Origin of the sequence: Fischerella sp. (assembly GCF_013388695.1) — a bacterium.
In the GTDB taxonomy this organism is placed as follows: domain Bacteria; phylum Cyanobacteriota; class Cyanobacteriia; order Cyanobacteriales; family Nostocaceae; genus PCC9605.
This window is the reverse complement of record NZ_JACAEU010000135.1, coordinates 1-57,671: the sequence shown is the minus strand read 5'-3', so window position 1 is coordinate 57,671 and position 57,671 is coordinate 1. Positions and strand designations below refer to the sequence as shown.

General features: G+C 41.6%; 44 protein-coding genes (1 of these 44 running past the window's edge). 31 read left to right on the top strand and 13 right to left on the bottom strand.

Features of this window, described 5'->3' with window-relative positions; genetic code table 11:
* From HXY43_RS18175 to HXY43_RS18075, 21 genes are all read left to right on the top strand, one after another.
* Nucleotides 1-964, top strand: the 3' portion of a protein-coding gene (locus HXY43_RS18175) for an SDR family NAD(P)-dependent oxidoreductase (RefSeq protein ID WP_290885622.1). It extends 11 nt beyond the left edge of the window; 964 of the gene's 975 nt are visible here — the last part of the coding sequence; its start codon lies off the left edge, out of view; its stop codon occupies nucleotides 962-964.
* Nucleotides 957-2,153, top strand: coding sequence for a DegT/DnrJ/EryC1/StrS aminotransferase family protein (locus HXY43_RS18170; RefSeq protein ID WP_290885619.1), 1,197 nt, complete (start codon nucleotides 957-959; stop codon nucleotides 2,151-2,153). Before HXY43_RS18175 ends, HXY43_RS18170 begins: the two co-directional genes overlap by 8 nt.
* Before the next feature lie 86 nt (nucleotides 2,154-2,239).
* The gene (locus tag HXY43_RS18165; RefSeq protein WP_290885684.1) at nucleotides 2,240-3,037 is read left to right on the top strand and encodes a Uma2 family endonuclease; all 798 of its coding nucleotides are present in this window, start codon (nucleotides 2,240-2,242) and stop codon (nucleotides 3,035-3,037) included.
* A gap of 45 nt (nucleotides 3,038-3,082) precedes the next feature.
* Nucleotides 3,083-3,802, top strand: coding sequence for a Uma2 family endonuclease (locus tag HXY43_RS18160; protein ID WP_290885617.1), 720 nt, complete (start codon nucleotides 3,083-3,085; stop codon nucleotides 3,800-3,802).
* 537 nt (nucleotides 3,803-4,339) lie between these two features.
* Nucleotides 4,340-4,714: a hypothetical protein gene (locus HXY43_RS18155; RefSeq protein ID WP_290885615.1), complete on the top strand. Its 375-nt coding sequence runs from the start codon at nucleotides 4,340-4,342 to the stop codon at nucleotides 4,712-4,714.
* Between the two features lie 293 nt (nucleotides 4,715-5,007).
* Nucleotides 5,008-6,000 carry a glycosyltransferase family 2 protein gene (locus HXY43_RS18150; protein WP_290885614.1) on the top strand — a complete coding sequence of 331 codons (993 nt, stop codon included), beginning with the start codon at nucleotides 5,008-5,010 and terminating at the stop codon, nucleotides 5,998-6,000.
* A gap of 47 nt (nucleotides 6,001-6,047) precedes the next feature.
* The gene (locus HXY43_RS18145) at nucleotides 6,048-7,571 is read left to right on the top strand and encodes a hypothetical protein (protein ID WP_290885611.1); all 1,524 of its coding nucleotides are present in this window, start codon (nucleotides 6,048-6,050) and stop codon (nucleotides 7,569-7,571) included.
* A gap of 100 nt (nucleotides 7,572-7,671) precedes the next feature.
* Entirely contained in the window at nucleotides 7,672-10,050 is a 2,379-nt protein-coding gene (locus HXY43_RS18140) for a glycosyltransferase (protein ID WP_290885608.1), read from the top strand.
* Between the two features lie 9 nt (nucleotides 10,051-10,059).
* Entirely contained in the window at nucleotides 10,060-11,247 is a 1,188-nt protein-coding gene (locus tag HXY43_RS18135; RefSeq protein ID WP_290885605.1) for a glycosyltransferase family 4 protein, read from the top strand.
* A gap of 46 nt (nucleotides 11,248-11,293) precedes the next feature.
* Nucleotides 11,294-12,958 (top strand): right-handed parallel beta-helix repeat-containing protein, encoded by a 1,665-nt coding sequence (locus HXY43_RS18130; RefSeq protein ID WP_290885602.1) that lies wholly within the window; start codon nucleotides 11,294-11,296, stop codon nucleotides 12,956-12,958.
* Nucleotides 12,959-13,062: 104 nt separating this feature from the next.
* The gene (locus HXY43_RS18125) at nucleotides 13,063-13,773 is read left to right on the top strand and encodes an FkbM family methyltransferase (protein WP_290885599.1); all 711 of its coding nucleotides are present in this window, start codon (nucleotides 13,063-13,065) and stop codon (nucleotides 13,771-13,773) included.
* A 24-nt stretch (nucleotides 13,774-13,797) separates the two neighbouring features.
* The gene (locus tag HXY43_RS18120; RefSeq protein WP_290885595.1) at nucleotides 13,798-14,757 is read left to right on the top strand and encodes a glycosyltransferase family 8 protein; all 960 of its coding nucleotides are present in this window, start codon (nucleotides 13,798-13,800) and stop codon (nucleotides 14,755-14,757) included.
* Nucleotides 14,758-14,786: 29 nt separating this feature from the next.
* Nucleotides 14,787-15,917: a glycosyltransferase gene (locus tag HXY43_RS18115; RefSeq protein ID WP_290885592.1), complete on the top strand. Its 1,131-nt coding sequence runs from the start codon at nucleotides 14,787-14,789 to the stop codon at nucleotides 15,915-15,917.
* A gap of 12 nt (nucleotides 15,918-15,929) precedes the next feature.
* The gene (locus HXY43_RS18110; protein ID WP_290885589.1) at nucleotides 15,930-17,174 is read left to right on the top strand and encodes a glycosyltransferase family 4 protein; all 1,245 of its coding nucleotides are present in this window, start codon (nucleotides 15,930-15,932) and stop codon (nucleotides 17,172-17,174) included.
* Between the two features lie 28 nt (nucleotides 17,175-17,202).
* The gene (locus tag HXY43_RS18105; RefSeq protein WP_290885586.1) at nucleotides 17,203-18,495 is read left to right on the top strand and encodes a hypothetical protein; all 1,293 of its coding nucleotides are present in this window, start codon (nucleotides 17,203-17,205) and stop codon (nucleotides 18,493-18,495) included.
* 97 nt (nucleotides 18,496-18,592) lie between these two features.
* Nucleotides 18,593-19,258 carry a class I SAM-dependent methyltransferase gene (locus HXY43_RS18100; RefSeq protein ID WP_290885583.1) on the top strand — a complete coding sequence of 222 codons (666 nt, stop codon included), beginning with the start codon at nucleotides 18,593-18,595 and terminating at the stop codon, nucleotides 19,256-19,258.
* Nucleotides 19,255-20,373, top strand: a complete 1,119-nt coding sequence (locus HXY43_RS18095; RefSeq protein ID WP_290885581.1) for a glycosyltransferase family 4 protein — start codon at nucleotides 19,255-19,257, stop codon at nucleotides 20,371-20,373. Before HXY43_RS18100 ends, HXY43_RS18095 begins: the two co-directional genes overlap by 4 nt.
* A 32-nt stretch (nucleotides 20,374-20,405) precedes the next feature.
* Complete coding sequence (locus tag HXY43_RS18090) at nucleotides 20,406-21,605, top strand: glycosyltransferase (protein WP_290885578.1); 1,200 nt, start codon at nucleotides 20,406-20,408, stop codon at nucleotides 21,603-21,605.
* A gap of 130 nt (nucleotides 21,606-21,735) precedes the next feature.
* Nucleotides 21,736-22,281 carry a YdcF family protein gene (locus tag HXY43_RS18085; RefSeq protein ID WP_290885681.1) on the top strand — a complete coding sequence of 182 codons (546 nt, stop codon included), beginning with the start codon at nucleotides 21,736-21,738 and terminating at the stop codon, nucleotides 22,279-22,281.
* Nucleotide 22,282: 1 nt separating this feature from the next.
* Nucleotides 22,283-22,897, top strand: coding sequence for a WcaF family extracellular polysaccharide biosynthesis acetyltransferase (locus HXY43_RS18080; protein WP_290885576.1), 615 nt, complete (start codon nucleotides 22,283-22,285; stop codon nucleotides 22,895-22,897).
* A gap of 27 nt (nucleotides 22,898-22,924) precedes the next feature.
* Entirely contained in the window at nucleotides 22,925-23,392 is a 468-nt protein-coding gene (locus HXY43_RS18075; protein WP_290885573.1) for a transposase, read from the top strand.
* Between the two features lie 176 nt (nucleotides 23,393-23,568).
* On the opposite strand, the gene HXY43_RS18070 is transcribed toward HXY43_RS18075, so the two are convergent.
* The 5 genes from HXY43_RS18070 to HXY43_RS18050 form a co-directional block, all read right to left on the bottom strand.
* Nucleotides 23,569-26,787, bottom strand: a complete 3,219-nt coding sequence (locus HXY43_RS18070; protein WP_290885570.1) for a hybrid sensor histidine kinase/response regulator — start codon at nucleotides 26,785-26,787, stop codon at nucleotides 23,569-23,571.
* A 281-nt stretch (nucleotides 26,788-27,068) separates the two neighbouring features.
* The gene (locus HXY43_RS18065) at nucleotides 27,069-32,192 is read right to left on the bottom strand and encodes a GAF domain-containing protein (protein WP_290885567.1); all 5,124 of its coding nucleotides are present in this window, start codon (nucleotides 32,190-32,192) and stop codon (nucleotides 27,069-27,071) included.
* Nucleotides 32,193-32,301: 109 nt separating this feature from the next.
* Nucleotides 32,302-32,868: a chemotaxis protein CheW gene (locus HXY43_RS18060; RefSeq protein ID WP_290885564.1), complete on the bottom strand. Its 567-nt coding sequence runs from the start codon at nucleotides 32,866-32,868 to the stop codon at nucleotides 32,302-32,304.
* A gap of 116 nt (nucleotides 32,869-32,984) precedes the next feature.
* Entirely contained in the window at nucleotides 32,985-33,350 is a 366-nt protein-coding gene (locus tag HXY43_RS18055; protein ID WP_026733419.1) for a response regulator, read from the bottom strand.
* A complete protein-coding gene (locus HXY43_RS18050) occupies nucleotides 33,347-34,606 on the bottom strand; it encodes a response regulator (protein ID WP_290885561.1) in 1,260 nt (419 codons plus the stop codon). The genes HXY43_RS18055 and HXY43_RS18050 overlap by 4 nt, the downstream gene beginning before the upstream one ends.
* 741 nt (nucleotides 34,607-35,347) lie before the next feature.
* Between HXY43_RS18050 and HXY43_RS18045 the strand changes: the two genes are divergently transcribed.
* A complete protein-coding gene (locus tag HXY43_RS18045) occupies nucleotides 35,348-35,473 on the top strand; it encodes a hypothetical protein (RefSeq protein ID WP_269321046.1) in 126 nt (41 codons plus the stop codon).
* A 198-nt stretch (nucleotides 35,474-35,671) separates the two neighbouring features.
* A complete protein-coding gene (gene pip, locus HXY43_RS18040; RefSeq protein ID WP_290885556.1) occupies nucleotides 35,672-36,619 on the top strand; it encodes a prolyl aminopeptidase in 948 nt (315 codons plus the stop codon).
* A gap of 117 nt (nucleotides 36,620-36,736) precedes the next feature.
* On the opposite strand, the gene rpsU is transcribed toward pip, so the two are convergent.
* The 3 genes from rpsU to bchD form a co-directional block, all read right to left on the bottom strand.
* Nucleotides 36,737-36,931 (bottom strand): 30S ribosomal protein S21, encoded by a 195-nt coding sequence (rpsU, locus tag HXY43_RS18035; RefSeq protein ID WP_026733421.1) that lies wholly within the window; start codon nucleotides 36,929-36,931, stop codon nucleotides 36,737-36,739.
* Nucleotides 36,932-37,059: 128 nt separating this feature from the next.
* Complete coding sequence (locus HXY43_RS18030) at nucleotides 37,060-37,368, bottom strand: RNA-binding protein RbpA (protein WP_026733422.1); 309 nt, start codon at nucleotides 37,366-37,368, stop codon at nucleotides 37,060-37,062.
* Between the two features lie 202 nt (nucleotides 37,369-37,570).
* Nucleotides 37,571-39,595 (bottom strand): magnesium chelatase ATPase subunit D, encoded by a 2,025-nt coding sequence (bchD, locus tag HXY43_RS18025; protein ID WP_290885550.1) that lies wholly within the window; start codon nucleotides 39,593-39,595, stop codon nucleotides 37,571-37,573.
* 115 nt (nucleotides 39,596-39,710) lie between these two features.
* On the opposite strand from bchD, the gene HXY43_RS18020 reads away from it, so the two are divergent.
* From HXY43_RS18020 to HXY43_RS18010, 3 genes are all read left to right on the top strand, one after another.
* Nucleotides 39,711-40,193, top strand: a complete 483-nt coding sequence (locus tag HXY43_RS18020) for a Uma2 family endonuclease (RefSeq protein ID WP_290885678.1) — start codon at nucleotides 39,711-39,713, stop codon at nucleotides 40,191-40,193.
* Between the two features lie 12 nt (nucleotides 40,194-40,205).
* Complete coding sequence (locus tag HXY43_RS18015; protein WP_290885547.1) at nucleotides 40,206-43,874, top strand: hypothetical protein; 3,669 nt, start codon at nucleotides 40,206-40,208, stop codon at nucleotides 43,872-43,874.
* 252 nt (nucleotides 43,875-44,126) lie between these two features.
* Complete coding sequence (locus HXY43_RS18010) at nucleotides 44,127-45,623, top strand: glycosyltransferase family 39 protein (RefSeq protein ID WP_290885675.1); 1,497 nt, start codon at nucleotides 44,127-44,129, stop codon at nucleotides 45,621-45,623.
* Nucleotides 45,624-45,716: 93 nt separating this feature from the next.
* Here HXY43_RS18010 and HXY43_RS18005 read toward each other — a convergent pair whose 3' ends face one another.
* The 3 genes from HXY43_RS18005 to HXY43_RS17995 form a co-directional block, all read right to left on the bottom strand.
* Complete coding sequence (locus tag HXY43_RS18005; RefSeq protein WP_290885544.1) at nucleotides 45,717-47,777, bottom strand: glycosyltransferase family 39 protein; 2,061 nt, start codon at nucleotides 47,775-47,777, stop codon at nucleotides 45,717-45,719.
* 391 nt (nucleotides 47,778-48,168) lie between these two features.
* A complete protein-coding gene (locus HXY43_RS18000; protein WP_290885672.1) occupies nucleotides 48,169-48,555 on the bottom strand; it encodes a VOC family protein in 387 nt (128 codons plus the stop codon).
* Nucleotides 48,556-48,669: 114 nt separating this feature from the next.
* Nucleotides 48,670-49,914, bottom strand: coding sequence for a VWA domain-containing protein (locus HXY43_RS17995; RefSeq protein WP_290885541.1), 1,245 nt, complete (start codon nucleotides 49,912-49,914; stop codon nucleotides 48,670-48,672).
* Between the two features lie 328 nt (nucleotides 49,915-50,242).
* Between HXY43_RS17995 and HXY43_RS17990 the strand changes: the two genes are divergently transcribed.
* From HXY43_RS17990 to HXY43_RS17980, 3 genes are all read left to right on the top strand, one after another.
* Nucleotides 50,243-50,908, top strand: coding sequence for an ATP-dependent Clp protease proteolytic subunit (locus HXY43_RS17990; protein ID WP_026733429.1), 666 nt, complete (start codon nucleotides 50,243-50,245; stop codon nucleotides 50,906-50,908).
* Between the two features lie 102 nt (nucleotides 50,909-51,010).
* Nucleotides 51,011-51,604 (top strand): ATP-dependent Clp protease proteolytic subunit, encoded by a 594-nt coding sequence (locus tag HXY43_RS17985; protein WP_026733430.1) that lies wholly within the window; start codon nucleotides 51,011-51,013, stop codon nucleotides 51,602-51,604.
* Nucleotides 51,605-51,836: 232 nt separating this feature from the next.
* The gene (locus tag HXY43_RS17980) at nucleotides 51,837-52,454 is read left to right on the top strand and encodes a J domain-containing protein (protein ID WP_290885536.1); all 618 of its coding nucleotides are present in this window, start codon (nucleotides 51,837-51,839) and stop codon (nucleotides 52,452-52,454) included.
* Here the strand turns inward: HXY43_RS17980 and rnc are convergent.
* A complete protein-coding gene (gene rnc / locus HXY43_RS17975; RefSeq protein ID WP_290885669.1) occupies nucleotides 52,437-53,126 on the bottom strand; it encodes a ribonuclease III in 690 nt (229 codons plus the stop codon). The genes HXY43_RS17980 and rnc overlap by 18 nt on opposite strands.
* A gap of 111 nt (nucleotides 53,127-53,237) precedes the next feature.
* On the opposite strand from rnc, the gene HXY43_RS17970 reads away from it, so the two are divergent.
* Nucleotides 53,238-53,807: a Uma2 family endonuclease gene (locus tag HXY43_RS17970; protein ID WP_290885533.1), complete on the top strand. Its 570-nt coding sequence runs from the start codon at nucleotides 53,238-53,240 to the stop codon at nucleotides 53,805-53,807.
* Nucleotides 53,808-54,092: 285 nt separating this feature from the next.
* Here the strand turns inward: HXY43_RS17970 and HXY43_RS17965 are convergent, their stop codons facing one another.
* Nucleotides 54,093-55,634 (bottom strand): hypothetical protein, encoded by a 1,542-nt coding sequence (locus HXY43_RS17965; RefSeq protein ID WP_290885530.1) that lies wholly within the window; start codon nucleotides 55,632-55,634, stop codon nucleotides 54,093-54,095.
* A 267-nt stretch (nucleotides 55,635-55,901) separates the two neighbouring features.
* Between HXY43_RS17965 and HXY43_RS17960 the strand changes: the two genes are divergently transcribed.
* Nucleotides 55,902-57,521, top strand: coding sequence for a glycosyltransferase family 39 protein (locus HXY43_RS17960; protein ID WP_290885527.1), 1,620 nt, complete (start codon nucleotides 55,902-55,904; stop codon nucleotides 57,519-57,521).
* Nucleotides 57,522-57,671: the final 150 nt, after the last annotated feature.

The following is a 57,671-nucleotide window of genomic DNA, read 5'->3' as shown; positions in this document are numbered from 1 at the left end:
TCGCGTATTAATTACTGGTGGTGCAGGTTTAGTTGGTTCCCATATTGCCGATTTGCTAATCCAAGAGGGAGTTGCTGAGATTATTGTCTTGGATAATTTCACGCGGGGACAACGTAGCAATCTGGCTATAGCACAAGCGCAAGGGCCTTTGGTGATTGTCGAGGGTGATATTCGCGATCGCCAACTCCTCGCTGATATCATGCAAGGTGTGGATATAGTTTTTCATCAAGCGGCGATCCGCATTACTCAATGTGCCGAAGAACCACGGTTGGCGCTGGAAGTTCTCGCAGATGGCACATTTAATGTTTTGGAAGCCGCAATCAACGCCAAAGTCAAAAAGGTAGTTGCGGCTTCTTCAGCTTCCATTTACGGTATGGCAGAAGCATTCCCCACCACCGAATCTCACCATCCCTACAACAACCGCACTCTTTACGGTGCAGCCAAGACCTTTAATGAGGGATTATTACGTAGTTTCTACGATATGTACGGGCTAGACTATGTAGCATTGCGTTACTTTAATGTCTACGGGCCGCGCATGGATATCTACGGCGTCTACACCGAAGTACTGATCCGCTGGATGGATCGCATCGCCGCTGGTCAGCCACCACTAATTTTCGGTGATGGCAAGCAAACCATGGACTTTGTATATATTGAAGATATCGCCAGAGCCAATATTTTGGCTGCGAAAGCTGATGTCACAGATGAGGTATTTAACATTGCCACTGGCGTGGAAAGCAGCTTAAATGACTTAGCTCATAGTTTGGCAAAAGTGATGGGATCTGACCTGAAGCCAGAATACGGGCCAGAACGCAAAGTTAACGCCGTGCAGCGTCGATTGGCAGATGTCAGCAAAGCTAAGAAATTGCTAGGTTTTGAAGCGCAGGTGTCCCTAGAAGAGGGATTGCGGCGGTTGGTTAGTTGGTGGCGTGAACAAAAGCTCGCAAAGGAAGCAAGTAATGTCTGAAAAGATACACAATCTTCCAATTGCCAAACCCTTGCTAGGAGAAGCAGAGGCAGAAGCGGCTAAGCGTGCAATTATGTCTGGCTGGGTGACTCAAGGGCCAGAAGTCGCAGGCTTTGAGCAGGAATTCGCCGCTTATGTAGGGGCAAAGTATGCTTGCGCCGTGTCTAATTGCACCACAGCATTACACTTAGCATTGTTGGCAGTAGGTGTACAGCCTGGGGATGAGGTAATTACTGTCAGCCACTCCTACATTGCCACTGCTAATAGTGTCCGCTACTGTGGAGCAATGCCTGTGTTTGTGGATATTGAACCGCAAACATATAATATCAACCCGATGTTAATCGAGGATGCGATTGGCGATCGCACTCGTGCTATTCTCGTTGTTCACCAGATGGGGATGCCCTGCGATCTCAAAGCCATTTTGGACATTGCCCGCCGCTACGAGTTGCCAGTCATTGAAGATGCGGCTTGTGCGATTGGCAGTGAAATTCTCTGGGACGGTGAGTGGGAGAAAATCGGTAAGCCACACGGAGATATAGCCTGTTTTTCCTTTCACCCTCGCAAAGTGATTACTACTGGTGATGGTGGCATGATTACTACCAACAACCCCGAATGGGACAAACAGTTTCGCCTCTGGCGGCAACACGGAATGAGCGTTCCCGATACCGTACGTCACGGTGCAAAACAGGTAATATTTGAGTCTTACCCCATGTTGGGTTACAACTATCGGATGACTGATATCCAAGCAGCAGTCGGACGCGAACAACTCAAACGCCTACCAGAAATTGTGGAACGCCGCCGTTACCTGGCACAGCGATATCAGGAAATGTTGGCAGATGTGCCAGGATTGAAATTACCAACAGAGCCAACCTGGGCAAAAAGTAACTGGCAGAGTTTCTGTGTTAGGTTGCCAGAACAATGTAATCAACTGCAAGTGATGCAGGCGATGTTAGATGCTGGGGTGTCTACGCGGCGGGGGATTATGTGCGCTCATCGCGAACCAGCTTACAGTATAGAAGCTTGGTCATGTGGAATTGATGGAGATGCTTGTGATTGCGAACAAGGAAGTTGTAAGTGCTTAACTGAGAGTGAGCAGGCACAGGATCATGCTATTATTTTGCCTCTGTTCCATCAGATGACGGAGCAGGAGCAGGATCGGGCGATCGCGGTTTTGAAAAGTCAGGTTTAATGCAAGCTATTGCATGGGTGCAACAGTCGAGCGATCGCTCTGTTGCTGTTGTTAAGCTAGAGCTAGTCCCTCGGATTTTCCTTGTCATGTATCAAACAGATCCTCCTCGCTCCCCAAAAGAAGTACTGCCCACAATGTACAATCTCAAAAGTGAAGACCCAGAGGAACCAGGTTTGCCTGACGAATTTCACGACCTACAGCCTGAACTCCTGCGTCTGACTTTCCACCCCGCTAATTATCCAGCCGACCAAATATTTATCGCCAGTGACTTAAATCTCTACTACGATCCCCGCCATCCCCAATGGTACAAGCGACCTGACTGGTTTGCTGTGCTGGGAGTTTCCCGATTGTACGAACAGCAGGACTTGCGCTTGAGCTACGTTACTTGGCAGGAAGGAGTCAATCCTTTTGTAGTAGTCGAACTACTCTCTCCTGGTACTGAAAAGGAAGACTTAGGACAAACTCTGCGGGAAGTCAATCAACCGCCAACAAAGTGGGAAGTATACGAACAAATCTTGCGAGTGCCTTATTACTTTGTGTTTAATCGCTATACAGATGAATTACAAGCATTTGGACTCATAACTAGCCGTTACCAAGCTTTGCCTATCGAGGGACAGGGAGTGTGGCTAGAAGAAGTGCAGTTAGGATTGGGACTTTGGCGAGGAATTTACCAAGATATAGAACGTCTATGGCTGCGTTGGTATGACGCGACAGGCGATTGGATACCTACCCCAGCAGAGCTAGCCGAACAAGAACGCCAACAGAAACAATTGGCTCAACAGCAAATAGAACAGGAACGTCAACGAGCCGAGCAGGAGCGTCAACGGGCTGAACAATTGGCAGCACGACTGCGAGCTTTGGGCATTGACCCCGATTTACCGTAAAGCCCTTGATAAAATGAGGAGCATCAGCTTGAGAGAGATTTGGTCATGAGTGTTGCAGGCAATCTGACAAAATCAATGCCATTACTAGAAAATGGCGATCGCCTAACGCGCGACGAATTTGAACGCCGTTACCATGCCATGCCTAATCTGAAAAAGGCTGAACTCATTGAAGGAGTTGTCTACGTGCCATCGCCACTTAGATATTACAGACATGGTAGACCCCACGCACACATTATGGCTTGGTTGGTTGCTTATGAAACTGCAACTCCAGGAGTCGAATCGGCTGATAATGCAACTGTGCGATTGGATTTGGACAACGAACCACAACCTGATGCTTTGTTACGGATTGAAGAAGCTTGTGGAGGGCGATCGCGCATTAGTGAAGATGACTATGTGGAAGATGCGCCAGAACTGATAGTGGAAATTGCTTCTAGTAGTGCATCCTACGATTTGCACGACAAACTCAAAGTCTATCGCCGTAATGGTGTACAAGAATACATTGTCTGGCAAATGGCCGAACAGAAATTAGACTGGTTCAGTTTACAGAGAGGCGAGTATATTCCTTTGCAGCCCGATGAATCTGGTTTGATTCGCAGCCGCATTTTTCCGGGACTTGATTTAGCGATCGCGGCTTTGTTAGCTGGAGACTTGGCAACGGTATTAGCACAAGTGCAAAGAAGTATAACTACAGAAGCGCATCAAGTGTTTGTTGAGCAACTTGCACAAAGGCGATCGCCAGGTGTTTCCAATCCAAAATCCCCTTAATCAAAATGGCAATGAATTCATCAATGTGCGATCGCCTTCATGATTGATAAGCTTCAAATGTTTGCTGCGATAGTCCAAAGTCCAAGCTAGTATTTGACCGTGCCAATTTTAGATTTTGGATGCAAGGACTTTGGATTGGGGTTTTTCGGTTCATGCCCCGCCCCTTGTGGACGGAACAAATCTAAAATCGCAAATCTAAAATCCCCAAGCTGTATCCCCTTGTGGGTACAGTCAATTCTTTAATCGCAAATCTAAAATCCAAAATTGATTGACCCTAGACTCTTGACTGTTGACCATCTGATCGCGAAATATACAATTTAAAGAGGATTAAAGGTTTGAATGGTGCGATCGCTTTTCTTTGTGGAGAGCGATCGTTATTTTTGTTAGATGAATAAAATGCTCAAAAGATATGTTTTTTTATTACTGGTATTAAGGAAAGTGCGATCGCTTAACTGAAACTGAACATTACAGAGAGAACAATTGTTTTGCCACATAATCGAGAAATCATGTCAGGCTTGAGTGTAGGTTTGAAAAAAAATGACAACTAGCGGCTTATATTTGGTCATCTTGAGTGCTGTCTTGACTGTAACAGCTAATATCTTGTTGCGGATTGGAGTAATTCGTGCTGGTGGATTGGGAGGAAATTCAGCTGAACTGCTAAATTCTTTGTTTCGCTTGGTAAGTCAACCATGTTTCGACATTGGTTTTTTATTGTACGGCTTGGCTAGTCTTGTCTGGTTCCGAGTTATTTCGACGGAGCCGCTCAATATTGCATACCCGCTCTTAGTTAGTATGACATTTGTTTTGGTTACCTTAGGTGCTACAGTTGTGTTTCAGGAATCGATGACATTTCGCCACTTTGTTGGCTTGGCTGTAGTTTTAACTGGAATAGTTCTTATTAGTGGGAAGTGAGAGGAAAGCTAATAAATATAGTTGTAATCGATTACTGGTATTAAGGTTTGAATATGGTTAGGAATTTGGCTGAAATTCTAGGATCGTATGTAAAAAATATCAGGAATTATAAACCAATAAAAACTATTTTTTACTCCAAAAATTACTTTATTTTTGCGTTTTTAATACCGCCATTAGTTCTTGTCTTTGTACAGTTCACACAGAAAAAGAAAGACAAGCTAACTAGTTGGTGAGCTTGGAATTTTTAGTCTTTCAAAAAAGTTATATTCTTAACCGTTTAGAGTATAAAAGCCATGAGAGAGCATGATTTACACCTATCGCCATTATTGGAAGGCGAAATAAAAAGGTCTCTGCTGTCGGTAGTTACTCCAGCCTACAATGAAGCAGAAAATCTGCCCTTACTTTACAAACGTCTTTCGGATGTATTAGATTCCCTGACAATCGATTGGGAATGGATTGTAGTGGATGACCATTCAGCTGATGCTACCTTTGCAGCGATCGCCAATATTGCCAAACGAGATTCACGAGTTCATGGAATTCGTTTTTCTCGAAATTTCGGTTCTCATACAGCTATGACCTGCGGTTTACACTATGCCAAAGGTGACTGTGCTGTGATTATGGCAGCAGACTTGCAAGACCCTCCAGAAACTTTACCAGAACTTTTAACAGAATGGAATGAAGGAGCGCAAGTAGTTTGGGCGGTTCGCAAACGTCGTCCTGGTGAAAAAACAAGTAAAGTAGGCTTTGCTCGCTTGTATTATTTCTTGATGCGTCAAATAGTTGGGATGAAACAAATGCCAGCCACTGGTGCTGATTTTTTCCTTGTTGATCGGCGGGTAATGGAAGCTCTAGAAAATTTCAGTGAGAGTAATGTTAGCCTCATGGCATTGATTACCTGGATGGGATTTCGTCAGGCTTACATTACCTATGATAAGCGAGTGCGATCGCATGGACGTTCAGGCTGGAGTCTAGAGAAAAAACTCAAATTGGTTCTCGACTCTCTGACATCTTTTAGTTATTTACCCATCCGGCTCATGTCCTACATAGGGTTTATTGTTGCCCTAGTGGGTTTTATGTTTGCTGGATTTGTTGTTGTCAATGCTATTTTCGGTCATCCAACACCAGGTTGGTCATCTTTAATGGTTGTAGTTCTGGTATTAGGTGGATTGCAAATGTTGATGATGGGTGGCTTAGGGGAATATCTATGGCGAGCTTTGGATGAATCGCGTCGGCGTCCACGTTATATCGTAGAAGCTACTACTAATGTTACATCCGAACGCAACTAGAAGATCCAAAAAATTGAAAAAATTGATTACGACATTAGGAAAATATTATGAGTGCAATTACTTATAAAACTAAAACCTATCAACTGACAGCTGTCACTCCTTATATCATGCTTGTAGTAGCCGTACTTGCAGCATGGTTTCCGGTACTGGGAAAAAATCTTCCCCTAATTGCTGATGAATATCCCTTTACACTAACTTTGAATAATGGTGTATATTCGTTTTTCACTTCCTGGCTAGCATCCCAGGGTGTATGGCGACTTTTGGGTCAACTGATCAATGGGTTGCTTGTCCATCACCCAGTTTTTACTACTTATCTTGCAGTTTTTACACATATTCTGACAGTTTGTTTATTCTTTAGAGTTACCGAACTTCTGCTTAGAAGTAGTGGTTTGTCATTAGTTCTCGCATTGGTGATGGGTATTTTTCCTTGGGGATATGAAACCATGATACATGTCATGGGATATACACCCCTCGTGTCAGCTCTGGTATTTTGGGGAAATTTATTACTAATCTTGAGTTTTTATAATTCTCATAAAAAGGTACAATTTTATATTTTTATATTGAGTTTTTTATTAACATTTATCACCCAGTTTATTTACGAAAACCTTGTCTTTTCATTTATGTTTAGTGGCCTCATTATTTTGATTAATGAGGACAAAGGTAAAATTAAATGGAAGTCCATACCACAAAATTTTAGAAATAATTTTATTGGCTTGGCTCCTACTTTAGGAAGTTTAGCATATCTTGTTTTATACAAAATTACTGTAGATACAACTAAAGATATTGCTGGTAGAGTTCCTTCTTTAAATCCAGAGTCTATATTGTCAGTATATTATTATCAATATACAAACTATTATATATTTGAACCCTGGTTTAATTCCGATACACGTAGTTTGATATTTTCTTCATGGGACTTTAGCAAAATCCTGCTTTTTATTCTATTACTTGGCACTTTTATCATCAGTTTATCTATTTTCCTAAAACGTGAGTTCAAATTAGAACAGCAAAAGTTTCCATTGAATAATGGATTACTGATTTACATCATGCTCTTGTTATTGGGAGGTTCACTAATTTATGTATTAGCTGGTGGGTTATCAATAGATACTCGTAAAAAATATGCTTTAATTCCAATAATCCTACTACTATTTGGTTGGATATTGCGTACTTTATTTGAAGATAGATTTAAGATTTCCCGTAAAATTATAGCCATATTAATGACTTTAGGACTCTTTGGTATCAGCACTACCTGGCTAGGAATAGAAGTCTATGATTATGAAGTCAAGCGACAAGATGCTTTCGCCGAATTTATAGTTGCTAACAATATTACTGGCGATATTCAAATAGAGATTGAGCGCGGTTGGCCTAACATAGACAATACTTTGGGTTTTGCTATGTATGATGATTGGGTTATTAACCTTGCGATCAAGGCTAAGCGTGATCGGTTGTGTTGCAAAATTTTAGTTGATAAAGAGTGGATAAAACAAGATCCATATTCTGTTCACATCACTCAAAATCCTAATGCGGTAAAAATATACTTTGATCCCAATCAATCACGTTGGAAAATTCTATAGCGTTAACGATAGATGCTAGTGCAAGCTTTAAGTAATTGATGTTTTTAAAATTATCCATAATCAAAAATTGGCTCTAAGTTATAGTTTATTAACTAATCACATGGAAAATATTAATAAACCCAGACTTGTATATTTTCAATGGAAAAATACTACAAACAGATCAAATTTTGTACAGTTGCATATGCAACATCATGTTAAATGCCTATCGGAGTTTTTTGAAGTTATTGTTGTTAATCAAGATTGTGACTACAAACAAATTTGTGAAAATTACAATCCAGAAATAACACTTTTTGAAAGTGGGATTAAGTATATTGGCTTTCAAAGACTAAAGATTACAAATACCTCAGCACATCCAGAAATACCTAAACTAGGCTTCCATAATGGAGATTCATGGTGTGATTGTCGCCCAGGTTTCTTATCCGATATGGAACATTGGGGTATAGAAACGTTTTTTTCACTTTGCACTACTACTGCTGAGCACACTCCTGAAATTGCCGAAAATTTATTTGTCTGGCCAAATTTTATTGATGCTGATATATATAAAGATTATGGTCAATCGAAAATTATACCAGTACTTTTTAGTGGCTATATAAGCACACTATATCCTTGGCGACAAAAAATTTACAAAATTATTTCTCAGCATTATCCTTCACTAAATTGTCCACATCTAGGATATAATGAGTGTTCAGCAACACGAATGCTCTACGGTGAAAAATATGCTCGTACAATCAATGCTTCTTGGTTTGTACCAACATGCGGTTCGGTAGAAAAAGAAGTAGTTCGTAAACATTTTGAGATACCAGGAGCAAAATCTTGTCTGATTACGGAAAAAACTCCAGCACTTGAAGCCGCAGGCTTCATTGATATGCAAAATTGTGTATTTGCTGATGAAAGTGATGTATTAGATAAGCTGGATTACTTATTTCAACACCAAGATCAACTAGAGAAAATTATTCATGCTGGCTACGAACTAGTTCACTCTCGGCACACATTGAAACAAAGAAATCAAATTTTCCAATGGTTTAATCTATACAAGCATCTCCAACCAGATCAAAGAATTGTTCAAACAAATCCATTTGAGCCATTGACTATTACAGAAACATCTTCTGGAATTAACAACTCACATATTAGATGTAATGGATTGGTTATAGAACTTATACGCCAAGGAGACAATCTACTTTGGGCTGGCAAATATGAAGAAGCAGAAAGTTTTTATTTGCGTGCTCTAAGTTATATATTCTGGATGCCAGAACCAAAACTCAAAATAGCACTTTGTAATCTTTATAGGGGTGATGCCGCAACTGCATTCGATTGGCTTCTTAAACTAAATAGATATACTCTTGAAACCTACAAAGCCGTTGATCCTGAACCAGTTGAGTGGGCATATTTTATTATTGCTCTTCTTTGCCAAGGAAAATTAGTTGAAGCGAGCAAATATGCTAATGAGTATCCAACTCTTAGACATCCTGAACTAGAACGTATTCGTTGGGCTATTAATCTTTTAACAAATCAAGAAAATAAATATAATATTTCATCCGGTGAGCAATCAAATTACCGCTACAGCATTCATCAGTTACCTCATCAAACTCTACCTGAATGGTTTGATAATTTATGCACAATGCTGCGAGCTTGTCAGCAGTTTGACTTAGTAAATAAAATAGATAAATCCCTTCACTCAGAACATCTATTTGTCAATATAAAACCACAGAATAATAGTATTTTTTACAGTAAAAATATCAAAAAATATGCAAAAGAAATAACTTCAATGTTATTGAGAGACAACATACCAAGCCGTCCCCAATATGTTCTAAAAATTAGAAGGTTTATCTCAATTAATTTAATAAAGAACTCTACGATAATATTGCATAATTTAGAAAATATATTTGGTTGTTTTTTGCCTTATCGTTTCTCTAAAATGCGAAATGATGATTTTTTTAGTGAGATTGAAAAAATTGTCCGAGAAGAAGATATTAGAACAGTGTTAGTAATTGGAGCTTCAGCAGGAAGAGGAAGCACAGAAGCAATTTTAAAAGGGATTCAAGAAAACTCGACTCATCCAAGAGGATTTTGCATTAATCTTTCCAATCCCGGATTTTTAAAACTGCAAAAGCGTTATGCTAATAGCCCTTTTGTCAGATGCTACGGAATTTTATCCAGTTTAAAGAAAGATTTACCTAAAGCTTTAGAAGATACGATCAGAGAAATTCATAAAGACCATAAGATCAAGGAATTTGATACAGTCTTAATTGAAAGATCCGATTTAACTATTAGCACTCTCTTAGATATTGTCAAGGAAGCAAAATTTGTACTGATTGATGATCTTACTCTCTGTGAAAACTATCATAATTACTATAGATTGATTACAGATTCCAATTATGCTCTAGTGGCTTATAATCCTTCCTTACGTAATGGATATGCCATTTTTAAAAAACTGAATCATGAAGCAATTTTTTCTACTCCTAGCTACACAAAAATCTGATATTAAAAAATGAAACTCTGTTGGCTACTTCCTACTGATCATAGTGGTGGAATATCTCCTGTAGCTTTTTCTTGCTGTCAACAAGCTACTGCTAATGGGCATGAGGCTACAATGCTCTTACTGGCTCCACCCACGATAATTATTGGTGATGATGTTAGAGTATCATCTCTAAAGCTATATGCTTCTGCACCAGAAACACCAAGAAAACTATTGCAATGGCTCTACGATAATCCACAGGATATTGTATTTTTTAATGCTTGTAGTGAATTTGATCCTGTAATTCCCTATCTATTACCAACAATCAAATGTGTTTATGTAGTACATGATACTGCTCCTCCCTACTGGCATTCAGCATTAGAAGACGAAGATAACATAGAGGCAATAGTTGCTGTATCTGAGACTGTAGCTAGTAAATTTCGACACCGCTTAAAACAGCCCCAAAAACTATATGTTATTCACAATGGTTGCCTATTTCCTGAAATATTAGACAAAGATAGTACAAGAAAAGACGAACTTATATTTCTTGGTGGTGATAACCCGACAAAAGGAGCATTTGATGTTCTCAAATTATGGAAACAACTATTTTTACAAGGATTTCGAGGCAAACTGCACTGGTTTGGAAATGTAACGTCAGAGTTTAGAAATAAAATCGAACAGCTACCTAATTCTGAGCATATTCAAGTTCATGGTTACGTTCAACGTGACAAACTTTTCTCCACAGCTGCATCAGCAAAAGTGTTGCTGATGTTGAGTCGTGTAGAACCGTTTGGCATGGCAACAATTGAAGCAATGAGTATGGGATGTGTGCCAGTTGCATGGGACGTGGACACAGGCACAAAAGAGATTATAACAGCTAATCAAACAGGGCTTTTTGCACCATTGGGAAACATGCAAGTTTTAGCTAGACAAGTCCTATATGCTTGTGAAAATTATCACACTTTTAGTAATGCTGTAATTGAGCGTGCACGTTCTGATTTTGATGAATCAGTAATGTGGAAAAGCTACGAATACTTAATAAATGAAATTTCCAGCCTCGAGCCTATTACAAGGAGTAAACAGGGTCAAAAACCACCAAAATTCCAACCTCCTGTGCGTCGTTTTCAGCTTTTACACCCACGGCTTCGTTCGGCAATTAGGGAATTCATTGGGCGATCGCCAAGCCTCGGCTATTGGCTGCGCGACATGCGTGGATTGTAGTTTTTGATATTAAAATCTATCCGTTTTTTTGGGAGAGATATTCCTTATGAAACGCCGTGCTTTTTTAATTTTTACTGGCTTAGGTTCTCTAAGCAGTAGCTTGCTTTTATTATTCAAATCCACTGCATCAACAATTTTGCAGAAAAGTCCTAATCATGTCAAGACTGCACAAGCTCAAGATTTACCAGTAGATGTTGTTAATGTCCAACAATTTGGATCACTTGTGAATGGTATTAGCAATAATCCTAATATTATCACCAGAAACACAGCAACTATTCAGGCTGCTATCGATGCAGTTGGTCAAAAAGGAGGAGGAAATATTTACATCCCTAACGGATTGTACCAAATTGCACCACCAGACTTAAATAATCAAGAACGGTCTTCACTTATTATCAACTATGATAATATTACGCTGTTCGGTGATGGTATTGGCAAGACCATTCTTCAAAGTAGAGGTAATTACTCCCTGATTGACGGTAATGTTGTCAGGGGACATGGAATCATGATTAAAGGAACGATAGATCCTTTAAATCCAAGGAAAAACGTTACTATTAAAAATATCGAACTAAGTGGTGGTACTAATGGATTTACAGGCAATCGTAATTGGCCTGCTGATCCCAATACTGGCGATGGTTGGGACTTGACTCATAAAGGAATAGTCTTAGATTTCAATACATACCTGGACAATATCAATATTGATTCTGTTTATGTACATGACTTTAGAGGAGAAGTCATTTATGGTGGTGGTTCTGGAATAGGGAAAGTTACCATATTGAATACAAAAATACACAATTCTAATGCTTCAATGTTGAGTATTGAAGCAGAATTAACTGTTAAAGATTGTGAATTTTCGCAAACCGCAACTGCCTGGGTAGAGAATGCATCACTTTCACCCAATAAAAATACTTATTTCTATAAATGTATATTTAAAGACTCTACTTATCAAGGTTTAGTAGAAACTGTAGGTAACTTCCAGACTGGTAATAAACATATTATTCGTAACTGCTCATTCCACAACTCTCCTGCTGGCATTTGTGTTTTTGGTTGTAGTGGTCTTGTTATACAAGAAAATAAATTTCTTGATTGTGATTCGGCATTGTTAACAAGTCAAGAAAATGTGGAAATTGAATTTATTAATAATCAAGTAATAGGAGAAACTAAAGCCGTAATTGCAGTTAATATTCTAGGTAAATTAAAAAATGTAATTATTCGTGATAACGTGTGTAAAAGTCCTGAAAATACCGAAAAAGTGACTTGTATTTTTTACTTAGGTGAATTGCAAAATATAATTATAGAAGATAACATTTTTGAGAATTGTCGTACTCCTGAGCAATCAGGTGAATTGACAAATGAACGTCCTTTTTTCCGCAATAATCAATATATCAATGTCGAGAGAAGAGATTTACAAGGAACAGCTAATTTTTGGCAAGAGCCACCTTATGTTGTTGAACCAAAATGCGAAGAAATTGTTATGGTAAATAATACATATATCCCAGTTATAGAAGTAGATATGAGTACAGAATATTATGTTGATGGACAAGAAGTTTTGATTACAGGTGGTGCAATTAAAGCACAAGTTAAATTTCCTCAAAAATCAAATAATGTTAAATGTCAACACGATAGATATCTCAGAGGTCAAGGCGAAAAATTAATACTGAAATTTAAACGATCTGAACGTAAATGGTATGAGAAATACTATCAATATGTCTAATGCAGACTTTTATATTATATATTAAAATATAAACTATTAAAATATAAACTAATATTATTTCACTTCAATATCAATCAACATCACTAATTTCCCCAAAAGATTATATGAATAATATCACTAATTTTTCCGGTTTGGTTTCACTTAGAGGTCATCATTTTTATGCTAGTTTAATCAATCACAATTCAATAGTTGTTGATTTAGGTTCACATTTAGGTCAGTTTTCGCACCAAGTAAGTAGCTTAGCTGGATGCCAATGTTATGCAATAGAAGCTCTGCCTTCCTTATATGCAAAAATTCCAGAAACTCCTTTGGTGAAAAAATTTAACTACGCCATTTCTCTGAGTAATCAACCTGTTAAATTTGGTGTGTCTGATAACCCAGAGTATAATCATATTGATAAATGGTCTGTGGGTAATGTCATAGAAACTATAACAGTAGAAGGTATTTCTCTAGAAACTTTTATGCAAAATCAGCATCTTCAATCTATAGACTTGCTCAAGGTGGATATTGAAGGTGCAGAAATTGAATTATTTCAATCACTGAGCGATGCAAGTATATGCAAAATCAAACAAATTACAGTTGAATTTCATGATTTCGTATTTCCAATTGCAAGGGAGGTTGAAATTATAAAAAATCGTTTAAAAAATCTGGGCTTTTATTGCATAGTTTTTTCCAGAAAAAATAATGGAGATGTATTATTTCTGAATAGAAAATACTGTGATATCCCTATCATTGATTCTATTTATATTCGATTTTTTGCTAAGTATCTGAGAGGAATATCTAGAATAGTAAGCCGTTTACTTGATCAGCAATAATCTATTAAGCAATGAGAGATAGTGATGAAAAGTTATCATGAAACCTTAGAAAATGGATCAATTAGTATTGCCAGTGGAGCCGATGACAAGTTTGCTATGGGACTTGCCATCACGCTTTACTCTGCTTTAGCGAATCTGGAGACAAATAGAACAATAGACATTTACATTATTGATGGCGGAATTAGTAAAGAAAATAAGCAGAAATTGATCCAGGTTTTGAGCAACAATAAATTAAATGTGAATATCAAGTGGCTCAAACCAGACTTGGGATTACTCAATGGTGTAAAGGTTTCTGGTGCGTTCAGCATAGCAACTTATTTTCGATTACTGCTTCCAGAATTATTGCCGAAACAAGTAGAAAAAGTGATTTATTTAGATAGTGATTTGCTAGTTCAAGGAAACTTAGAAAAGCTTTGGGAAAAAGAATTGGATGATTTTCCTGCATTGGCTGTCCAAGATTATCTTTTCCCCTGGGTATCTAATGGTCTGCAAGATACTTATCAAGAACTAGGATTAGCATCAGATACACCATACTGTAATGCGGGAGTCATGCTGATGAATCTCAAGCAGTGGCGTGCAGAAGCATTGGCAAACAAGGTGTTAGAATATAGCCATAAGTACCATGATACCGTATATGTAGCCGACCAAGACGGAATCAATGCTCTGATAGCAGATAGATGGAAACTCCTTGATCCGAAATGGAACGTACAAATTTTTGGTGTTGATAGCTCAGCCATCAAGCTGCCCTACAAGCCAACAGAACTTATCCGAGATGGGTTTATTTTACACTTTACAACTAAAATTAAACCCTGGCATCCAACTTACAGGCGAGCAGGTGGAGAACGCTTTGCTTATTACCTCAAAAAGAGCAATTGGTTGAGCAACCTAGAATATATCAAATGGTTCACTCGTGTAAGGTTGCCTCAAATGTGTATTTATTCATTAGCACAAATAAACCGTCGTCTTAAAGCAAAGACAAGTTGAGAATTGGAATAATAATTACATTAATTAATATGAAAATCCTTTTTTATTTTGGTGGTTTTGTACCTGTGGGAGGAATTGAAACATTCTGCAAAAATCTCCTTTGTTATCTTCAAGCTAGGAACTATGACTGTCGATTAGTATGTTGGGGACCCGAGTCTGCATTGCTTCAACGCATAGAAGATGCAAAAGTCAAGATTGTTCGTATATTTTGGCAATGGGGTTGTCGATGGAATATACCAGATTGGTTGCTTTTACCTATTAGTCTTCAACAAGTGAAACAGGCTGATGTAATTCTTTTTGGTAAACTTTTTCCGAACAAAATTTTAAAACAACTAAGGTTGCAAGCTGGTAATCATACTAAATTCGTTTATATTACTCCTTACCGACCTGTACCTCCAACTACAAATCAGGAAAAAAAATATCTCTTAGAAGCACTTAATCACTTTGATGTCATTCTAGTGCAAGCGTCTAGCTTTGAAGAAGATTTACGTCAAGTTGGCTATCAAGGAAAGATTGAAGCTATCTCATATATTCCTCATCAACCACGTAAGCTTAAACCCTTGCCAGCACAAGAGCAATTAAAAATTGGCTTTCTAGGCAGACTTGTGGAAGATAAAAATATTCCTTTGTTACTAGAGGCCTTCTGTAGGTTTCAAGATGAATATTTACAAGCATCAACTTCTGAAGGTAGACAAAAGCGGAAACCTAGCCTGCATCTCTTTGGTGATGGTCATTTGCGCAAGCAATTAGAACAACTTGTTGAAAAACTTGGCATCGCCTCTTCTGTAATTTTTCATGGCAGTATTCCTAATGCTGAAGTAGAAGAGGTGATAGCCTCATGTCATTTGTTTGCTTTTGCTTCTCGCAGCGAAGGACAATGTTTAGCAGCATTGGAAATTTTGGGTTGTGGTAGACCAATTGTTGCTACAGATGCTGGCGCACTACCAGATATTTTATCTGATTCTCGTCTAGGCAGAATAGTACAGTCTGCTAACCCGAATGAATTTGCTGATAGCCTGATGGATATAACAAAGTTAATAGAGCAACAATCAATATCTCCAGAAGTTATACGTTCAGCTTATCTTGAGCGATATGCTCCTGAAAAAGTTGGAGGTAACTACGAGGAAATCCTAAATTCTTTATGCCAAAGAAATTTCTAATCTCCTTAATACATGAATAAAACCAAAATTTTAGTAGCACAACTAGGTGCTAGAAAACACTACCAAGAACCTTTATTATTTCATCGCTGGGGTATTTTAGATAACCTATACACCGATTTCTACTCAGGTCATAGTGAGCTTGCTAATTTATTACGTTATCCCAGAATCTACAATTACCTACCCAATTACCTCAAGAAAGTTCTAGATAGATACGAGCCAGGTCTTAAAGGTGCAAAAATCATCCATTTTCCAAAATTTGGATATCAATATATCCAAGCTTGCAAGAATACTTCACCTGATCGGGCATCGCAAATATTTGTTTGGGGAGGACAGGAATTTTGCCAGCGAATCATTAAATATGGTTTAGGAGAAGCTAATACTATCTATGGCTTTAATAGTGCCTGTCTTGAGTTGTTTGAATATGCTAAGCAGCGAGGCATCCGCTGTATTTTAGATCAAACCCTAGCTGATTACTCATTCGTACATAATCTTTTACTAGAAGAGGAAAAGCGCTGGAAAGGATGGTCAGTAACACCCTTTAAGGTTACTAATGCTGCCTTAGGACTCATGCAACGAGAACACTATGAACAAGACTTAGCAGATCATATTGTTTGCGGCTCTAGTTTTGTCAAAGACTCTCTAGTAGCTAGAGGAGTTGATGCTAATAAGATAACAGTGGTGTCGTTAGGTCGCCTCAAAGATGAAAAACCAATCGATTATCAAAGTCTTAACAAAACCCCACAAGAGCGAGGAGACGGGTTAAGAATATTATTTATTGGTTCAGTTGGTTTGCGAAAGGGGATTCCCTACTTACTAGAAGCTCTAAGATATCTCAAAGGAGAAATCTCTTTTACTTGTAAAGTAGTAGGTTCTCTGGAAATTAAGCCTGAGCGTGTTGCTGAGTATAATGATGTATGCAACTTTCTAGGAACACTTCCTCGCTCTCAAATAAAAGAATTATATACTTGGGCAGATGTACTTGTACTTCCTTCAATTTGTGAAGGCTCGGCAATGGTGACTTACGAGGCATTAAGTTTAGGAGTGCCGATTATTAGCACTTATAACTCAGGTTCTGTTGTCAGAGATGGAATTGGTGGTTTCGTTGTAGCCATTAGAGATATAGAAGCAATTGTTGAAAAACTGTTGAAAATTTATATAAATGGTAATGATTCTGAGATAAGAGCTAACACTCAAGAATATTTAAAACATATAGTTAAAGAGTCAGAAAATAAATTGCGGCGTCTTATAATGGTTTAAACGCTAATTAATATGATATCTAATTTTTATGGCTGAAACATATCGGGATCTGCTGATTCTCATTTGCCTGGGTTTGTTAGGTTGGGGAGTAATTCGCATAGAGCGAATTTACCAATATCCATTCTTCATGGGCAGCATGTTTATTTCCTTTATTGTACCTCAAGCATTTGCCTTAATTAATAATCCGGCTTCAGTCAGCCAAGAGGCTCTGGAAAGGGTATTATTTGTATCGTGCCTAAGTGCTGCTGCCTGTTGGATAGGCTATGAAATGAAACCAAATCAAAAATGGTTAGCCAATCTAAATATTATTATTGACGAACGTAAGTTATTTAGAGCAGGAATTGTCCTGATTGCTCAAGCATGGTTCTTTAATTTTTTACTTGCTCATACAACCATTCAAAAAAGCGCAGTAAATGGTAACTGGACAGGGCCAGCTACCATATATTTCTTTTTTATTCAAGCTGGTAATATTGCTTTTGGAATTTTTATTTTACAGTTATTAAAGCGCCCCAATATAATTAATTTTATTTTTGCAGTCCTCTCTGGGATGCCCCTATTTTCTCAAGTTATGAGCGGGCGTCGTCAACCAACTATGACATTTGCAATTATCATAGGTATTTCATTTTGGCTGGTTCGCCGCTACATACCTTCTAAAGCACTAGTTATCACAGCAATAGTTGTAATGACTTTTCTCATTCCTGTGTTTGGTGAGTTACGTAGTGATTTTTGGAATTTGGTTTTTAGTGGCGACTGGCAGGGAGTATTATCTGCATCTCAAATTGCTTTTAGCAACCTGCAAAAAGGAGAAATATTGGAACTTAGAAATGCAGCATTATTAATAGATGCAACTGATTTTACAGGAGTATACGGATATGGCAGTTCATGGTGGGATAGTATAATATTTCAATTTGTACCAGGACAAATTGTAGGTTTTGATTTTAAACAGTCTCTACAACTTAATTTGGTAGGCGTAAACTACGAGTTACTAAAATCTAAATATGCATATACTCCCCCTACTGGTGCTACATTTACTGGACTTGCAGATTCTTTTACAGAATTTAGCTACTTTGGATGCCTTAGTTTTGCTCTGATAGGATATATATTTAAAAATCTATGGATATCTGCTGTATATTATAAAAGTATTTTTAGTCAACTTCTTTATATGGGATTAGTTAGCCCAGCAATGCTAGCTTTAACCCATGGCATAGGAAGATGGTGGCAAGAGGCATTATTTCAATTAGTTTTTTTAGGCTTAGCTTCCTACTATTCTAGAGATAGAAATAAATCATACTACAGAAATTTGGGAAATTATGGAGGATAGATTAAGCATCATCAAGGTAGCTAAAGGTACCTGTTATTGTTAGCAAAAAGTAAGCAAATTGATTCTGTTTCTTTATATTATATTAGCAAAAGTAATTATGATTCACACTTCTCTAGATGGGATAAAATTGGTTGACAGATCTATTTACATCTGTAAGCTCTGTAAAGACAAAAAAGTACTTCATCTGGGAGCTACTGATGCCCCAGAAACTCAAGATGCTATTATCAATGGAAAATTTCTGCATACCATACTAACTAATGTCTGCAAAGAAGTGGTAGGGATGGACATTAGCTTAGAAATGATAAATTTCTTAAAAGAAACTAAAGGAATTAGCAATATACACTATGGAAACATAGAGGTCTATGAGGATTATCCGAAACAAGAATTTGATTTTATCGTTGCTGGTGAAATTATCGAACATTTGAGTAATCCTGGTAGAGCATTAGATTGTCTTAGTAAGATTGCAAAACCAACTACAAAATTAATCATTACTGTACCCAATGCTTACTCTCTAAAGGGGTTTCTCAGAGCTGTTGCAAGGCATGAATTGATTCATCCAGATCATACATTGCATCATTCGCTTCACACTCTCAAAACACTAGTTGAGCGACATGGCTTCCTGATAGAAAGCTACTTTAGCTTTGTTAACGGCGGTACGGGTTTCATGGCATCAATAACTAACTTATTGCTTAAACTTTATCCTCAGCTTGCTGAAGGTATTGGAGTAATTTGTTTGCCCAAGCAGGAAAATTTTTACTCATGAAAATTGCTGCATTAACAACTGTATCTGGTCCATACGTTGTTGCTCGTTATTCAGCGTTTGCTAACAAGTTTACACAGACATCTCTTTTTCTCATAGAGTTAGGTCAAGTTTCATCTATCTACCCTTGGAAGCATCCCGATGCTATCCCTCCTTACCAAAGAATAATTCTATCCCAGCAACCAGCAGAGCTTCAATCTTCACTGACTTTATTTAAGGGTATCGCAAAAACTCTGGATGACATTAAACCAGATGTGGTGATTCTGTGTGGTTATGCTATACCTGGAATGCGTGAAGCTTTGCTGTGGAGTTTTTGGCATCAGAAGCCAGCAGTTTTACTTTCTGAGTCTAAAGAGGATGATGCTAGTCGTATTTGGTGGAGAGAAGCTCTGAAATCCATTCTGATGAGAAGATATAAAGCTGCCTTGGTAGGCGGACGGCCCCACAAGCGCTATATGATTAAGTTAGGAATCCCTGCTGAAGCAATATTTCTGGGTTACGATGTAGTAGACAACGATAGCTTTCACCCAGACAAACTTCAATATCTTCCTGTTCCTATAGAAAAGCGTTACTTTTTAGCCATCAATCGCTTTGTCTCTAAGAAAAATCTTCTATTTCTCATTTCATCCTATGCAGAATATAGCAAAGTAGTAGGTAATCGTGCCTGGGATTTAGTCATTTGCGGAGAAGGTGAACTACGCCCCCAAATTGAGCAACAAATCGCTCAACTTGGCTTAAAAGATGCTGTTCATCTCCCTGGTTTCCTTCAGCTAGACGAACTCCTTCCTTACTTTGCTCACGCAGATTGCTTCATCCACGCCAGCATTCAGGAGCAATGGGGTCTTGTTGTCAATGAAGCAATGGCAGCAGCTTTACCTGTACTGCTTTCCAATCGTTGTGGCTGTTTTGAAGATTTGTTGGTAGAGGGAATCAACGGATTTGGCTTCGATCCTGAAAATTTACAGGAATTGACAAACCTTATGCTCAAAATTAGCTCAGGTGAAGTGGACTTGCAAGCAATGGGTAAAGCCTCCTTGGAACATATTCAAAAGTTCTCTCCTGATTACTTTGCTCAAGGTTTAATGCAGGCAGTTGAATACGCTTTAGCACATAGCTAATAGTTTGTTAAATATGCTGTAGTCACTGACAAATGAAAATTTTGATTTTTACTCCTTATATTGGTTCTAATTATGGTGGCCTCTCCAAGGCAGTCAAAGAGACAGCAGAAGCTCTTGGTAGTTTAGGTTTAAACGTGGATTTGATTACAACTAATGCGAATAATTTAGACAAAATCCAAGAACCACTGAATAAGTGGATATATGAAAAAAATTACAGAATTAGATATTTTTCTTGTTGGCATCGTCAAGATTTTATTGTCAGCTTGCCTTTAATTAATTGGCTAATTCAAAATATTGCTGATTACGATATAGTTCATACTAATACCGTTTTTGCGCCAATTGTTTCATTTGTTCACTGGTTATGCCAATTGCGGCAAATTCCTTATATAATGACACCTCATGGAATGCTAGAACCTTGGGCATTATCATACAAAGGTTGGAAAAAACGACTGTACTATAATATATTTGAGAAGTTAGCCCTGCAAAAAGCTAGTGCTATCCAGGTAATTGCCAATGTTGAAGCGCATAATGTTAAATCTCTAGGATTTGAGCATATTGTTACTGTTCCTAATGGAATTCACCGCCAAGAATTTGAGAACTTGCCAGAGCCGGAAGTTTTTTATCAGCACTTTCCTGAGACATGCAATAAAAACCTGATTCTCTTTCTTGGTCGCATTGATCCTAAAAAAGGTCTAGACTTACTTGCTCCTGCTTTTGCCACAGTTCGTGCAAAGTTTCCTCAGACACATTTAGTGGTAGCAGGACCTGATAATATTGGTTTTCTAAGTACAGCCCAACACTATTTTCTACAGGCAGGATGCTTAGATGCTGTTACCTTTACAGGAATGCTGACAGGTGAATTAAAACATGCTGCTCTGGCTGCGGCTAATTTATATGTCGCCCCTTCTTACTCAGAAGGCTTTAGTATGTCTGTTTTAGAAGGTATGGCTTCAGGTTTGCCCTGTGTAATTACCACTGGTTGCAATTTTCCAGAAGCAGCCACAGCTAAAGCAGCATACGTAGTTGATATAAATATTAATGCCATAGCTGATGGCTTAATTCAGTACTTGAGTAATCCTCAGCAGGCAAAAGCAATGGGTGAACGTGCCCGTGGTTTTATTTTCCAAAACTATACTTGGAATAGCGCTGCCGAAAAGTTAATACCAGTTTATAAATCCATTTTCGATAGAAAACCTTTGCCAAAATATCTTAGCTATAGTCAAATGAACTAATTTACGTCTAATGTGAATTAAACAGGTCAAACATGGTATTGGAAAGCCTTATGAATTAGGAAAAGTAGACTGTAAATAAGAAATTAGTCTATCGGTGAAATGTTTTAATAGTCTACTAAAAAGATATTGGATTTTGGCTCTAGCAGGTTTGCTCCTCACCCTGCTACTCATGATTCCTGTGCGTTTGTCAATAGCCAGAATCCAAGCACCTCAACCCCAAGCCTTTTTGATCTTGGGTGGTGAGCCAGCGAGAGAAAAATATACAGCTGAACTAGCCCAATGGTATCCATCCCTAGAAATTTGGGTATCTTCTGGTATACATGCAGAGGAAACACGTAAAATATTTTCTGCTAATGGTGTCCGTTCTACACGAGTACATATTGATCATCGTGCTGTTGATACAGTCACCAACTTCACTACACTCATCCCAGATTTCCGACGATACAGAATTCAGCACCTCTTTCTGATTACCTCCGATTTTCACATGCCCAGAGCTAAAGCGATCGCCACTCTCGTTCTTGGTAGCCAAGGTATCGCTTTTACTCCAGTTTCTGTACCGTCAAACCAACCCAAAGAGTCTAATCTCCGTATTCTTCGTGATATTTGTCGCTCCCTGCTTTGGATTGTTACAGGTCGTACGGGAGCCAGTCTTCAATCTGCTGTTGATTTACCATAATATGCGTTTAGATTCTTATACCGTCGGTACTTATAGTCCTGGCGCACCTTACTGGAAGCAACTTTTGTGGTACTTTTTGGGTTGCCCCTTAGTGGAAAGTCATTTGCTTCCCTTCTCAGCGTTAAAAGTTTGGACACTGCGGCGGTTTGGAGCGCAAATTGGTCAAAATGTCCGTATTAAACCAGGAGTGCGGGTGAAGTTTCCTTGGCGGTTGAGTATAGGCGATCATGTATGGATTGGGGAAGATGCTTGGATAGATAACCTTGCTCAGGTGACTATCGAAAGTCATGTATGCCTATCTCAGGGTGTCTATCTCTGCACTGGCAATCACGACTGGACTCATCCCGATTTTAAACTGATGACTGCTCCTATTCACATTCAAGAGAGTAGTTGGATTGCAGCAAAGGCAGTAATTGGCCCCGGCGTTACAGTTGGTCGGGGAGCAGTGCTAACTTTAGGGGGAGTGACTGCACGCTCTCTAGAACCAATGACAATTTATGCGGGTAACCTAGCTCAACCGGTTAAGCAAAGAAAGGTGATTTACGGTTTAAGGAGGGCAAAACGCAAAACTGAAAAAATTATTGCTGAACTTGATCGTGATGGAGTAGAAGAATGAGATTAGTAGAGCGTCACATTATCAAAATTGGGCATCAATCACAATGCTAGTCGATGGATTATCAACTACTTGGCAAGCCAGGAAATTGGAACATTAGTGATTGGCAAAAATCAGCAGTGGAAACAACAAATCAATCTCGGTAAAACAACTAATCAGAACTTCGTTAGTATTCCTCATGCTCGGTTTATCGAGCAGTTGAAGTACAAAGCTGAATTTGTTGGAATAACCGTTTTGATTAATGAAGAGTCATACACCAGTGCATCTTCGTTTCTTGATTTAGACCCAATCCCAGTCTACAAGCAAGGCGAGAAACATAGTTTTAGTGGCAAGCGAATCACAAGGGCATGGTACAAATCCAAGCATGGTTTACGCATCCATGCTGATATCAACGCCAGTCTGAATTTGATTAGAAAGGTAGTCCCTGCGGCTTTTGGCTTCGGGATAGCGGGTATTGCAGTTTGCCCCTTCCGGGTCACTCCGGGTAAAGTGGCTTAGAGATATTTGTCCATAAAGCTACTAACTGTAAGTCTTGATCTGATTGGAATTATCGGGGTAGGGCAAGCAAGACTTAACTTGGGTATTGGTTTTGTTGATGCGGGTATGCAGTGACATTGTATTCCTAATATTAAGTAGTTAATAGTTAATAGCCAGGAACCATTAACCATGAACAATCAACCAGAAGTGCTATTCGCTGTTAGCTGCCGATCAAGTACATTTTTCACCATTGTCAACAGCTTGTGTTCCAGATAAGGCTTGGTGATATAAGCTGTTGCCCCCAGTTCCGAAGCCATCAAGCAGTGTTTTTCACCACTTCGAGAGGTGAGGATAATTACAGGAATAGTTGCCAAATCAGGGTCTTGCTGACGGTGTTTGAGAAACTCAAACCCATTCATTCGAGGCATCTCGATATCGCAGATCACCAACTCGATGCTTGTGTGATGCTGGAGTTGCTGAATTGCTTCGTAACCATCTTTTGCCTGAAGTACCTGATAGCCAGCTTTTTGTAGGGCCTGAGCCAAGCTTTGGCGCACAGTGATGGAATCATCCACTATGAGAACTATTTTGTTTGGTATTGTCTGGGGAACTAATTTGGCCTTGACTGGTGGTAGTGAGGCAGTACGGAGCTGGGGTAATTGGCGTTGCTGGGAACTGGATGAGAGGATACGAGCATTTGTGTATAATCGTGTGTTAATAGCATCGCTATCCCGTAGGTAATTAGTATGGCTACTAGCTTGCTCATCCAACACGTACTCCATCAATGCTGCCGCGTCGAGTACTAGTGTCAGCCGGCCATCAGCCAGTATACTTCCCCCATAAATATAGCTGGGTGGCACAATCATTTGCCCCAAAGGACGAATAACTAATTCTTGTTCCCCAAGCATCTGCTCTACTTCCAGACCAAGAAGCCGATCTTGGTAACGGATGAGAATAATGGGCATCATTTCTCCCTGAGGGATAAAGGTATGCTTGGGCTGGGAAACCAAGGAGTCCAAAGGCGAGAAATAATTCAGAACTTTCGAGAGTTGGTAAATAGGGATGAGTTGTTCATCATCACCCTTCCCCCACCGTAGGACTTTACCACCTTCCCAGGATCTGATCTGGTGTGCTTGAGGCATGAGAACTTGCTCGATCGCATCAGTAAAAAAGGTATAGATGCGATCGCCTGCCTGGGTGAGAAGCAATCTTGCGATGTTTAGACTCAGGGGAATTTGGAGTATGAACGTTGTGCCTCGGTGGAGTTCAGAAGAAACCGCGATCGAACCCTGGATTGCTTGCAACTGAGTACGCACCACATTCAGACCAATGCCTCGCCCGGAGAGGTCATTAACACCAGAAGCGGTAGAAAAGCCTGGTTCAAACAGTAAATTCGTCAACTCAGCTTCATTAAGATTGCTAGCATCGGCAACGATTTGACGTTCTACCGCCGTGGCGCGAATCTTGTCAAAATCCAATCCTTGACCATCATCCCGAATTTCAATCATCAAGTACCTGCCCTGATGGTAGGCACAGATTTCAATCTGACCTTGGTGTGGCTTACCCCGTTGTTGCCGGATGGGGGGGGACTCAATCCCGTGGTCAAAGGCATTGCGAATCAGGTGCAACAGGGGATCGTATAGCTTTTCAACCACCACTTTATCCACTAGAACTTCATTTCCACGGATTTCCAGTACTACCGACTTTTTATGTATAACTTGTAACTGTTGCAGCAGCAGAGGGAAGCGACGGAAAAGTTCGCCCAAGGGTGACATCCGAGCTGTCATTAGGGCATCACGGGTACTGGTCAACAGCCGACGTTGTTTTTCTACAGTCTGTTTGGACTGGCGAGCAAACAAATCGATAGCATCGATGGCTTCTGCTAATTGCACGGTGTTTTCCAGAATCGACTGGATGAGAATCTGGGATTTGCTATAGCTATTTAGTTCTAAGGAATCAAAATCTTCAATGGATAGACGGGGGAGAGACGGACGTGGTGACGCCTCCGAAGACTCAGTTTTATTAGATCCAGTGATGCCCAGAGTGGAAGATGCGGAGAATGTCCCCGTGTCCTCTTCCCCTTGTTCCGGTAAAGTGAACAGACGATCGTTGCGATCCTGCAATTGGTCGAGCAGTGAGGAATGTTGCTTGAGCCGGGAGAGGACTACTCGCACCGCAGCCAGTAGTTGGTCGTTTTGGAGCGACTGGCGGTTTTGGTTAGTTAGCAATTCCCCAATTGAGTAATCTAGGCGCTCTAGCTCTTCCACATTCACCCGCACAGTGCGAGACGGAAAAATTTGGTCTTTGTGGAGAACATGGTTTGACTCGTCGGTTTCTGGTATCGGGGTGGGGGGCACTTCATCGTTAACTTCTTCTGACTCCTCTAGGGATGGGTTGAGGCGGTGAATTTCTTCTGCTGCGCCCCAGATAGTCTCTAAGAGCAGGTTGGCTGATTCCTGGTTCTGTGATTCATTCTGTGTAGTTTCGTGGCTCTGCCTGTTTGTACCTGTTTGTATTTGTGTGTTTTTGCGGTTACGCCTTCTTTTGCGCGTACTTTTTTTTACTTCTTGCACTTTTCCATCGCATTTATCTTGGCTAGCTTCTGGCTCTAGCGCTGGATTTACACTGGTGCTTAGTCCACTCAGTTGGAGCAGCGCCAGGGAGGGTTGACCGCCTTGATTGCGATCGCCATTGAGTACGGCAACTCGTGCGTCCTGAAAGTCCAACAGAGCAGTCTGGGCAATGGTCAGCACCTGCTCCGGATGGGCTGCCAGGGCTGCGATCGCCGCCTGGGCAATGGCTCCGAAACCTGGTAATTTTAAAGATTCTGCCAGTCCTTGGAAAACTTCGGCTTCAGTCCGCAGCTTGGAGGCGATCGCCATTGGGTCGCCATCAGCTAGCACTGCGGCGAGTTCGTCTAACTGTTGAGCGACCCCTAATTTAAAAATAGACCGCATCAAGTCAAAGCCTAATTCTTGCGAGGAAGGTAGATAAGCTTCATCAGCAAAAAAGTCCCCTAGCTTTTCTTGCAGTTGGGCAAAAACAGTGGCAGTTTGGTCAAGAACCTCGGCATCATTTACTTGCCCTCCTGTAAATAAAGCTGTTAGAGGTAAGCGCAGACACTCATAACCCTCAAACAGTAAAGCTTCCACTTCTGCGTCTATTACCAAACCAGGTTTGCACAGGGCTTTAAAAATATCCTCCAAAGAGTGGGCTACGCTTTTGATCGTTTCCATTCCCACCATAGCTGCTGCCCCTTTGAGGGTGTGGGTGAGCCGCATCATCGTGTGGATCTTATTGAGACTATAGTCTTTTCGGAGACTGAGTAATTCCTGTTCTAAGGCTTGCAGCAGTTCCCCTGCTTCTTGGAGAAAGTAGTGCAAACTCTGCTCGTGAATGCTTGGGTCATTAGTCATTTGTTAGTGGTTAGGGGTTAGTGGTTGGTGGTTAGTGGTTAGTGGTTAGTGGTTGGTGGTTAGTGGTTAGTGGTTGGTGGTTGGGTGGAAATCAGTGAATAGTGAATAGTCGGCGAGGGAGCAACTGATAACCGGTTGGGAGTTTGTCTACTAACTACTGTACGGGCGAAGCATTTGTACGAAAATACTTCGTTTTGAATTTAGGATACCCATACAAATGCTTCGCCCCTACTAACTACTAACTACTAACCACTAACCACTAACCACTAACCACTAACCTTTCAATTGACTTTAAACTGGTCAGCACTGCTCTGGAGACTTTGAGCCATTGCCAGGAGTTCCTTAAAGGAAGTGGACATTTCCATAGAATCCTCGGAGGTTTTGTTGGCAATCTTTGCCACCTCGGTCATGGTTTGCGTCACTAATTGGAACTGCTGGGTTTGTGACTGCGTTGCCTGGATGATACCTTCCACTAGCTGGCTGATGTGGGACGTAGCTTGAACGATCGCATTCAAATTATGGCGAGTATCGTGTACCATCGCCGTTCCTTGGGCGACCTCCTGGATGCCCTTCTCCAGTGCTACAGCAACCTCAGCTGTGCCTACTTGGATTTCCTGCACTAGCTGCTCAATTTCGGTGGCGGCTTCAGCAGACTGACGCGCCAGAGTTCGCACCTCGTCGGCAACAACGCCAAATCCACGCCCGTACTCACCTGCTCTGGTGGCTTCAATCGCTGCATTCAGAGCCAGAATTTGAGTTTGAGTGGTAAAGTTGCTAATCAGGTTCACCACCTTGGAAACCTTCTGGGAAGATTCCGACAAGCGCGTCAGCCGCTTGTTAGTTTCCGCCACCGTCTCTCGGATATTGACAATGCCATTGACGGTGCGGTTCATGGTCGCATCTCCTTCCCGAACCGTCTGGTTTGCTTCTTGGATTGCCGCTTCTACCTGTTGGGCACTCGTCTCCACGGCTAAGGTAGAATTGACCATCGTCTGAATTTGCTCTAGCGCTTGACTGAGAGCCAGAAACTGCTGCTGGGCTTGGTCAGCTAAACCAACAATCGAGGCTTCACTGTTTTGGGATGTTTCGGCAACTTGCCTGGATGCTGTCTGCACTTGCATGACGATTCGCCGCAAGCTTCGCAAGATGTTGTTATAGACATCAGCAACGGTTCCCACTTCAGTTTCTGACACGGGAACGCGGACGGTGAGGTCTCCCTTTAAGCCAGGGCGCACCGCTGTCAGCAACTGGATCACTTCCTCCTGAAGTTTCTCTTTAGCAGTTTTTTCCCGTATCGCTGCTTCTGTTAATTGCTGGGATTGGGTTCGCATTTGCTCCAAGTATTCTGCTTGTTGCAGAGCCAGACCGAGTTGCACCCCGACCTGAGCCAACAAGTTGATGTCTATCTCCTCCCAATGGCGTGGTGCATCATTCTGATAAGCGCCTAATAGTCCCCAAAGTTGCTCACCTTTGAATATCGGCGCAATTATGTAGGCTTTCACCTGCCACTGCTCCAGCAACTGAATGTGGCATTCATCATGCCCAACAGTATAAATGTTGTCTACGCTAAAAGTTTGTTTGTGGCGATAGCGACCGCCCTTGCTTTCTTGCAGGTAAGTATCTTCGACCTTAGTCAGGTCGCTTCCCACCAGTTTTACCCAATTGCTGCCCACATCCTCAAGTACAAATTCCCCACTCCAGTCAGGATGAAAGCGGTAGATGGCTACTCGGTCGGTCTGCAACTGTCTGCGTAATTCCTGAAGAGCCATTTGCAAAACCCGATCGAGAGAAAAATTCTCCTGAATCAGAGCCAATCCCAGTCTGTAGACCAGTTTGCTGTAGATTGTCCCTCGTTCGACCGATTTGGTTAACCGTTCTGACTGGACGCGAAGTTCTTCAATATACTCTGCTTGCCGCAAAGCCACCCCTAGTTGACCACCGATTTGCATCATCAGCCTGAGTTCAGCCTCTTCCCAGTGCCGTGAACCACTGTGTTGAAATGCCGACAGCAACCCCCACAGCTTCTGCCCTTGCATAATGGCAACGACCATGCAAGCTTTGACTCCAAATAATTCGAGGGCTTCTACATGGCAATCGGTCAGACCAGCATTGTAGATATCATCCACAACTAAGGGTTCGTTGTTGCGGAATCTACCGCCCTGGTGTTCTTGCAAATAGGGATCTTCCCAAGCACTGCCAACCAGTTTTGGCCATCCCCCGGACTCCGACTCTACCAAAAAGTCACCGAAGTAATCTGGGCGGAACTTGTAGATGGTAATGCGCTCTACATCCAGTAGTTTGCGGACATCTTGGGTTGTCGCCTTGAAAATGGCATCAATGTTCGATGTATTGCGAATCTTGTCGATGACCTTAGCTGTGGCGCGTTCCAGTTCGGCAGCTTTAGTTAACTGGGTGGACTGCTCCTGCAATTGTTGCAGGTACTCTGCTTGCTGCAAAGCTACTCCCAGCTGACCGCCAATTTGAGTCATTAAGTTCACTTCAGCCTCTTCCCAGTTCCGAGAACTGGAGTTTTGATAGGCTGCCAACAGACCCCAAAGCTTTTCTCCTTGGAAAATGGGAACAATCACATAAGCCCTGACCTGATAACGCTCCAGCATTTCAATGTAGCAGGGTGAGAACCCTCCTTGGTAAATATCATTAACAACCCTGAAGTTTGTCCCTTTGGCATAGGAACCCCCCTGAGTTTCTTGGAGATAGGTATCCGTAACAGTGGCTCTTTCTTTACCGAGGATTTTCACGCTGCATTCGCTGATATTCTCTCGCAGAATGGGATTTTCAAATTGTTCCTGCATCAGCGCAGTCCAACCACTACTGACGGACTCTGCCACAAATTTACCACTCCAGTCAGGCTCGAAGCGATAGACAACGACACGTTCTGCTTGCAGCAGTTCTCGGACTTCTTGAGTTGTCGTCTTGAAAATGGTTTTAATGTCTAATGTCTTGCGGATCTTGTCTATGACTTTGGCTGCGGCTCGCTCCCGCTCTGCGGCTTTGGCTAATTGGGTGGATTGCTCTTGCAACTGTTGCAGGTACTCTGCTCGCTGCAAAGCTAGTCCGATTTGATCGCCAATTTGCATCATCAGTTTGACTTCATTTTCTTCCCAATGCCGTACTCCGCTATGTTGAAACGCCGACAGCAACCCCCACAGTTTCTCTCCTTGCACGATCGCAACGACAGCGCAGGATTTGACGCCAAAGTACTCAAGGGCTTCTACATGGCAAGGGTCTAGACCAGCATTGTAAATATCATCTGCCACAAAGGGTTCTTTGTTGCGGAACCTACCACCTTGGTGTTCGTTTAAATAGGCGTCTTCCCAACCACTGCCGACCAGTTTCGGCCACCCCCCAGACTCCGATTCTACTAAAAAGTCACCGAAATAGTCCGGACGGAACTTGTAGATGGTGATGCGCTCTACATCTAGTAGTCTGCGGACATCTTGCGTTATTGCCTTAAAAATGGCGTCAATATCTAAGGAGGTACGAATCTTGTCAATTACCCTGGCTACTGCTCGTTCTCGCTCTGCTGCTTTCGCCAGTTGTTCAGTGTATTCTTTCTGCCGCCGTGCCACTGTAAATTGAGCGGCAATCTGTTGGATAAATTGAATTTCTGTTTCTTGCCACTGACGAGGATCGCTGCACTGGTGAACACACAGCAAGCCCCAGAGTTGCTCTCCGTTCAACAGAGGTACAACTAGATTTGCCCTTACCTGGAATTGAGACAGCATGGCAAGGTGACACTCTGTCAAACCGATATTGTGAATATCACTCGCTGCCCAGTATCGACCTTGGCGATACTGGTCGTAGTACTTGCCAAAGCAAGGGTCATGGATCTTGGCTTGTAGCGCGGAAGTGAAACCAGCCCGGACATCTTCTGCAATAATTTGCCCATGATTACAGTCAGAATGGGGATCAAACTGGAAGACTGCAACTCGGTCTGCGTTTAAGAAGCGTCGCACTTCTCTAACGGTTGTATTAATGATGCTCTGGGAATCGGAGGACTGGCGAATCTGCTCAACTATTTTGGCGATCGCCCGTTCCCGTTCCAAAGACTTAGCCAGTTGTTCGGTAGACTCCGCCTGTTGCAAGGACACTCCCACCTGCATGCCAATCTGTTTCAGGGTGTTAACTTCAGCTTCTTGCCATTGGCGAGGTGCGTTGTTGTTGTAAGCAGCTAGTAAACCCCACAGCTTTCCTCTAAAGAAAATCGGCGCAATTACAAAAGCTTTGGCTTGAAATTGCTCCAATATTTCCAAATGACAAGGAGACAGATCAACCTTATAAATGTCATCAACCACAAATACTTGCTGGTTGCGATACCGGCCTCCCTGAGTTTCTTGCAAATAGGTATCATCCCAGATGGTTTTGATTTCGGGCCCGACCAACGGTACCCAAGCACCGGCTACCGATTCAGCGACAAACTTGCCTCCCCAGTTGGAATCGAATCGATACACCGCTACGCGATCGCAATTGAGTAAATTCCGAGCCTCTTGGGTAGCGATGCGGAAGATTGTAGTTTCGTCCTGAGCCTGGAGAATTCTGGCGACGATTTTGGTAATGGAGCGCTCCCAGTCTGTCTGCTTTTGTAATTGCGATCGCAGTTCTGTTGACTGCAATATCAGCATTAGTTCCGTCACAATCTGGTAAAGCAGACAAATTTCAGCTTCCTGCCATTGCCGGGAACCAGAGCATTGCTGGACGACAAGTAAGCCCCAAACCTCTTTGTCTAACAGAATTGGCAAGCTCAAGCTGGCTGTGACTTGGAACTGTGTCAAAAGTTGGAGTTGGTAAGGATTTAGGACTGAGATGTCATTCAAGGCGACCTGCTGTTTTTGTTGGTAGTCGAGCCGATTCTCAGCACCAAAGGCGATCGCTGGCAGAGATTTACTGAGACTAGGAGTATAACCGTTTACTATTGCTTCTGACAGCACCACGCCCTCATTATCAGACTCGAAGCGGTAGATCAAGGTTCTGTCTACCCGTAAATGCTGCTGAATCTCGTGAATAATTTCTCGGAATATGGTATCAATATTTGCTGCTTGGCGCATCTGGCTGGCAATGGTCAATAACCACTGCCGCTCACGCTGGAAGTATTGCTCGGTTGCGACAGCCAGGTTAGCCTGCAACCGTCTTTGCAACTCCAAAGCCCACTTTTCCAGCTGGTGAACTTTCTCCAGGCTTTCAGCTTTAACAGCATCTCCCGCCTGCTCCAAGTCTGTTTTGATGGCAGTCACTAATGCAAAAGCTTGGTTGGGATCAAAATTGCCTTTCACCCCAGCTGTTTGTTGCTCGTTATTACCGTTATTGTGCGATTGGTAGAGTTGGGACTTGATAATTGGCTGAGATTGTTCAAATTCCTGTAGGATACCTTGAGTGTCAGTGGTCATATTGCTTATTGATAATGATGGAGGATATATGAATAAATAAGGATGAAAGATATAGACGGCCTGCGGGTGGATTCCCCAAGAGTAGGCTGAAATTTTCAGCCTTAATTCTTCATCCTTCCGTCTTTTTGTGGCTCTGCCACAGAGAAAATCCAGCAATGGCTGCAACGTCCAAGACATTCCCCCTATCGCCAGGCAGATACCCCAGAACAAAAGGCAACAGCGAGCCAGGAAATAAGCCAAAGGACGGTGGATGCAGCTTTTCCAAATCATGTGATTCGATATCATTTACTTTCTCTACCACCAGACCTACAGACTGGCCATTGACCTGAACCACCATTGCAATAGGAGATACCCCTGCTGCCAAAGTCAAGGGTGGATAGCCAACAAGATGGTTTAGGTCTACTAACCAAAGCATTTCTCCCCGCCAATTGCCAATTCCTAAAACGCAACTGGGCATTTGCGGAACTGGCAAAATTTCCGCCACGTCAATCCTGAGAATTTCTGCTATCTGCTCTAGGGGTAGCAGCGCACTGTCTTGCGAACCAAGAGGAAAGCGGATCAACCGAGATAAGGGGCGTTCTGGAGGCAGTTGGTCTAATATCAGTGGGTCAAAACTAGTCGCTATTGAGTTGACAAACGTTTGAGCGAACATATCTAAATTTTTGTCATTTGTCATTTGTCATTTGTCTAAATATTTATAACTAATGACCACTAACCAATATACAGACGTGCCATGGCACGTCTCTACAACCACTAACTACTACCCACTAACCACTAACTAATGACTAATGACTAAACAGCAGTCAATTGTTGGATTGTTTGCAGCAGTTTTTGTTGATCTATCGGCTTGGGTATGTAGGCATCAGCTCCCAGCATCGTACCCAAGAGTTTGTCAGCCTCGGTTCCTTTGGTTGAGCTAATCACTACTGGGATTCCTCGAGTACGATCATTGCTCTTGATTTCATGGCAGAGTTCAAATCCGCTTTGACCAGGCAAAATCACATCGATAATCATCAAATCCGGTGTCTGTGACTGAAGTTTAACCAGCGCTTCCTCACTGCTGGTGGCACTTACTACCGCTAGACCCGCTTGCCTGAGATAATGGGTCAACACCTCGGTTTCCGTCAAGCTATCTTCAACCAAAAGGACTGTAATCATAAAATTTCCGTAAGACAAGACTGACTGTTTAAATTCACTAGTTTTGGGTTGAGAGTTTGCATTTGCAACCCCTGAGATTGAACAGGCTTTGTAGTTGGTAGATGCTTTTGGACAATTTTCAACACCTTCTCTGCTTTGACGGGCTTTGCTAAAAAGCCCGATGCACCTACAACCTTTGCCCGCACTCGGTCTACAATACCGTCATTGTTGGTGAGAATAATCACAGGGGTATCTTTGAAAACCGAAGTGCGGCGAATTTGTGAACAGATTTCATACCCATTGACAACAGGCATGATCAAATCTAAAAAGATCAGATCGGGTTTGTGTTTTAGCAATATCAGCAGTGCTTTCACCGGATCTTCAATATTGATAAAGCGATAGCCAGCCTGGGTGAGAATGCGACTTATCATCAAGCGATCGTTTTTGCTGTCATCAATACTGGCTACTAACGGACTGGTTGATGCTTGCAGATGCGGTTGCGAAACATTGCTAGCAGCTAAGATATCCTCAACCTCAATCAGTCCGATCAATCCTTGATGGATGTAGGGAATAATTGATTGGGTAAGGGGTAAAAGGTTCTGTTTCAACTTGACTGCTAAATCCCTTAAAGTCCAGTTACCATCTGCTAAAGAGATGAGGTTGCGGTATGCAACTGCTGGAATCAGCTGTTGCAATTGTTTAGCTTGTCGGATCGCGGGAGCCAAGTTTGGGGAATAGTCTCTCAAGCCTGCTTGATGCCAAGCTTCCCAAGCCTGCTTTGCTTGTAGCCAACAGTATTCTGTTGCAACTAACACCAAACTTGAATTTTTTGTGGTTGAATCTATAGTGCTTTCGGGAATCCGCCTGTAGGTTAGTGGGATGATTGAACGGCTTTGCAGGTTTGACTGTTGCAGGAGATCGAACAGTATCTCCGTAATCTGACCTTCAATAACTGCTGCCATCTGCTTCCACTGGATTTTCCCTTGTTTCACAAGTTTTGCTAAAAAGATGTAGTCCAAATCAACAGTATCCGACCCCCATTCGATCGCAGTATGGATGGATAGTTCCGGACAGTGTAAAGACATTTGCCGACAGAAACGGCGAATTGGATGCACCGAACTTGCCGCCCAAATCAAACAACCTTGGTAGAAATACAGAGTCCAAGATTGTAAAAAATGAGTATTTTCAAGGTTCAATCGACCTGTAAAATGCTCACTTACACAACCCTGTATCAACTTTGCTAGTTTCTCAGTGCTAACTACCCCGTGAATATTCATGTTTGACTGGATTGTTGTAATATTTTTTACTTATTTCGTGTAACTTTGCTAACTACTCCGTGAATATTCATGTTTGATTGGATTATTGTAATATTTTTTATTTGTTGATTCGTGTAACTTTTATTTAAAATATTTGATTGAAAACTCATACTAAATCAGGTTTAATTACCCCCAAAAACCGAGAGTCTATGCAACACTCATGAACTCCGGTTGACTTTCCGCAGCTGCCTTAGCTTAAGGCATTGCGCAGTAGTATTTTATTCGCCAGGGTAAAAATGGTTTATAAAATGTAAATATTGTAAATATAGAAAAATATTGTTTTAAGCAACTCCAAAAAATAAATTATCCAACTCCTGCATCCAAAACGACTTCTTCCCCCTTGCCCTCCTTGTTTGTCTAAGAACAACTGGATATTTTTTTATTTAGAACTCCCTTAACCTATCTTACCCTCGCTGCGGTGGCAGCGTGGGTCTTCATTTAGCTATTTCACAAATTTGGTATTTAGTTATAGCCACTGACTGGCGAACTATTTGGCAGGCAATGTTAAACTGCTTGCCTTCAAATGTATCTTAGTAAGGTGACAAACTCGGAACAAAAAAGTAGCAGATTTGAAATATTTCTCGTCCATTAGCTGTTCGTCCAATTGGTGCTGATTGAAATGAGCGATCGCACCGCTACATTTATGGAAAAATTCTATAAAATTTTAGATTTTGATTACGAGTATATACAGTAACTAGAGGAATGTTTCCTGATTTCAGGGTGATTGAAGAAATATTATGGTTATGGGAGTGGTATGGAATGCAACTGATCGGTAGCCCTGCCGAGAAATTAATAAGTCTAGAAAAACAAAGCGATCGCCATTTCTAACCTAAAGCACATTTAATTTGCATGTTGAAATTTTTTCAAATTCTTGTGGGGTGGGCCGGACAGCCCGCCCTCAAAATACAAGAAGGGACAGACGGGACGCCCATTCCACAAGAGTCATCCCTTAATTATGCAATGCCCAAAACTTAACATGCTCCTACTGTCATATCATTGCATAATGACTATCAGATAATTGTGAAAATGCGAGTACTTTATCCAGCAATTGAGCCTTATCGAGAAGGAAAATTACAGGTATCAGACATCCACACAATTCATTTTGAAGAGTCAGGCAATCCGCAGGGTAAGCCTATTGTTCTACTCCACGGTGGCCCGGGTGGAGGATGTCCGCCATATTACCGACAATATTTTAATCCAGAAAAATGGCGCTTGGTCATGTTTGACCAACGTGGTTGCGGAAAAAGTACACCTCATGCTGAATTGCGAGAAAACACCACATGGGATTTAGTCAATGATATTGAAAAACTGCGAGAGCATTTAGGTATTGAAAAGTGGGTTGTCTTTGGTGGTAGTTGGGGAAGTACTCTATCATTAGCCTACAGCGAAACTTATCCCGAACGTTGTACGGGAATAATCCTGCGTGGCATTTTCATGCTGCGACAAAAGGAGTTGCATTGGTTCTATCAAGAAGGTGCTAGCTATATTTTTCCCGATGCTTGGGAAGAGTACCTCAAACCAATTCCTGCTGCTGAACGTGACGATCTGCTAACAGCCTATTACAAACGCTTGACTAGTCCAGATATGCAAGTTAGGCTCGATGCAGCCCGTGCTTGGTCAATTTGGGAAGCTAGCACTAGTAGATTGTTTCCAGATACAGAATTAATGCAAAAGTTTGGTGAGAGTCAATTTGCTGATGCTTTTGCACGCATTGAATGTCATTACTTTATCAACAAAGGATTTTTTAATCCCGAAGACCAATTGCTTTTAAATGTTCACCGCATCCGCCACATTCCGGCTGTAATTGTTCAGGGGCGTTATGATGTTGTGTGCCCGATGATATCAGCTTGGGAATTGCATCGTGCATGGCCAGAAGCTGAATTTATTATTGTTCCTGACGCTGGACATTCAATGAGCGAACCAGGGATTCTTAGTGCTTTGGTTGAGACAACAGATAAGTTTGCTTTTTTGTAATTAGTTGTTTGTTGTGGGTTGGTTGTTGTATGGAATAACTACCAACAACCAACAATCAGTCATTCTGAGTCAAAGCCTGTAATCAGCAATACGGTTAATAATATATATGCGCTTCGGTTAACGGCGGAAACGTCTCTTATAGCGCTTAGAGTTAGCAATAGCTTTAGCTTTACGCTTGTTTTTTTCTAGAGGCGTTTCAAAGTGACGATGTTTCTTTAAGTCTGGCATGATTCCCGCCTTAGACACTTGGCGTTTAAACCGACGTAAAGCTGACTCAAGTCCTTCATTTTCGCCAACTACTATTTGGGTCATTCGCTTTTTCTCCTACTAAATAAACTTAATAGGTGGTTGGGTAAAAACCATCCAATTAACTGAGAACAAAAAAGGGCAGACTCTTCGTCTGCCCAAGAGACTTAAAAGTTAAATTTTTTTTGAAACTTTTAGTAGCGTCGAGAGTAACCGCCACCACCACTGTTTCCTCGTCTACCACTAAATGAACCTCTATCTGTTTTGGGTTTAGCTTTATTAACTTTCAAGCTACGACCCATCCACTCAGCAGTATCAAGGGCTTCAATGGCGGCAGCTTCTTCTGCGTCTGATTCCATTTCTACAAAAGCGAATCCTCGCACGCGACCTGTTTCTCGATCTACAGGTAATTGGACACTCTTAACAGTCCCATACTCAGAAAAGACCTGTTTGATGTCTTCTTGCTCTACCTCGTAGGATAGATTACCCACATATATTGACATAAAACATCTCCAGGATTGAAAGTGTAGAGATTTAGATCCGGAGAAGTCTGTAGTAATATGTGTAAATAAAAACAAACTGTCCAACCGAATTTAATCTTCTATAAAAAGCATACCACAAATTTGGAATGCTTAAACATCAACGGGTTGATTTTATGTGACGATGATGTTTAAAGCACGTAAGTAGACTCACAAATCGTTTTGACTATCGCGATTTTATATCGGCGATCGCTCCTTTGGCCATAGCAGCAATGGCTTGATCCGTAGCTTTAGGCAAATGATAATACTTGCCTCCAGCTGTTTTTGCTATTTCTTTTGCAAACCCAGTTGAAACAAATTTACTCTCGGTATCAATCACCAACAACTGTATTCCCAAAGCCCGAATTCTAGCAGCAATATCTAATAATTCTGCTTTGATATCTGGCTTTTCTCCTGGTTCTTGCGGTTCGCCCAAAGAACGCGCCAAGGGAATGTTACCGCGTCCATCAGTGATCGCCACAATCACAACTTGCCCGATATCTCCACTCATTTGAGCATTCAACCCAACGCGCACAGCTTGCGTCAATCCATGCGCTAGGGGCGAACCTCCACCACAAGGCAATCTTTCCAAGCGATTCCGCGCCAAGGCAATGGAACGTGTCGGCGGTAATAACACCTCTGCTTGCTCTCCCCGGAAGGGAATCAACGCCACTTGATCGCGGTTTTGATACGCTTCTGTTAATAGTTGCATCACCGCACCTTTCGCAGACTGCATCCGATTCAACGCCATCGAGCCAGAAGCATCCACTACAAATACCACCAACGCCCCGGCTTTGCGTGCCATGCGCTTAGAACGGATATCTCCCTGCTCTATAATTACTTTCTTACCTGGGTGTCGTTCACGTCGTGCTTTTTGATACGGAGCTGCGGCTCTCATTGTGGCATCCACGGCGACGCGCCGCACTTTTCCTTTGGGCAACATCGGCTTAATGTAGCGTCCTCGGTCTTCGGAAAAGATTAAACTGCGACTGCCAGATTTACCGTGTCGCTTTGCCATCTGAGCAAAATAAAGCACACTTTCGTCAAGTATTACCCCTTCAGGATCAAAGATAAATTCTTCAGGAATATTGGGGGGTTCTTGTTGTTCTTGGTTATCTTCCTCTTCCTCTTGTTCTTGATTTTCGTCCTCGGGTTGTTCTTGATCTTGGGGTGGAGGTGGCGGTGGTGGCGGTTGTTCGGGTGGCGGTGTCTGCACCTGAGTTGCCCGTGGGACGATCGCTAATTCCACGGCCCGGCGCAAATCATCGGCGTTGACTTGCGTGCGTCCATCCAGCGCCGCCGATGCTTTGGCAACGCGCACAGCAAATAACTCGGCGCGATGTCCCTCCACTCCCCCGCGAATTGCTTCTTCGACCAAATAGGTAATTTGGTCATGGGTGATGCGAACATCTTTTAGCCATTCCCGGGCAAAGATAATTTGGGTTTTGAGGGCGTCGATATCTTCGCTGTACTGCTGGAGAAATTCTTGGGGAGATTTGGAATAGGCGATCGCTTGTTCAACTGCTTGGACTCTTTGGTCTAAACCCAGGACACCATCCGCACTCAGAACAATGGCGATTCTATCAAGCAAATGTTCTCGTAAAGTCCCTTCTTCTGGGTTGTAGGTAGCGATAAACAGGGGTTTGCAAGGATGTTGAAAACTAATGCCCTCGCGCTCAATTTGATTGCGTCCCTCAGATAATACTGTTAAAAGTAAGTTGCTAATTTGATCGTCTAATAAATTTATTTCGTCGACGTAGAGGACGCCTCGGTGTGCAGCGGCGAGTAGCCCTGGTTGAAAAATAGTTTGCCCTTGTTTCACCGATTGTTCCACATCCACAGAACCGATGAGTCGGTCTTCGGTCACTCCTAGAGGAATTTGGACAAAGGGTGCGGGGATAACTTCTGTGGGAATTTCGTCATTTGTAGAGACGTAGCATGTTACGTCTCTACACAATTTATCATCCCATTCTTCTGGGTGATTGGGGTCGCAGTTGCTGACCGAACCTTTAACAACTTCAATCGGTGGTAGAAGGGCGTGGATCGCACGCGCCATCACAGATTTTGCCGTACCCCGACGACCTGCGATCGCCACTCCCCCTAAACCCGGATCGACTGCTGCTAATAGTAAAGCTAATTTAATTGCTTCTTGACCGACGACGGCAGTCAAGGGGAAGGTGGTAATACTGGGGGTGGTAGTAGGCGCAGGCATGGTTTGTATAATAGCTTCTCTAGGTTTTTAGCTTATCAAATCTGGGACATCTAGAATAAGTGTGAAGGCAATTAGGGCGATGAGGGCGATCGCTTTTCCCTTGGGAGAAAAATGTATGAGTATTGCTCAGGCTAAACGTTTTACACTCGCTGAATACCACAGACTCGCAGAATTGGGCTTTTTCCACGAGGATGACCACATTGAATTAATCAATGGAGAAATTATTCAAATGGTAGCGAAGGGCAAAGCCCATGCAACTTGTCTAAGAAACTTATTGCGAGAACTACCAAGACTAGTAGGAGACAGGGCAACCTTGCAATCTCAAGCCCCGATTACTTTACCACCCAACAGCGAACCTGAACCAGATTTCGCTATTGTCAAAAATCGTAATGATAATTATCTTTCTGGTCATCCCGAACCTACTGATGTGTTGTTAGTTATAGAAGTTGCAGATTCTTCCTTAGATTATGACCGAGATGTGAAAATGCCTCTTTATGCTCAAGCAGGTATTTCTGATTATTGGATATTTAATTACCAAGTTGAACCTGGTAACGAGAGTGTACAAGTACTAAATAAAATTCCAGCAATTTATAAATGACTGGGGAAACATATGCCTGAAGAAGGATATACAAATGAAATTCGTGAGTTAGTTGAAGGTGTTGCCGCCGGACAAATTAGCGGTGATCCCTTCTATCAATACTTTGTTTCTAATGAGCCTGATGAGAGTATTCTGAAGCGTCCACTGATTATGCAGTCTCCCTACAAAGGATTAGAAAAATTTGAGCCGGAAGACAAGGACAAATTTTTCGGGCGAGACGTTTTAGTTACAAGATTAAATTGGGATTTAGAGCAAAATCATTTAATTGTGCTTTTGGGAGTATCAGGCAGTGGTAAATCATCACTAGTTAGGGCTGGAATCATCCCAACATTTGTAGAGAAAAATTTTATCAATTTAACTTTTGTACCAGATGAAAACCCATTTGAGTCTCTATATCTTTGTCTGAGTTCTCAGTACGGACAAGAAAAGGCTGAGATAGCTCGACAAGTGGGAACTGATACCTTGATGAGGGTTGTAGAAGCTCTAAAAGAGGATTCTCACTGGTTAATTTTTATCGATCAATTTGAGGAGCTTTTTACCAGAACCCCTAAAGAAAAATGTCACAAATTTATTGATAGCCTTGTGCAACTGATTGCAGCCCGAAATGATTCGCTCAAGATTATTTTGACAATGCGGGCTGATTTTTGTGATAGATTTAGTCTCTACCCCAATTTAGCAGCTGCTACAGAGCAACATATTCGCTTTATTACTGATATGAGCCGGGGTAAACTCAGATTAGCGATCGCTGAAGGAGCAGCTCGAAATGGTGTAATTTTTGAAGAAGGGTTAATCGAACAGATTATCAACGATTTTAAGCGGCAGGTAAATAGTTTACCTCTGCTACAATACACCCTAAATTTACTTTGGCAAAAAGAAGAAATCGCAAACCGCAAGCTAACTACAAAAACATACAATGATTTGGGAGGAGTGGCTGGCGCACTTCCAAAGCAGGTAGAAAAAATATATACAGAACTTGCAGAAGCAGAAAAAGAAGCAGTTAAAAAAATATTTATTGAATTAGTAGATATTGTTGATAATAAGACTGTTAGTAAAAGAACTGAGCAGGATCAGTTTAAAGATGGTGGAGTTTTAGAGAAGACACTTAATCAGCTGATCGGCGAACACCTAGTGATTGCAGGAAAACAAAAATCTACTGTAGAAATTGCCCATGAAGCCCTAATAACTGCTTGGCCAAAATTGCCAACCTGGATCAAAGAAAAAGAAAAAAACGAACAGATCCGTAAGTTAGAACTTGAAATCATCGAATCTAGACTGCAAGAGAAAGCAGCAAGAGTACTATACCTGCTTCCTACCGAACCACTCAACAGTTTATTGCTGGCAATTCAAACAATCGGTGAAAATTTGGATAAATTGCCAAAACAGATTCTTGATTCGGTTCAAACTAGCTTGCATAAAGCGATGGTAAAAACCAGAGTGCCAACTCTGTTTCAAGGACATGAGAGTGAAGTCACATGCGTCGCTTTTAGTCCAGATGGACAGATGATTGTTAGTGGCAGTTCGGACTACACAGTGCGCTTGTGGGATATTCAGGGCAACGCCATTGGCGAACCTTTGTACGGGCATGAGAGTGAAGTCACATCCGTTGCCTTTAGCCCTTCGGGGCAGATGATTGCCAGTGGCAGTTGGGACAACACAGTTTGTTTGTGGGACATGCAAGGCAATCTCATTGGCGAACCGTTGCGCGGGCATGAGAGTGGAATATTGTCAGTTGCCTTTAGCCCTTTGGGGCAGATGCTTGCCAGTGGCAGTTGGGACAACACAGTTCGTTTGTGGGACATGCAAGGCAATCTGATTGGCGAACCGTTGCGCGGGCATGAAAGTGGCGTCTATTGTGTTGCCTTTAGTCCTTGGGGGCAAATGCTGGCCACCAGCAGCGACGATCGCACAATCCGCTTATGGGATATTCAAGGCAACCCCATCGGTAAACCATTGCGCGGACATGAAAGTGGCGTCTATTGTGTTGCCTTTAGTCCTTCGGGGCAGATGCTTGCCACCAGCAGCGACGATCGCACAATCCGCTTGTGGAACATCGAAGGCAACCCCATCGGTAAACCATTGCGCGGACATGAAAGTGGAGTATTTTCAGTAGCCTTTAGTCCGGATGGGCAGATACTTGCCAGTGGCAGTTGGGACAAAACAGTCCGTTTGTGGGACATCCAAGGCAACCCCATTGGTGAACCACTGCGCGGGCACGAGAGTAGAGTCTTTGCTGTCGCTTTTAGTCCTTCGGGGCAGACGCTTGTCAGTAGCAGTTGGGACAAAACAGTCCGGTTGTGGGATATTCAGAACAACTCCATTAGTGAATCGTTGCACGGACATGAGAGTGGAGTCTTTGCAGTTGCCTTTAGCCCTTCGGGACAGATGCTTGCCAGTAGCAGTTGGGACAACACAGTCCGGTTGTGGGACATTCAAGGCAACCCCATTGGTGAACCACTGCGCGGACATGAGAGTGGAGTTTTTGCAGTTACTTTTAGTCCTTCGGGACAGATGCTTGCCAGTGGCAGTTGGGACAACACAATCCGTTTGTGGGACATTCAAGGCAACCCCATCGGTGAACCACTGCGCGGACATGAGAGTGGAGTCAATAGTGTTGCCTTTAGCCCTTCGGGGCAGATGCTTGCCAGTGGCAGTGACGATCGCACAGTTCGTTTGTGGGATATCCAAGGCAACCCCATTGGTGAACCGCTACGCGGGCACAAGAGTATTGTTTATTCAGTTGCCTTTAGCCCAGATGGACAGATGCTTGCCAGTGGTAGTTCGGATAGCACAGTGCGCTTGTGGAACATTCGGGGTAATCCCATCGATGAGGAGTTATGTGGGCACGAGAGTGAAGTCTATTGCGTTGCCTTTAGTCCGGATGGGCAGATGCTTGCCAGTGGTAGTTGGGACAACACAATTCGTTTGTGGGACAATCAGGGCCACCCCATTGGTGAACCACTGCGCGGGCATGAGAATGGAATCTTTGCAGTTGCCTTTAGTCCAGATGGGCAGATAATTGTCAGTGGTAGTTCGGATAATACAGTGCGCCTGTGGGATATTCAAGGCAACCCCATTGGTGAACCACTGCGCGGCCATGAGAGTGAAGTCTATTGCGTTGCCTTTAGCACAGATGGACAGATGATTGCCAGTGGTAGTTCGGATAATACAGTGCGCTTGTGGAAGGGCAACTGGCAAGCGTGGCTGCAATTTTGCTGTGACAGGTTGCGCGATCGCCGTGTATTCCAAAATCCCAAACAGGGCAGTTTAACAGAAGCCGCCTGTAAAACGTGTCAAAAGTACGTGTGGAATCCAACACCAGCGGATGAGTTCAACAAACAAGGTGTAACCAAGCGGAAGGCGAAAGCTTTTCAAGCAGCGTTTGATGACTTTTGCCGGGCAATTCAATTAAAGCCCAAGCATACAGGTGCTTATTATAATCGGGGCAAGATCCGCATGGACTTGGAAGATTATCAGGGGGCGATAGAAGATTTTGATTGCTTAATTCGCCTTATACCAAACCATGCAGATGCCCACGAATATCGGGGATTTTGCTACGCCAAGTTAGGCAATAGGCAGTTAGCCGCTGAGAATTTTTACAAAGCTGTCAAGCTTTATCAGCAACAAGGGTACATGGAAAGGTACCAGAAGGCACTGGAAAACTTCAGAGAAATTCAGGAGTAAGTTGATGGGCGTAGAGATTGCAAGCTTTTTTGTTAACGGGACTTAGTACAGTTTTGCATAAAATCGTAGTTTTTTTAAACGCAGAGGCACGCGGAGTAAACGCAGAGGGGCGCAGAGTCTTTCTACGATTTAATTCGTTACGAATTTGTGCAACATTGTACTTAGACAAATATTATGTATGCAGCCAACCCCACAGCGATCTCCCTTTGGGGCATCCCATCGGGAAAAATGGATAAAGTCAAGCTAAGCAAGATGAAAAAAGTTAAAAACATTATTCCTTTAACTTATTTAGTCATTGTAACTTTTTGGTTGAGATTAATTAATTTAGGATATTCAAATTACCAAGGCGATGAAATTAGAGCCTTGTACAAACCAGAAACTGGTCAAGATTTGATTGATTTCCTACTCAGTCAAAGGAAGGGGCCAATTCAATTTTTGATAACTTATACTATGAGTTTTATTAATCCAGAGTATGATAATGAGTTTCTAATCAGACTACCTTTTACGATAGCAGGTATATTCGCTATTTATTTTTTTTATAAGTTTGTTCAACTAGAGTTTGGAAAGAAAATAGCCCTATACTCATCTTTATTGATAACTATTAATGGACTATTTGTTGCCTTTTCAAGGATAGTTCAATATCAATCTTTAGTGATTTTATTTTCTATTTTATGTTTGTATTTTCTCAGTTTATCTACAAAGTATGAAAAATGGAGAATATCTGGTTTATATCTAGGGATGTTGTGCTGGGGAATTTCTATTCTTGCACATTACGATGGCATATTTATCGCACCGTTTGTGTTTTACTTAATTTATCGATGGTATATCAACAGCAACTTTTCCCAGAATAACAATCAACTCCTGCATTTAATTTGTGCAAGTTCTGTCTTATTGATATCAATATCTATCTTTTATATACCTTTCTTCTTTTCGATATCAGAATCGACTAAGACATACTGGGCGGAGAGGATAAATAAGCAGTCTGTCAGTTCTACAAGAACATTCATGACTTATAACCCGTTATTTGTTATATATTTATATGCTTTTTTGGGTGTACTAGGATTATTTAGAATCAAAGAAAATTTCTCAGTTGTATTATGGCTGTTATTTCCTATCTTATCGTTAGAAACCTTAGTTGGTAATCCTGGTACGCACATCTACACATATGTATTACCTTTTTCAATTTTAATGGCTTTTGGATTGGAATTATTCCAATTCTTGATAGCCAATCAATTTCCAGTTAAAGCAAAATATATTAATGTTGCTTTTTTGAATTTCATATATGTTTTTTTATTTCTCATTTCTCATTTATTGTTTATAGATAATAATAAAGAGTATCCGTGGGAAGATAAAAGTTTTTTATTTTTAGAATTTAAAAGACAAAGCAGACAAAGTTTATTTGGGTTCCCTTACTATCGGCACTGGGAAAAAATAGACTTGTATTTAAAAAGTACAGGAAAGAATGGTTACTTTATTACCAATGAGAAGAAAAGTATTATGAGATATTATATTCCAGTAGAGTTTAAAAATCTGGAATTGCAACCGTACGATCGTAATTTGCCTGGAGACATCTACATTATATATATCAAAAACCCTCAAAACAGAAACAAAAAAATATTAGACAAAGAGCAAAGCTATTGGGAAGAACGATATGAGCCGATAAAAACTTTTTCCAACAATGGACGAGTTGTAGCTACAATTTATCGCTTATCGATTGCTGATTGGGAAAAAATAGCCAGTAGTTATTAGTCATTGGTCATTTGTCATTAGTCAATGGTTGTAGAGACGTGCCATGGCACGTCTCTACATTGGTTAGTGGTTGGTAGTTTCTTCTACTTCCCATCATTTCACTACTTCCAACTCACCTATAACTGCTGGCTTTCCTAATACTTCTCCTTTACTGGGAGAGAACCACCCTACCTCAAGCTGGTAGTGCTGGGGTGATGTACTAGGGGGAATTTTGAGCTTGTGGATATCCCGCACAACTGTACCTGTAGTTATTTGTTCTGGAAACACATATCCATCTACCAAGGGTGCATTTGCAAGATTAGTAAAGTTGTCATTAGGTACACTGGAGTTGTGGATGAAGCGATCGCGCAAACCTATTTTGACTGAAATATCACGCGGCAGTGGTGCAAGAAATTCCCAGTAGAATGTGATGAGCAAATCCTCATTTGCAGACACTTTAGTTTTATTCAAGTCATAACCTAGTAGGCGCACTTGTTCCTTGAAAGATAAAGACAAGGGAAACTGGATGCGCTTTAAATCTTCAGGTAAAGGTAGTGGCCCCGGATACACCCACACATAATCAATATCATGCAGCCGTACAGTATACAAAGGTTGCTGCATAGCAAAGTAATTCAGCATCTTTGGTTCCGGCAATTGACGCTGCAATTGGTTTTTGTAGAATACCACTCGATTAGCTTGCGTCCAAGGTTGAATTCCAGATGGGACACGTTTGTCTATAGGTAAGATTTGGCCGTGGAAATAACTGGAAAAATATCGACTGTACCAACTCGCTACTTTAGTTTCTTTCACATTAGGTAACTGATTCAACCATTGAGCAGCTTTTTCTAAACCTTCTCCTTGACCAATCATAAATATATTTTGGGCTACCCTCCCACCACCCAGCAAAGGGTTGTAGTAGGCGAGGTAATAGGGATGATAAGGGAGAAGGAAGACTAGTTGCAACAAAAATAGAACTATATAACCCCTCCCTGCAAGCGAGGAGGGAAGAATATTTTTCCTTTGTGTAATTCCAGCAATAATTTCTAACCAGCCAACCGCCGCAAGTATCGCCAACATCGGCAAGCAAAGATTAATATAACGGTCGATTTTATTGTCACTAGCTGACAGGATCAACAGCACCCAGAAAGTAATTAAGGCAATCGCTGCTATCTCAGGCATTTTTTCCTGCTGACGCCGTAACTTGGGTATGAACAGTACTGCACTTGTTGCTAATAACCCCACTTGCAATACAGGTGAGAGGCGATAGGCCAGTACTAGCGGATAAAATAGAATCCCTGGCGAATGGGTGAGTTGTCCCAAGAAAAAAAGAAATCCCCGATCGGATTCTTGCAAAACACCTTGATGTATGCGATCGAGAACATATCCGGGTGAAACCCACATCGCCGGGAAAATTAGAGCAAACACTACTAAAATGGTAGTACCCCAAAGTGCATAGCCCCGAAATTGCTGCTTCCAGCCTCTTTGGGGAAAGCTGCTTCGCCAAAATCCTAGTTCAATCAATACTATTAGAAGGGCGATCGCAGGTAATAAAAACAACGCGGTGATTTTAGCTGCCGTTGACAGTCCTAGAAATATTCCCGAAGCAAAAAGGAATTTGCGTTTCCCATCTTTTCGCAAATAAAGTAGAAACAATAGTACAGCCAAAATTGCAAAATCAGCTTGTAGCGCATCGGTAGTAATAAAGCGCTGATAAGCCACAAAGAATGGTTCTAATAACAGCAGACTTATGGTGCATAGGGCTACTGCTTGTCCTAATAACCGCTTTGTCAGTACATATACATACACCATACAAGCGGAAGTGACTACCGCTTGCACAATACGGGGGATTATATATAAGTTAATAGGAAATTCTTCTAAATTTAGACAAGCCCCGATATCTGAAGGTAAATCTACACCAAGAAAACCAGGGAAAAGCTTGTGCAACCAGCAATTCAACAACATACTGCTGCCAGTTAGCCACATATTGGGAACCCCTGGATGATGCTTGAGAATAGTATGCGTAAAATCTCCCTCAAACAGGCGTTTGACAAACTGACTACCACGATAAATCCACAATCCCTCATCTGTATTTAGGGAAGCAGTAATTGCCAGAGTACGCAGTATCAGTGAGATGATGAAGATGGCAAGCAACAACGGGGAAGCTTTCGCTTTCATTAGGGCAGGAAATCCACCTGTAACTTTTCTGGGATAGTTTACCAGATTGTATAGTTAGTAGTTAGTAGTTAGTAGATAGTAGATAGTAGTTTCCACTAACCACTAGATCTTAATCTCTTTTAGTCCCTAAAAATGGCGCGATCGCACCGAATCAAACTCTGCTTTCAATGCAGTCAATCTGCATCGGTACTTTATCGCGTTAAGTACAAGCAGGACGGCGATTGGGTTTTTGTTTGCCCTAAATGTTGGCAGCACTTAAGCGATAATAACCCGTTTTATGTTTATGGTGGGACGTGGAAAGCCCGAAAGAAGTAGTAGGGGCGAAGCATTTGTGTAGAAAGATGCAAATGCTTCGCCTTTACGCTCAGATAAGATTTAAAAATTGATATAACTACCATTCATAAATTTCTAATGGTAGAGAATCTGGGTCTTTAAAAAAAGTAAATTTTTTACCTGTAATTTCATCAATTCTAATATCTTCAACTTCAACACCCTGAGCTTTTAACTCGCTAACAGCTTGCTCAATATCTTCAACTTCAAAAGCCAAATGCCTTAATCCACAAGCCTCCGGATTACTAACTCTTTGTGGAGGATTCGGAAAAGAAAATAACTCAATTTGATGATTCTCCCCCACTCGTAAATCTAACTTATAAGAATTTCTCTCCTTCCTAAAAGTCTCATTAATAATAGAAAAACCTAAAATTTCCGTATAAAACTTCTTTGACCGTTCATAATCAGAACAAATAATAGCTATATGATGAATACCTGTAGTCTTCATTATCTTTTCTTTGCGTTCTACACTGCGGGAAGCCGTTTGCGCGTCTAATGCGTACTTTGTGGTTCGTTTATTCAAAAAAATTATAGGGTGGGTAATATCCCACCCCTAAAACTATTAATCTTGCAAAACCGTCTTCGATACAATTCTGGTTTTTTTGCGATCGCTCTCCGATAACTCTTCTCCTGATTGCAGGCGGGTAGCAGAAGTTTGCAAAACCGTAGCTGCACCCACATCTCCCATTTGCAAAGCAGTTTTAGCAGCAGTTTGCAGCATTGTTGCAGCACCAGCGCGATCGCCCTGTTGTAATTTCGCTTCTGCTAGCTGCGTTTGTCGATACTTTGCTAATGCCAGAATATGCTGCTGTACCTCCGGATTGGAAACACCTTGGTAATTTGGAATCACATTCACTTCCACAGGTATATTTTCTGATAGTAACCCTGTCTGTTTTTGCGCGGGGTTATCGTAGCGCACTTGTAAATTAGCAATAGTATGTTTGCCTGGAGAGAATTGCCCTAAATAAATATTTGCTAAAACTACCCGTTTCGTATCCTTCATCAAGTCTCCCAGACGCACCGCGTAACGTCCATCAGCTTCTTGTTGCACTGGTAACTCAATCGTATCTGGAGAAACTTGGGCAACAGGTTTTAATTCTGCAAAGCGAACTTTCGGCATCAGAGAAAACAGTAGATAGGCATTAGTTAATCCTACTGCTTGAATACGGTTGAAAAGACGACTAAACTCATCTACCGCCTGTTCTGGTTTTTGAATATAAGACAACGTCCCACCACCAGCATCGGCAATTTTTTCTAAAATATCTTGGTTCCAATTGTCACCAAATCCCAAAGTATTCAAAGTCAAATTGTAGCCAGCAGCCAACTGAGCAAATTTCAAACAACGCTTGTTGTCGCCGTGTTCATTTTCACCATCAGTTAATAGAAAGGCTTGAGAAATTGTTTCTTTTTTCCCTTTTGCTAGTTCCTCAATTCCTAAACGCAACCCTTCATCAATAGCAGTACCGCCATCAGCAGCAAGACGATTAATTTGCTGTTTAATGCGTTCTCGGTCTTCAATAGTTTGATTGGGTACTAATACTTTGGCGCGGTGATCAAAAACTACCACACTCAGGCGATCGCCTTCTTTGAGTCCATCAACAATCTCATTAGCTGCTTTTTTTACTGTTTCTAGCGGTCGCCCGCTCATCGAACCACTATGATCGAGAATTAGGCATAAATTCAGCGGTACATCGCGATCGCTAAATTCAGCGATCGCAGAAAGAGAAATAGCCAACTGACGTTGACTGCTCATTTGATTGGCATCTAGATTGCCATCATTCAGTCTAGGCAGCAAACTAACCTTCATAACTTCGGGTTTCCATCCAAGATATACATATTTATAAATAACTTCAAAGTGCAATATCCGTTCTACGGAAAAGCTAACCAGCAGAGATACTTTAGACTTCTTAAAGAAGTTGGAGGAAGAGGGGAAAGGAATTAAGAAGCCTTTACCCTTTAACCATTTCCCATGTCTTATAAAACATCTATTAATAATAGTGACAACATCTTAAGCGCAAAAGCTACTCAGACGTAGAGGAATTTTGCTAATTAGCGAGAAATCCACACCTCCAGGTGACTTAGCCTCGCGCTAGGATGTATTACAGTTAACGGCATTATTTCAGGCAACAGTTGCTATGGACATGTCCCCCATCAAGGCTGTGCAAGCCCCTTATTACGGTGATAACTTCTACCGCACGCCGCCACCAGATTTACCTTCCTTATTGTTGAAGGAGCGAATTGTCTATCTTGGCATGCCACTGGTGCCTGCTGTCACCGAATTAATCATAGCTGAACTGCTGTATTTGCAGTCCGACGATCCAGACAAACCAATTAAAATCTACATTAACTCGACTGGTACCTCCGGTTACAGTGGCGAACCCATCGGCTTTGAAACGGAAGCCTTCGCCATCTATGACACGATGAAATATATCAAGCCTCCCATCCACACCATCTGCATTGGTATGGCAATGGGTATGTCAGCAATGCTTCTCAGTGCTGGGACAAAAGGTTGCCGCGCTAGTTTGCCTCACGCTACCATCGTCCTGCATCAGCCCAAGAGCTACGCCCAAGGCCAAGCCACAGATATTCAGATCCGGGCTAAAGAAGTACTGGCAAATAAAGCGACGATGGTAGACATCCTCTCTCGTAACACTGGACAGCCCAAGGAAAGAATAGAGAAGGATATGGATCGCCTCTTCTATATCACTCCCAAGGAAGCTGTGGCATATGGCTTGATTGACCGAGTTTTTGAGAAAGAAGAACTCGCCCATCCTCCCGTACCAGCAGCTGGAATTCTTTAAATCAGTTGTTTGTTGTTTGTTGTTTGTTGTTCGTTCCAACCAACTATCAACAACCAACCACCAACAATTGGCTAATAACTAATTACAAACGGAGTAACGAAAATGCCTATAGGCGTTCCTAAAGTCCCCTACCGGATGCCGGGGGAACAATATACACAATGGATTGACATCTACAATCGTCTTTACCGGGAACGCATTATTTTCCTGGGGCGAGACGTTGATGATGAAATTGCCAATCAAATTATCGCCGTAATGCTATACCTGGATTCGGAAGATCCAGGCAAGGATATTTATCTATACATCAATTCCCCCGGTGGGATGGTTACATCTGGCATGGCGATTTTTGATACCATGCAACACATCAAATCAGATGTAGTTACCATTTGTGTGGGCTTAGCAGCTTCGATGGGTTCCTTCCTGCTAGCAGCTGGCACTAAAGGCAAACGATTGGCATTGCCTCACTCACGGATTATGATTCACCAGCCATCTGGTGGTACTCGTGGGCAAGCAACCGATATTGAAATTGAAGCCAGAGAAATTCTGCGGATTCGTCGTCAACTGAACGAAATTTACGCTAAAAATACTGGTCAGCCAATAGAAAAGATCGAAAAAGACATGGATCGTGACTTTTTCATGTCTGCCCAAGAGGCGAAGGAATACGGCTTGATTGACAAAGTAATTGAAGAACGTCCCTAGCTAGGAACTAGGGAATAGGGCATTGGGCAAGGGGCATAAAAATTATGAATTATGAATTATGAATTATGAAATTTTCAGCATTCATAATTTTCACCTATTCCCAATTCCCAATGCCCGATGCCCCTTGCCCAGACCCTATGCCTCTAAAAATGGCAAATTGGTCTTTATCATTGGTACTTCAAGCTTTAAGCTAGTAGCTGATAGCTGAATATAGTGCTTGTTATAGCTCAAGATGGATCTTGGAGATTGCTACCGTTTATTGGGTTTAAGGTCGGGAGCATCCTTTGGCGAAATTAAAGCCTCTTACCGCCGACTCGCGCAACAATATCATCCCGATATCAACCCAGATGACAAAAAAGCAAAAGAAAAGTTTATTGCCTTGACTGAGGCATACAAGTTGCTGTTGCAGGTGATAACGCCCCAAGAAACAGCCCAACAGTCAACTCAGTCACCAGCCTCAGCTTCTGGAGAAATACAAACACCCAACCCAGAACCAACTTCTCAACAGACGCCGAAAAAGCAGCCGACGCCCCAACCGCCGCACATTTCGGAAACAGAACAGCGACTGAAGTGGAAGACTTATGAGCAATTGCAGCAGTTTTTGAAAGAAAGACGGTTCCCTCAGGCGATCGCACTAGCAGAAGCTTTAGCGGCACGTTTACCCGAAGATGCAGAAGTGCGCCAGTGGCAGGCGATCGCCTATCAACTTTGGGGACGCGCACTAATTGCAGAAAACCAGCTATTTAAAGCCAAAATATATCTGAACAAAGCCTTGAAAACAGACCCCCACAACAAGACTTTGTGGAATGAGGTGCAGCGGGACTTTCAAAAATTAGAGCAGATCTTTTGAGTTTTCTTTTACCTTTGCCAGGGCATCTTCAGCAGCAGCTTTTTCAGCATCTTTTTTGTTGCGTCCTCTGCCTTCACCGTATACTTTTTCACCCACAAATACCTTAGCAATAAACTCAGGCGCATGAGAAGAACCCCCCGCTTGTTCTGTAACATACTTGGGGGGAGTTGGGGTAATATTTCTTTGCACCCATTCTTGAAAGCGGTTTTTAGAGTCTACATTGGCGCGAAACTCAACAATATTTTCCGGGACGGAATCAAACAGCGGTTCTACAACAGCACGAACAGCCTCCATATCAGAATTATTATCTAAATAGTAAGCGCCAACTATCGCTTCAAAAGTACTGCTGAGCAAATTGGGATTTTGAAAGCCGCCGTCAAGAATTGCACCCTTGCCCAAGCGCATTCGCAAGTCTAAGCCTACCTCAACAGCAAACCTAGCAAGTTGCTTTTCATCTACTAACGCCGATCGCCGTCGTGTTAATTCATCTTCTCCTTTTTGGGGGTAACGGCGATAGAGATACTGGCCACTTAAGAAGTTGAGCAAAGCATCACCGAGAAACTCCAAGCGTTCGTTGTGTTCGCCTGCTTCGGGATGTTCGTGGATATAGGAACGGTGTGTCAGCGCACAGTGTAGAAGTGTTTCATCACGAAATTGCAAAAGTTTGTGCATCTCGGGCAATTTCTCTTTCATGCCATTATTATCGAAAAATCTTAATATCAATCAATATTGTTTTAAAAATAGTTAGTCTTAAATATAATCCTATTTAAAAGGAAAGCGACTATGAACCAGACAGCAACTGAGCGTGTGCGCTGGACTACTACAGACATAGACCTCCTACCTGAAAACGAGGGTACGCGCTATGAGATTATAGACGGAGAATTATTCATGACCAGAGCGCCTCACTGGAGACATCAACGTACTTGCTTAAATATCAGTTTAGAACTTGAGTCTTGGTCGCGGTCTAGTGGTTTAGGACAAGCAAGTGTTACTCCTGGTGTTCTGTTTTCGGAAACTGATAATGTTATCCCAGATGTGGTTTGGGCGAGTCATGAACGTTTAGCAGTTTTGCTCGACGAAGCGGGACATTTGACAGGCGCACCGGAGTTAGTGGTAGAGGTGTTGTCTCCTGGTGTGGAAAATGAGCGCCGGGATAGAGAAGCGAAACTCAAGCTTTACGCTTCACGGGGAGTAAAGGAATATTGGATTGCAGATTGGCGATTGCAACAAGTTGAAGTTTACCGTCGGGAAAGTGGGATTTTAAAGTTGATGGTAACGCTGTTAGATAATGATGAATTGAGTTCATCATTATTGCCTGGTTTTAGTTGTGCTGTGAGTCGGTTTTTTGTGTAATTAAACTTTACTCAACTGTTAATAAAACCCCAGCTTTAGGTTTGGACTCAGCAACTAAGTGTTATATTTTTCAGTAATTTAACTCTTAGTAATTGCCTGAATGAACAGTGAGAGAATGTTTTAAAAGTCCTCTTGTCGATAACAAAAAGGTTTTAGATCCCCCTAAATCCCCCTTAAAAAGGGGGACTTTAAGAGGTTTTTGCCTCCTGCCTTTTAAGGGGGATAGGGGGGATCAAAAAATAGAGTTTGATGCATACGACCAAAAATTGCTTTAATTTAAGGTTATCAACTTTCCTCACTATCGACCGAATTACTTTTAGAAGAATTAGGCCGCGATCCTGCATTACGTACATTCACAATTTTGCCAAGCAAATCGAACCAAAATGGCGCACCCATAGCAATAGCAATTCCACTCAGAATCCAGCCAGGAATCATTGTTACAATTTTGATATTCGGAAAAGCTTGCTTTGACTGGCGTGTCCAATTAATTTGCTGTTTTAAGTTGATATCACTCCAACCAATAGGTAGAGAAATATTGGTTAAAGCCTGGTCTGCTTCTAATCTCAATGCATCTAAATTAGCAGTGGGATTCTTAAGTAATATTTCTCCAGCATTATTTGTAATTGTATCTCGGAGAGCAGAATCTTTCGATAACCTGCTAATCATGTGAATAGCATCTGCATTAGCAGTAACAGCGATCGCCAAGCCAATTAAAATTGCTACTCCTTTGGCATTACGTTTGTAAACACCAGAGGCTCGTTCCATTGAGCTATTAAATGTATTTTCAATTTCCAGGCGTAAGGCATTCATTCCCTCTTCTGTAGTTTTAACTCTTGCCTGAGCGCGTTTTGCCAAAACGGCAAGATTGTCTACAACAGATGGTGGTAATGTCTCAATTGCCTGTTTAATTACCTGATAGGTTTCGCTATCTTGGTCTTTAATTGCCGCTTCGATTTCTTTATATATAGCACTACTTTTATTAATTGTTTGCACGACTTCGTTAATATTAGGGCGCAGTCCTCCAAGAGCTATTGCTTGTTCAGTATCTTCAAAAATATCTTTTCTTAAAAACTTGAGTTTTCGTAAGGCTTTGCTAAATAATTCATACTCTGGCATCTCTGCCTGAAAAGCCTCTATATATCTATCGACGCTTTCTGCCATACGATTAAGGCTTGTCTTCAAGCTAGCTTTTTTTTGTTGAAAATTCCAACAACTTTTTTCAAATTCTGCTTGGAGTTCTGCATACCCGTTATAGATACTATTGAAAAAATATGCAAAATTTTCATCACTATTTATCTCTTCTTGTAATTTAATAATAATTTCTTCTATTTCAGTTAATCTTTCTTTTTTGAAAGTGTCTAGCCTCGATGCACTTAACTTTTGCACTAATGCTGGTATTTGTAATGTTTCAACGAGAGTAGTAGCAAAAACATCGGCAGGAATATAAGATGGGCCAGTGTGTTTTTTGTTGCCAAAAATACTATCACTTTTATCTGTTCCCGGTCGAGGGTTTTTGATAGAACGATAAATTGAGCCAATTAACCAAGTAATTTTACGAGGTAGGGTAACAAATAATCCTTTTGCTTCTTGATTGATATTTTTAACTAAAGGATTATCATAAATGTTATTTGCTAATTGAATAACTTGCGCTTCTTCTGCACTTTTTATATCACCAGCCAGAAGAATTTCAATTGACTTTTTTAAGTGTTCGGCACGCCATTGAAAAACAGTTGCAATTAGTTCCTGAATTTCTGAAGCTAATAAACTTAAAATTAAATAAATAAATATTAAACCAATTGCTACATCTAAAATAGAAGGTAAATTCATTGATTATCTCCACAATAACTGAATAAGATTTGATATTTGGTATGTTTGGTGTCAATTTTAAAAATCAATGCCTGTTAAATAAATTTAAAAGTATAGTCAAAAATTTTGTCGCAAAATATTATGATTGGTTAGCAAAAATTGAGTTAATTTAAAATTTAGGAGGAATTTAAAGCAGTGATTGTTGCTAAATGGCAACAATGGAGGCTTGCAAACGTCTCCTTTTAATCAAACTAATCAAACCAGCAAGCAAAACAAGTATCCTAGACTATGCAAGAAGGAAGCTTTACTTGGGGCCGTCTAGAAAAGCAATATCGATCGCACCAGAAATGGGTTGATGGGACATGGGTAATAGTGCTGCTGGTTGCAGCTGTGTTACTTTTTACCATAAATCTTGGGCAATTACCGCTGCGAGATTGGGATGAAGGTACTGTGGCGCAGGTTGCTAGGGAAATTTGGCAGGCCCCAGCTGGTTCGATGCGTTGGCTTCATCCAACCCTGGGAGGTGAACCATATCACAACAAGCCGCCATTGATGCACTTGCTGATTGCTTGGGCTTACTCCTTGGGGGGTGTAAATGAATGGACAACGCGAATACCCGGAGCAATTTTAACAGCTATTTCAGTACCTTTACTGTATTGTATTGGTCGAGAAATATTTCGTCAGCGTTTTTGTGCTATCTACAGTGCTTTGATTTACCTAACGATGCTACCGGTGGTGCGTCATGGACGACTAGCCATGCTGGATGGCGCAGTGGTATGTTTTTTTATGCTGATGATGTGGTGTTTGTTGCGATCGCGTCGTGACTTACGTTATTGCCTGGGTGTAGGCATCTGTTTTGGGTTGATTTGCCTAACTAAGGGCATGTTAGGCGTATTGTTAGGTGCTGTGGCAGTGGTATTTCTGTTTTGGGATACACCGCGAATACTAACTAGTGCCTATATGTGGATAGGAATGTTCATCGGCATTATACCCGTAGCTTTTTGGTACGGTGCCCAGTGGTGGGAATATGGTCAAACTTTTACCAATGTCGGCATGGTCGGTCAATCTCTCAGCCGCATTTGGATATCTGTTGAAGAACATTCTGGCCCACCTTGGTACTATCTGCTGGAAATTCTCAAGTACACCTGGCCTTGGTTACTTTTTTTGCCATCTAGCTTGCGATTATCCTGGAAAAACCGCAACTTCAGTTGGGCAAAACTCGTGCTGGTGTGGATAGTAGTTTATTTGATTGCGATTTCTTTAATGAGAACCAAACTTCCTTGGTATGTGTTTCCAATTTATCCAAGCTTAGCCTTGGTGATGGGAGCAAAACTGGGGGAAATTGAGAATTTGCCTTTACTATCATCTTATCCCCGTCCTTGGGTGATAATTTTGGCAATTCTGGCAGTGATAGCAGCTGGTGGTAGCATTTACTTTAGTTGGGGAACGGCATCGAAGTCAGATTTACAACTGATTTTTGCAGCAGTTGCAGCAACAATGACTTTAGCAGCTATTTTGGCAGAACGCGGTGATACACAGTTTCTTAGAGTTTTGTTTTGGGGATCTTATATTTCGCTGCTGTTGTTGATGAAGTCTAACTATTGGGTTTGGGAATTAGGAGAACGCTATCCAGTCAAACCAGTCGCAGCTATGATTCAACAGGAAACACCACCAGGTACAAAGATTTACACATCGAATCCTGAAAACCGTCCGTCGTTAAATTTTTATAGCGATCGCAATATAGTTTCTGCTTCTATTAGAGAATTGCAATATTATTGGCGTTACAAAGAACAACCCTACTTCTTGTTAGATGAACCTACCCTTAATCATCTCCAACTTGATTCAGCGAATCTACTTGATCAAGCAGAAGGTTGGAAACTAGTTACAAAAAATACAGGTAGATTGTAAATAGATAGTAGATAGTAGATAGTAGTTAGTAGTTAGTAGATAGTAGTTAGTACTTGGTTGTTTCCCACTACCCACTAACCACTACCCACTAACCACTACCCACTAACCACTACCCACTAACCACTACCCACTAACCACTACCCACTAACC

Bases quoted from the DNA above. Each gene is read 5' to 3' on its own strand.
- HXY43_RS18005 (WP_290885544.1), bottom strand. From the start codon at position 47,777: ATGAAAGCGAAAGCTTCCCCGTTGTTGCTTGCCATCTTCATCATCTCA.
- HXY43_RS18095 (WP_290885581.1), top strand. From the start codon at position 19,255: ATGAAAATTGCTGCATTAACAACTGTATCTGGTCCATACGTTGTTGCT.
- HXY43_RS17985 (WP_026733430.1), top strand. From the start codon at position 51,011: ATGCCTATAGGCGTTCCTAAAGTCCCCTACCGGATGCCGGGGGAACAA.
- HXY43_RS18145 (WP_290885611.1), top strand. From the start codon at position 6,048: ATGAGTGCAATTACTTATAAAACTAAAACCTATCAACTGACAGCTGTC.
- HXY43_RS18055 (WP_026733419.1), bottom strand. From the start codon at position 33,350: ATGATTACAGTCCTTTTGGTTGAAGATAGCTTGACGGAAACCGAGGTG.
- HXY43_RS18125 (WP_290885599.1), top strand. From the start codon at position 13,063: ATGAATAATATCACTAATTTTTCCGGTTTGGTTTCACTTAGAGGTCAT.
- HXY43_RS17990 (WP_026733429.1), top strand. From the start codon at position 50,243: ATGGACATGTCCCCCATCAAGGCTGTGCAAGCCCCTTATTACGGTGAT.
- HXY43_RS18030 (WP_026733422.1), bottom strand. From the start codon at position 37,368: ATGTCAATATATGTGGGTAATCTATCCTACGAGGTAGAGCAAGAAGAC.
- rnc (WP_290885669.1), bottom strand. From the start codon at position 53,126: ATGCACAAACTTTTGCAATTTCGTGATGAAACACTTCTACACTGTGCG.
- HXY43_RS18015 (WP_290885547.1), top strand. From the start codon at position 40,206: ATGCCTGAAGAAGGATATACAAATGAAATTCGTGAGTTAGTTGAAGGT.
- HXY43_RS18090 (WP_290885578.1), top strand. From the start codon at position 20,406: ATGAAAATTTTGATTTTTACTCCTTATATTGGTTCTAATTATGGTGGC.
- HXY43_RS18060 (WP_290885564.1), bottom strand. From the start codon at position 32,868: ATGACAAATGACAAAAATTTAGATATGTTCGCTCAAACGTTTGTCAAC.
- HXY43_RS18160 (WP_290885617.1), top strand. From the start codon at position 3,083: ATGAGTGTTGCAGGCAATCTGACAAAATCAATGCCATTACTAGAAAAT.
- HXY43_RS18010 (WP_290885675.1), top strand. From the start codon at position 44,127: ATGAAAAAAGTTAAAAACATTATTCCTTTAACTTATTTAGTCATTGTA.
- HXY43_RS18165 (WP_290885684.1), top strand. From the start codon at position 2,240: ATGTATCAAACAGATCCTCCTCGCTCCCCAAAAGAAGTACTGCCCACA.
- pip (WP_290885556.1), top strand. From the start codon at position 35,672: ATGCGAGTACTTTATCCAGCAATTGAGCCTTATCGAGAAGGAAAATTA.
- HXY43_RS18130 (WP_290885602.1), top strand. From the start codon at position 11,294: ATGAAACGCCGTGCTTTTTTAATTTTTACTGGCTTAGGTTCTCTAAGC.
- HXY43_RS17980 (WP_290885536.1), top strand. From the start codon at position 51,837: ATGGATCTTGGAGATTGCTACCGTTTATTGGGTTTAAGGTCGGGAGCA.
- HXY43_RS18140 (WP_290885608.1), top strand. From the start codon at position 7,672: ATGGAAAATATTAATAAACCCAGACTTGTATATTTTCAATGGAAAAAT.
- HXY43_RS17965 (WP_290885530.1), bottom strand. From the start codon at position 55,634: ATGAATTTACCTTCTATTTTAGATGTAGCAATTGGTTTAATATTTATT.
- HXY43_RS18155 (WP_290885615.1), top strand. From the start codon at position 4,340: ATGACAACTAGCGGCTTATATTTGGTCATCTTGAGTGCTGTCTTGACT.
- HXY43_RS18150 (WP_290885614.1), top strand. From the start codon at position 5,008: ATGAGAGAGCATGATTTACACCTATCGCCATTATTGGAAGGCGAAATA.
- HXY43_RS18110 (WP_290885589.1), top strand. From the start codon at position 15,930: ATGAATAAAACCAAAATTTTAGTAGCACAACTAGGTGCTAGAAAACAC.
- HXY43_RS18045 (WP_269321046.1), top strand. From the start codon at position 35,348: ATGTTTCCTGATTTCAGGGTGATTGAAGAAATATTATGGTTATGGGAG.
- bchD (WP_290885550.1), bottom strand. From the start codon at position 39,595: ATGCCTGCGCCTACTACCACCCCCAGTATTACCACCTTCCCCTTGACT.
- HXY43_RS17970 (WP_290885533.1), top strand. From the start codon at position 53,238: ATGAACCAGACAGCAACTGAGCGTGTGCGCTGGACTACTACAGACATA.
- HXY43_RS18020 (WP_290885678.1), top strand. From the start codon at position 39,711: ATGAGTATTGCTCAGGCTAAACGTTTTACACTCGCTGAATACCACAGA.
- rpsU (WP_026733421.1), bottom strand. From the start codon at position 36,931: ATGACCCAAATAGTAGTTGGCGAAAATGAAGGACTTGAGTCAGCTTTA.
- HXY43_RS18000 (WP_290885672.1), bottom strand. From the start codon at position 48,555: ATGAAGACTACAGGTATTCATCATATAGCTATTATTTGTTCTGATTAT.
- HXY43_RS18100 (WP_290885583.1), top strand. From the start codon at position 18,593: ATGATTCACACTTCTCTAGATGGGATAAAATTGGTTGACAGATCTATT.
- HXY43_RS17995 (WP_290885541.1), bottom strand. From the start codon at position 49,914: ATGAAGGTTAGTTTGCTGCCTAGACTGAATGATGGCAATCTAGATGCC.
- HXY43_RS18120 (WP_290885595.1), top strand. From the start codon at position 13,798: ATGAAAAGTTATCATGAAACCTTAGAAAATGGATCAATTAGTATTGCC.
- HXY43_RS17960 (WP_290885527.1), top strand. From the start codon at position 55,902: ATGCAAGAAGGAAGCTTTACTTGGGGCCGTCTAGAAAAGCAATATCGA.
- HXY43_RS18050 (WP_290885561.1), bottom strand. From the start codon at position 34,606: ATGAATATTCACGGGGTAGTTAGCACTGAGAAACTAGCAAAGTTGATA.
- HXY43_RS18135 (WP_290885605.1), top strand. From the start codon at position 10,060: ATGAAACTCTGTTGGCTACTTCCTACTGATCATAGTGGTGGAATATCT.
- HXY43_RS18080 (WP_290885576.1), top strand. From the start codon at position 22,283: ATGCGTTTAGATTCTTATACCGTCGGTACTTATAGTCCTGGCGCACCT.
- HXY43_RS18170 (WP_290885619.1), top strand. From the start codon at position 957: ATGTCTGAAAAGATACACAATCTTCCAATTGCCAAACCCTTGCTAGGA.
- HXY43_RS18065 (WP_290885567.1), bottom strand. From the start codon at position 32,192: ATGACCACTGACACTCAAGGTATCCTACAGGAATTTGAACAATCTCAG.
- HXY43_RS18115 (WP_290885592.1), top strand. From the start codon at position 14,787: ATGAAAATCCTTTTTTATTTTGGTGGTTTTGTACCTGTGGGAGGAATT.
- HXY43_RS18105 (WP_290885586.1), top strand. From the start codon at position 17,203: ATGGCTGAAACATATCGGGATCTGCTGATTCTCATTTGCCTGGGTTTG.
- HXY43_RS18070 (WP_290885570.1), bottom strand. From the start codon at position 26,787: ATGACTAATGACCCAAGCATTCACGAGCAGAGTTTGCACTACTTTCTC.